Here is a 56771-nt window from a genome sequence, read left to right as displayed (position 1 = left end):
CGCGGGACGCATCCGGTTCATCGCCGCCGACCGGGCCGACACCACCGTCGAGGTCCTGCCCGCGGACGCCTCGAAGGGCCGCGACGTGCAGGCGGCGGAGGAGACCGAGGTCGCATACGGCGACGACGTCCTGCGGATCACCGCCCCCGCGGCGAAGAACCAGATCCTCGGCAACTCCGGATCCGTCGCGGTGACCGTCCACCTGCCCGCCGGATCCCGCATCGAGGCGAAGACCGCCGCCGCCGAGTTCCAGGGCGTCGGACGGCTCGGCGACGTTGCCGTCGAGGGCGCGCAGGGCACGGTCGAGCTCGCCGAGACCGCGGGCGCCCGCCTCGTGCTCCAGGCCGGCGACGTCTCGGTCGGCCGTCTGGGCGGCTCCGCCCACATCAGCACGCAGAAGGGCGACATCCGCGTCACCGAGGCGGTGACCGGCACCGTCAGCCTGAGCACCGAGCACGGCGAGATCTCGGTCGGCGCCGCCCGCGGGGTATCCGCCTCCCTGGACGCCGGCACCGGCCACGGCCGGATCCACGACTCGCTCGACAACACCGACGGTGCCGCCGCCGGCCTGAAGATCCACGCGACCACCTCCTACGGCGACATCACCGCCCGCAGCCTCTGACCCCGCCGTCCCCGGCACCGGAACCGACGAAGGAACGAGAACAATGAGCACCACGCAGGACTACCAGGCAGCGGAGCGGCTCCTCCGCCGGGTCGCCCGCCCCGGCGAGCTGGTCATCGGCGACAAGACCAGGCCGCAGTGGATCGACGGCGGGACCCGCTTCTGGTACGCGGTGAGCGACGGCGCCGGCAAGCGGTTCGTGCTGGTCGACCCGGCGGCGGGCACCCGCGAGCCGGCCTTCGACCACGCCCGGCTCGCCGCCGCCCTGGCCGCCGCCTCCGGGCAGCCGGTCGACCCCGAGTTCCTGCCGGTCACGGCGATAGAACCGGCCGGGAACAGCGTCGGGTTCGACGCCTTCGGCGAGTACTGGCGCTGCGGCCTGGACGACTACACCTGCGAACGGGCCGAGTTCACGCCGCCGGGCAATCCCCTCGAAGTGCCGTCACCCGACGGGAAGACCACGGTGTCCCGGCGGGGGCACGACCTGTGGGCGCGCTCGCTGTCCGACGGCCGCGAGTGGGCTCTGACCACGGACGGCGCGCCCGGCCACCAGTACGGCACCGGCCCGGACTGCACGGCGAACGGCACCCTGCTGCGCAAGATCGGCCTGCCGTACCTGCCGCCCGCGGTGGCCTGGTCGCCCGACTCGACGAAGGTGCTGGCGCACCGCACCGACGAGCGCGAGGTCCGGCAGACCCACCTGCTGGAGGCCCGGCCCGCCGACGGCGGGGCCCCGGTGCTGCACACCCAGCGGTTCGCCCACCCCGGGGACGAGCACGTCCCGCGGGCCGAACTGGTCGTACTGGACGTCGCCGCGGGCACGCTGGTCCGCGCGCAGGGCGAGCCGCTGCTCATGCCCGTGATGTCGCCGATCACGGCCAAGTGGGCGTGGTGGGCTCCGGACGGCTCGGCGGTGTACTACCTCGGCCGGCCCCGCGACCTGCGCACGCTCACCCTGTACCGGCTGGACCCGGCCACCGGCGAGGTCGCCGAGGTGCTCACCGAGACCGGGGCCACCCGGGTGGAGCCCAACCCGTGGGCGTACGAGCCGCCCCTCGTGCACGTGCTGGCCGACGAGGTGCTGTGGTATTCGCAGCGCGACGGCTGGGGCCACCTGTACCGGTACGACCTGCGCACCGGCGAGCTGCTCGGGCAGGTCACGTCCGGGCCGTGGGCGGTGCGCCAGATCCTGCGCGTCGACGAGGCCGAGCGGGTGGTGTACTTCACCGCCTCCGGCCTGGTCGACGAAGATCCGTACCGGCGTACGGTGTGCCGGGCCGGCCTGGACGGCTCCGGCTTCGCCAAGGTCACCGACGACGCCCTGGACCACGTCGTCACCCTGCCGGGCGGTCAGGAGTACTTCCTCGACTCCGCGTCCACCGTCGACACCCCGCCGGTGTCGACGGTCCGCGACTGGTCCGGGCGGATCCTGGCCGAGCTGGAGCGCGCCGACGTCAGCAGGCTCACCGCCACCGGCTGGACGCCGCCGGAGCGGTTCCGGGTCAAGGCGGCCGACGGGGTGACCGACCTCTACGGGGTGCTGTACCGCCCGCGGGGGTTCGACCCCGCCCGGCGCTACCCGGTGGTGGACAACGTCTACCCCGGCCCTCAGGTCACCCGGGTGACCCCGTCCTTCGACCCCGGCGGGATGGGCATCGACGCGGAACCCCTCGCGGCGCTGGGCTTCGTCGTGGTGGCCCTGGACGGGCGGGGCACCCCGGGACGGAGCAAGTCCTTCCACGACGCCTCCTACGGCCGCCTGGCCGACGCGGGCAGCCTGGCCGACCACGTCGCGGCGCTGCGGCAGCTGGCCGACGCCCGGCCGTGGATGGACCTGGACCGGGTGGGTGTGTTCGGCCACTCCGGAGGCGGTTTCGCCGCGGCCCGCGCGATGCTGGACTTCCCCGAGGTGTACAAGACCGGAGTCGCCCTCTCCGGCTCGCACGAAGCCCGCCACTTCAACGCCGGCTTCGTGGAGAGCTACGACGGCGCGGACAACCCCGAGGCCTGGGCCCGCACCTCCAACGTGGACCTCGCCGACCGCCTGGCGGGCAAGCTCCTGCTGATCCACGGCGAGATGGACGACCAGGTCCACCCGGACCAGACCCTCCGCCTGGCCGACCGGCTCATCGCCGCCGGCAAGGACTTCGAGCTGTTCATCGTGCCCGGCGCCGAGCACACGTTCATCGACCACCTGGCCTACGTCCGCACGCGCTGCTGGGACTTCCTGGTCCGCGAGCTGATGGGCGCGCAGCCCCCCGCCTACCGCCCCGCCCCCATCGGCATCGGTGCCGAGCTGCTCGCCGAGCTGTTCGCCTGAGCCCGACCGGCCCGCCGAGGCGTCGGTGCGTGCCCGTGGAAGGGCGCGCACCGACGCCGGGCCGGCCCGCGGAAACCGCTCAGCCGCCGTACGGGCGGGTGATGATCTCCATCGCGTGCCCGGCGGGGTCCATGAAGTACACCCCGCGGCCCCCGTCGTTGTGGTTGATCTCGCCCGGGTGCTTGCGGTGCGGGTCGGCGAAGTACTCGACCCCCGAGGCCCGGATCTTCTCGAAGGCGGAGTCGAACTCCTCCTCCGAGATCAGGAACGCGTAGTGCTGCGGCGTGATCGACTCGGCCGGGATGGTCGCGAAGTCCAGGGTCACGCCGTTGGCGGTGGACACCGGAATGAACGGACCCCATTCCGGGCCGACTTCGAGCCCGAGGACGTCCGCGAGGAAAGCGGCGGACGCCTTGTTGTCGAGGGAGTGGACGATCGTGTGGTTCAGCTGGACCGACATGTGTGAATGCCTCCGAAAGGCAGTCACGGCACCTCCATGCCTCACCCGGTCGGTGACCGACACGCGATGCCGTCGGGTTGATCCTAATCAGCCCGTCCCGGTGCGGTCCACCCCTTTCGCACCCGCGCGGGCGCCGCTCGGGCCCCGCCGCCGGCACACACTGTTCACGCCCCGCGGGCGGCGGGCCGGTGTGACAAACCAACCGGTATGCCTAGACTGCGACTTGGCCGACCACGCACCGGACGGACCCGGCCACGCGAGTACGGAGGAAGAACCCGCATGCGCTATCTCCCCCTGGGCACCTCAGGGCTGAAGGTCTCCGCCGTCGGCCTCGGCTGCAACAACTTCGGCGGCCGCCTCGACGCCCGGGCCACCCGCGCCGTCGTCGACGCCGCCCTCGAATCCGGGATCACCCTCCTCGACACCGCCGACATCTACGGCGGCCGGGGCGGCTCCGAGAGCCACCTCGGCCAGGCCCTCAAGGGCCGCCGCGACCAGGTGGTCCTCGCCACCAAGTTCGGCTACGACGGCGTCGACATGGGATACGGCCCCGCCGCCGGATCCCGCGGCGGCCGCGCCTACGTCCGGCGCGCCGTCGAAGAGTCCCTGCGCCGCCTGGACACCGACCACATCGACCTCTACCAGCTGCACAGCCCCGACCCCGCCACCCCCATCGCCGAAACCCTCGCAGCCCTCACCGAACTCGTCGCCGAGGGCAAGATCCGCTACATCGGGCACTCCAACCTCAGCGGCTGGCAGCTCGCCGAAGCCGCCCACGTGGCCCGCGAGACGGGTGCCGCGCCCTTCGTCTCCGCGCAGAACGAGTGGTCGCTGCTCCAGCGCTCCGCCGAGCGCGAACTGGTCCCCGCCGCCCGCCACTACGGCCTCGGCGTCCTCCCGTACTTCCCGCTGGCCAACGGCCTCCTCACCGGCAAGATCCGCCGGGGCGCCCCCGTCCCGGCCGGCTCCCGCCTCGAAGGCCGCGACACCTACCTCACCGAGGAGCGCCTCGACACCGTGGAGGCGCTGGCCGCGATCGCCGGCAAGCACGACCGCAGCGTCCTGGAGCTGGCCATCGGCTGGCTCTCCGCCCAGCCCGGCTGCTCCTCCGTCATCGCCGGCGCCACCTCGCCCGATCAGGTACGCGCCAACGCGGCCGTGGCCGGCCGCCCCCTGGAGGCGGAGCTGCTGGCCGAGATCGACGAGGTCGCGCGGGCCCACGCGTAGTCGCGCGGGCCCACGCGTAGTCGCGCGGGCCCACGCGTAGTCGCGCGGGCCCACCCGCAGCCGTACGGGCGCACGGCCGGACCCGGGGGTCCTCCCGTCAGGACGTGACGTCCTTGCGGGAGAACCCCCGGAACGCGAGCGCGAACAACACCACGGCGTACGACACCGACACCACCACGCCCTTGACCATCCCGCCCCACTCCAGCTGCGGCTGCAGGGCGTCCGCCCAGGCGAACTGCCAGTGGGCGGGCAGGAACTCGCGCCACGAGCCGAGGGCCGTCACCGCGTCGAGCACGTTCCCCACGATCGTGAGGCCCACCGCCCCGCCCACCGCGCCGAGCGGCGCGTCCGTCCGCGTCGACAGCCAGAACGCCAGCCCGGCCGTCACCAGCTGCGACACGAACACGAACGCCACGGCCAGCGCCAGCCGCGGCACGGAGTCCCCGGCGGGCAGCGCCCCGCCCGTCGGGAGCCGGAGCGGCCCCCAGCCGTACGCGGCCGTGCCCGCCGCCAGCGCCACCACCGGCAGCAGCACGATCGCCGCCAGACTGAACCCCAGCGCCACCACCAGCTTGCTCCACAGCAGCCGGGCCCTCGGCACCGGCGAGGCCAGCAGGTACCGCAGCGAGGACCAGCTCGCCTCCGAGGCCACCGTGTCCCCGCAGAACAGCGCCACCGGCACCACCAGCAGGAACCCGGCCGACACGAACAGGCAGGTCACGGCGAAGTTCGCGCCGGAGGCCGTCGCCGTGTCGATCAGGCTGACCCGGCCGTTGGCGCCGCCGCGCCCGTCGTCCGGGCCGCCGCCCACCGCGAACGCGATGATCATCACGAACGGCAGCGCGGCCAGCACCCCGCCCATCACCAGCGTCCGCCGCCTGCGCCACTGCCGCAGCGCCTCCACGCGCAGCGGCAGCGTCCGCCCCGCCCGGTAGCCGGGCGCGGTCTCACGTACCCGGGTCTCCTCCACGGCGCTCATGCCGTACCTCCGATCAGGGTGAGGAAGGCGTCCTCCAGCCGCCGGTGCGGCCCCACCGCCGCCACCGGCAGCTCCAGCCGTACGAGTTCGCCGATCAGTGCCGCGGGCGACGCGCCGTCGAGCCGGACGAGCAGCCCCTCGTCGCAGCGCACGGCGGAGGCCACCCCTTCCAGCGCGGCGACCTTCCCCACGGCGACCTCGTCCACCGGCTCCGCCAGCGTCACCAGCAGGGTGTCCCCGCCGCCGGTGATCTCGGCGACCTCGCCGGCCCGCACGAGCCGCCCGCGGTCCATGACCACCAGGTGCGTGCAGGACTGCTCCACCTCCGACAGCAGGTGGCTGGAGACGATGACGGTCCGCCCGCCGGCGGCGTAGCGGATCATCACGTCCCGCATCTCCCGGATCTGCGGCGGGTCCAGGCCGTTCGTCGGCTCGTCGAGGATCAGCAGGTCAGGCGTCCCCAGCATCGCCTGCGCGATCGCGAGCCGCTGGCGCATGCCCTGCGAGTACGTGCGCACCGCCCGGTCCAGGGCGTCGCCGAGCCCGGCGATCTCCAGGGCCTCCGCCATGTGCGCGTCCTCGGCGGGACGGCCCGTGGCCCGCCAGTACAGCTCCAGGTTGGTCCGGCCCGTCAGGTGCGGCAGGAACCCGGCCCCCTCCACGAACGCCCCGACCCTCGACAGCACCGGGGCGCCGGGCCGGATCGGGTGCCCGAACACCCGGATCTCCCCGGCGTCCGGCGCGATCAGGCCCATCAGCATCCGCAGGGTCGTGGTCTTCCCCGCGCCGTTGGGCCCGAGCAGGCCCAGCACCTGGCCCTTCTCCACCCGGAAGGACAGGTCCCGCACGGCGTAGCGGTCCTGGGCCTTCGCGTAGCGCTTCGTCAGCCCGGTGATGTCGAGTGGTACGTCGGCCAGTGCGGGTTCGGGCTGCGCTTCCCGCGCCCGCGTCCCCGCGCGGCCCCCGCCGGTCCGCCGGATCCCGAGGAGCCCCGCGGCCAGCGCCAGCGCGCCCAGCGGCAGCCCCCAGGTCCAGGCGGGCAGGCCGGCGGCGGCCGTCCGCACCCCGTCCGCGACGGGCACCCGCAGCGGGCCCTGTGCCGAGACGGTGTAGGCGGCCGGCGCGGCCGGGGAGGCGTAGCCGAGGTCGGTGGCGGCGACCACCAGCCGCAGCCGGTGCCCGGCCTGGACGGCGTGGTCGATCGCCGGGAGCCGCAGCTCCACGCTCCGGCCCTGCCCGGCGTCCTCCACCCGCACGGGCGCGACCAGCTGGGACGGCAGCACCTGCTGCCGCCCGTCCGGCCCCACGTCGTACACCTTGCCGAACAGCACGGCCGATCCGTCGGCAGCCGTCGACCTCACCCTCAGGGTGACGGTCGGCGCCCCGGTGACCCGTACCGCCTCGGTCAGCGGCTCCGACTCGAAGCGGGCGTTCTGCCCGGGGAAGTCCAGCGAGAGCCCGGTCCCGAGGGAGGCGAGCTGTCCGCCGACCCCGGGCAGCGCGGACAGCGCGGGCGGCGCCCCGCCCGCCGGGTTGGCGAAGGTCTGCTCCCGCCCCGAGAGGGCGAAGCCGCGCGGGGCGGAGGCCAGTCCGGGGTAGCGCTCCCCGCTCGCGCCGCGCAGGGTGAGCCGCCCGTCGGTGGAGTCGAACCCGCCGGAGCGCGACACCCGGAACGCCGGGCCGGTGTCCGCCGCCCCGTCGTCCTTCAGGTAGCGGTCGAACCAGGCCTCGACCCGGGCCTCGACCCGGGCAGCCTCGCGCATGCCGCCGTCGTGCCCGCCGGCCGCCCAGTCCACGGCGACCGGAGCCCCGTTCGCGGCGATGGCCTTCGCCATGGCGTCCGCCTGGTCCAGCGGGAAGAGGGAGTCCTCCTGCCCCTGCACGATCAGCGCCGGCACCCTGATCCGGTCGGCCACGGCCGAGGGGCTGCGCCGCTCCAGCAGCTCGCGCGCCTCGGCGTCGGGCTTCCCGGCCACCGCGACGCGCTCGTACATGGCGCACAGCTGCGGCTCGAACCGGCCGCAGCCGGGTGCGCCCGCCGGTCCCGGGGCACCGGCGCCGGCGGGAGGCTGCGCCTGCTGGAGGCCGCCCGCCGCGCCGGTCGTGAAGAAGATCCCGGCCCAGAGCTTCTTGAACACGCCCTGGGGGAAGAGGGAGTCGGCGAGGTTCCAGTAGGTGATCTGCGGGGCGATCGCGTCCACCCGCCGGTCGTACCCGGCGGCCAGCAGGGCCACGGCCCCGCCGTACGAGGCCCCGGCCACGCCCACGCGCGGATCGCCGTCCGCGTCGAGCCGCACCTCGGGCCGCCGGGCCAGCGCGTCGACGAGCGCGGAGACGTCCTTGACCTCGTGCTCGGGGTCGTTCAGCCCGATCTTCCCGCCGGAGCGGCCGAAGCCGCGCGCCGACCAGGTCATGACGGCGTAGCCGTCGCGGGCGAGGCCCTCGGCCTGGGCGCGGACGTCGTCCTTGCTCCCGCCGAAGCCGTGGCCGAGGAGCACGGCCGGACGCCTCACCGCGGGGTCCCCGGCCGTGAAGAAGGAGGTGTCGATCCCGGCACCGGGCGCGCCCGGACCCGGGGCGTCCAGCCCGGGCACCTGCACGAACCGGTCCTCGCGGCGCACGGCCGGCTCCTCCCCGGACGCGGCGGCCGTCCAGGAGCCGGCGCCCGCCAGGACCGTGAGGGCGGCGGCTCCGGCGAGCAGGCGGTCCCGGGGCCGTCGGGGCAGTCGTAGCTTCATACGGGCACCCTAAAGCCCGTGATCGCCTTCCCCGAGCTCCCTCAGGGGGAGCCCCGCCCCTTCTCCAGGAGTACCCGTGCGGACGGGCGTACCGCAGCCGCAGTAGACCGGGCCGACCCCGTGACTCCGGCGGTCCCGGCCTGCGCCGGTGCGCGGTCGGCGGGAGGATGGAGGGCATGCTGCTGGCCGAGGTCGCGCGAGTGTCCCGGGAGGTCGCCGGGACCTCCGCCCGGTCCCGGAAGACCGCCCTGCTGGCGGAGCTCTTCGCGGCCGCCCCCGCCGAGGAGGCCGGCCTGGTCATCGCCTACCTCTCCGGGCGGCTCCCGCAGGGCCGGCCCGGTATCGGCTGGCGCACCCTGGCCCAGGACACCGCCCCCGCGCCGCGGCCGACGCTGACCGTGACGGCCGTCGACGCCGCCGTGGGCGAGCTGGCCGCCGTGGCGGGGCCGGGGGCGCAGGCCGAGCGCCGCAGGATCGTCGCCGGCCTGCTCGGCGCCGCCACCGAGGACGAACAGCGCTTCCTGCGCAGCCTGCTGTCCGGGGAGGTGCGCCAGGGCGCGCTGGACGCCGTCGCCCTGGAGGGGGTGGCCAAGGCCGCCGGGGTGCCGGCCGCCGAGCTGCGCCGGGCCGTGATGCTGGACGGCTCGCTGCCCCGGACGGCGGCGGCCGTGCTGGCCGGGGGCGCCGCGGCGCTGCGCGGGGTGACCCTGCGCATCGGGCAGCCCGTACAGCCGATGCTGGCCGGGACCGCGCGGTCCCTGGCCGACGCCCTGGCAGCGCTCGCCCCCTGCGCGGTGGAGGAGAAGCTCGACGGGATCCGCGTGCAGGTCCACCGGGACGGGGACGAGGTACGGATCCACACCCGCTCCCTCGACGAGATCACCGGCCGGCTGCCGGAGGTGGCCGAACTGGCCCGGAGCCTGCCCGGCGAGCGGTTCGTCCTCGACGGGGAGGTCATCGGGCAGGGCCCCGACGGGCGCCCGGTGCCCTTCCAGGAGATCGCGGGCCGGGTCGGCTCCCGGGTCGACGTGGCGGCGGCGCGCGAGGCCCTCCCGGTGAGCGCGTACTTCTTCGACGTGCTGGCCCTCGGCGACGAGGTCCTGCTGGACCTGCCGGTCCGCGAGCGGTACGCGGCCCTGGCCGCCCTGGTCCCCGAATCCGCCCGGGTCCGGCGGCTGGTGGTGGAGGACGCCGGGGCGGGGGTGGCCGCGGCCGGGGAGTTCTGGGCGAAGACCCTGCGCCGGGGCCACGAGGGGGTCGTGGTCAAGGCGCTCGGCTCCCCGTACGCGGCGGGCCGGCGCGGCAAGCAGTGGCTCAAGGTGAAACCGGTCCACACCCTCGACCTGGTGGTGCTCGCCGCCGAATGGGGCCACGGCCGCCGCACCGGACTGCTGTCCAACCTGCACCTGGGCGCGCGGGCCGGGGACGGCGGCTACGCCATGCTCGGCAAGACCTTCAAAGGGCTGACGGACGAGATGCTGCGGTGGCAGACCGGGCGGCTGCGCGAGCTGGCGGTGGAGGACGACGGCTTCACCGTCCGGGTCAGGCCCGAACTGGTGGTGGAGATCGCCTACGACGGCCTCCAGCGCTCCCCGCGCTACCCGGCCGGGGTCGCCCTGCGGTTCGCCCGGGTCCTGCGGCACCGGCCGGACAAGGCGGCGGGGGAGGCCGACACGGTGGAGACCGTGCTGGAACAAGGCCGCCGGGACGGCTGAGGGAGGTCCCGGAGAGGGGCTTTTGCCTCAGAGGCAAGAGAGATTGCCAGGAAGGCAAGGCTCTGGCTCAATCGGGGTATGACGCCCCGTTCCGAGGAACCAGACGGCACCGGCAGCGCAGGCCCCGGGGAGGCCCTCGCCGACGAGCTGCCCGCCGTCGCCCCGCAGCTGCGCGAACTGCGCCGGCGCGCCGGGCTCACGCTGGAGGCCGCCGCCGCGCGGGCCAGGCTCTCGCCCGCGCACCTGTCCCGGCTGGAGACCGGCCGGCGCCAGCCCTCGCTGCCGCTGCTGCTCGGGCTCGCCCGCACCTACGGTACGACCGTCTCCGAGCTGCTCGGCGAGACCCCCGCCGTCGCCGATCCCATCGTACGGGCCGGGGGTCCCGGGGCCCGCGAGGCCGACGGGTGGACGTACTGGCAGGCCGGCGGCTCCGGGCGGGGGATGCAGGCGCTGCGCGTGCACGTCCCGCACGGGCGCAGCCAGGGGGAGCTGGTCCGCGTACACCCCGGGGAGGAGTGGCTGTACGTGCTCAGCGGGCGGCTGCGGCTGCACCTGGGGGAGGCCGGGCACCTGCTGGAGCCGGGGGACAGCGCGCACTTCGACTCGCTGACCCCGCACCGGATCGGCGCCGCCGGGCCGGGCGGGTGCGAGCTGCTGTTCGTCCACACCCTGCTGCAGAGCAGCCTCGCCGGGCTGTGCCTCGGCGCCACGACCACGCACCAGCACTAGGGGGAGCCGCCACCGTGCCCGAATCCGTGTCCAGGGCCGAATCCGTGCCCGAATCCGTGCCCGCATCCGTGTCCGTGTCCGAGTCCCGAGGAGACCAGATGTCCACCACCGCAGAGCAGACCGCTTCCGGGCAGGCCGCCGAGCCGCAGGCGGACGCATCGCTGACCATCCGCCAGCGGTTCGAGTCCAAGTTCCCGCGCGGTCTGATCATCAGGCTGATCGCGTACCTGTTCGTCGGCCACCTCTTCGCCTTCTTCGTCTACCTGCTCTTCGTCCTGGGCGGCCAGAACCAGTAGTCGCCGGGCGCGGCCCCGCCGCCGTCCGGGCGCCGCACCCAGCCCAGCACCAGCACCGAGGCCGCCGCCGCGAAGGCGCACCAGGTGGAGGCGAACTCCAGCCGCCACAGGGCCGCGCAGACCACCGCCCCGGCGGCAAGCACCGCCCCCAGCAGCCGCAGCGTCCGGTCCCCGGCGAGCAGCAGGGCGCCCACGGTGGCGTACAGGTAGCCCCCCAGGACCAGCGGGGCCCAGGGGACGTCGACCCCGTAGCCGATCACCCGGCCCCGGACCGCGGCGCTCACCGGCCGCGCGGCCAGGCAGTACGCGAGCACCGCGCCCGTGCCGAGTCCCGCGGCCGCCGGCCACCACAGCCGGCGCCGGGCCCCGGGCGCGGCGGCGAGCAGTACCCCGAGCGGCACCCACAGCGCCGGCCTGGGCAGTGCGATCACCGCCCAGGCCGTGGTGGCCGGGCCGCAGCCGCCGCCCGCGCGCCAGACGGCGGCCTCGACCAGCTGGTGCGCGCCGAGCAGCAGCGGGAGCGCGGCGACGGGCAGGTCGCGGGCCCGCCGGGCGCGGGCCAGGCACACCACCCCGACGGCGGCCACGGCCGTGCCCGCCGTCAGGTCCGCCGTCGCGCTCCAGCACACCCGGGTCCTCCCGTCGTCAGTGCGGGCCGCCCGGCGGATCCGGCGCCGGGGGGTGTTCCAGCGGCGGGGCGCCGATCGCGCAGTGCGTACGGCACTCCGGGTGGCAGACCCCGGGCGCGGGGGAGCGCACGGTCGCCCACGCCGTGGCGGCGCCCGCCACCAGGGCCCCCGCGCACCAGAGCACGGCCCGCCCGAAGGCCGAGTCGAAGGCCCCGGCCGACAGGTACGCGTCCGGGCCCATCCCGGCCAGCAGCGGCAGCGCGGCCACCGCGAGCAGCCCGGCGGCCCGCGCGGCGGCGTTGTTGATCCCGCTGGCCAGGCCCGCCCGGCCGGCCGGCACCGAGGCCAGGACGGTCGCGGTCAGCGGGGCCACCAGCACGGTCATGCCCGCGCCCATCACCACCATGGCCGGCAGCACGTCCCGTACGTACGAGGCGTCCGGGCCCACGCGCAGCATGAGCAGCGTCCCCGCCGCGCACAGCAGCGGCCCGACGGTGAGCGGGAGGCGGGGCCCGATCCGCTCCCCGAGCGCCCCCGCCCGCGCGGACAGCAGCAGCATCAGGACGGTGGTGGGCAGCAGTGCGGCCCCGGCGCCGAGGGCGGAGTACCCGGACACCACCTGGAGCTGGAGCACGACGAGGAAGAAGAAGCCGCCGAAGGCCGCGTAGACGAACAGGGTGACGAGGTTGACGGCGGTGAACTGCCGGGAGGCGAACATGTCCGGCGGCACCATCGGATCCGGCCGGTGCCGCTCGACGTACACGAACGAGGCCGCCAGGACCACCCCGCCCACGGCCGCGCCGATGACCGGCGCCGCCGCGGACCGGGCCTCGATCAGCGCGTACGTCAGCAGGCCCAGAGAGGCCGCGCCGAGCACCGCGCCGAGCACGTCGAACCGCCCGCTCGCGCGCGGGTCCCGTGATTCCGGTACGTGCTTCAGCGCCACCGGCACGCACAGCGCGGCCACCGGCACGTTCAGCAGGAACACCCACCGCCAGCCCGGCCCGTCCACCAGCCAGCCGCCGAGGAAGGGCCCCACGGCCGCGCCGACGCCGCCGAACCCCGACCACAGGCCCACCGCGCGGGCCCGGTCGCCCGCCCGGATCGAGCCCTGGATCAGCGCGAGCGAACCGGGTGTCAGCAGCGCGCCGCCGATGCCCTGGAGGGCGCGGGCGGCGATCAGGACCCCGGCGTTCGGCGCGAGCCCGCACAGCAGGGAGCCCACCGCGAACCACACCACGCCGAGTACGAAGATCCGGCGCCGGCCGAACCGGTCGCCGAGCGCCCCGCCCACCAGGATCAGCCCGGCCAGGGTCAGCAGGTACGCGTTCACCGTCCACTGGAGGACGGCCAGGTCCGCGCCGAGGTCCCGCCCGATGCGGGGCAGGGCCACGTTGACCACGGTCGAGTCCAGCAGGGCCATCGCCGACCCGAGCACGGTGGCGGCCACGATCCACCGCCCCCGCGCGGAGCCGAGCGCGACCGCCGGTTCCGGCGCGGGCGCGGGGCGGGGCCCGGACGCCGGTGAGAGGCCGGGCTCGGGCACTGGTTCGCCGGGCAGCGCGCTCATCCCCCCAGGCTGACGCGCCCGCGCCCGAAAGGCCACCGGGCGCGGCCCCCGGGCGCGCTGAGGCCCGTCCGGACCCGTCCGTTCCGTGGCTCACGAGGCCCTCTTGTAATGCACATGGCATCTCCCAGAACATGACCCGCGCACGTCACGCACGACCTTCCCGCACGATCCGCACGATCTGCACGCGCCGTACACGGCGCAAGAGGAGACGACACGTGCCACAACGCAACCGACGACGTTCCTTACGCGCGGCGCTCGCCGCTCTGAGCGCCGCCCTGCTCCTCCCGGTCGGCGCGGGCGTCGCCGCCGCCGCCCCCGAGCCCGGCCCCGCGCCCACCGCGGCCGAGCGCAAGCTCGAACCCGCCCTCCGCGCCCAGTTCGACGACTCCGGGAAGGCCGTCTTCTGGGTCTACCTCGACAGCGCCGCCGACCTGACCGCCGCGGGGAGGCAGCAGACCCGCGCCGCCAAGGCCGAAACGGTTCTGCGCACCAAGCGGGAGCACGCCGCGCGCACCCAGGCCGAGGTGCGCAAGGCCCTGGACGGAGCCGGGGCGGAGTACACCTCGTACTGGATCGTCAACGCCGTCCGCGTCGTCGGCAGCCGCAAACTCGCCGGGACCCTCGCCGAGCGCCCCGAGGTCGCCCGCATCGACGCCGACGACAAGGTCAGCCTCCCCAAGCCCGCCGGGGGCACCCGGGAGAAGAGCGCCGCCGACGCCGTCGAATGGAACATCGACCGGATCAACGCACCCCAGGTCTGGGACCGGCTCGGCGTACGCGGCGAGGGCATCGTCGTCGCCAACATCGACAGCGGCGTCGACTACACCCACCCCGCCGTCAACAACCAGTACCGAGGCAAGAACGCGGACGGCACCTACGACCACGACCACAACTGGTTCGACCCGGCGGGCGTCTGCGCCGGCGCCGCGCCCTGCGACAACAACGACCACGGCACCCACACCATGGGCACCATGGTCGGAGACGACGGCGGGGCCAACAAGATCGGCGTCGCCCCCGGCGCCAAGTGGATCGCCGCGAAGGGCTGCGAGTCCAACTCCTGCTCCGAGGCCTCCCTGCTCGCCTCCGGACAGTGGATCGTCGCCCCCACCGACCTGCACGGCCAGAACCCGCGCCCCGACCTCGCCCCGCACGTCGTCAACAACTCCTGGGGCAGCGCCGCGCACGACGACTGGTACCAGCAGGTCGTGGACACCTGGCGCGCCGCCGGCATCTTCCCCGCCTTCTCCAACGGGAACTCCGGCCCCGGCTGCGGCACCAGCGGCTCGCCCGGCGACTACGCGCGCTCCTACAGCTCCGGCGCCTTCGGCAGCGACGGCGCCATCGCCTCCTTCTCCTCGCGCGGCGCCGGCCCCGGCGGCATCGTCAAGCCGAACATCTCCGCCCCCGGAGTGAACGTCCGCTCCTCCGTCCCCGGCGGCGAGTACTCCTCCTTCTCCGGCACCTCCATGGCCTCACCGCACACCGCCGCCACCGTGGCCCTGCTGTGGTCGGCCGCGCCCTCCCTCGCCGGTGACGTGGCCCAGACGGAAGCCCTCCTGGACGGCACCGCCCAGGACACGGACAACGGCCAGTGCGGCGGCACCGCCGCCGACAACAACGTCTTCGGCGAGGGCCGGCTCGACGCCCTGGCCGCGGTGAACTCCGCCCCGCGCGGCGCGGTCGGCGCGCTCGCCGGCACCGTCCGCGACGACGCCGGCGCCCCCGTCGCGGGCGCCAAGGTCACCGCGCACGGCCCGATCGACCGGACCGCCACCACCGCCGCCGACGGCACCTACCGCTTCGGCGTCCTGTCCACCGGCGCGTACGAGCTCACCGCGTCGAAGTTCGGCTACGGACAGCGCGGCACGACGGCGACCGTCACCGAGCAGGCCACCGCCACCGCCGACCTCACCCTGACCCGGGCGGCCAGTGCCAGGCTCACCGGCACCGTCACCTCGCCCGCCGGGCCCGCCGCCGGAGCGGCGGTCACCGTCGCGGACACCCCCGTGACCGCCACCACCGACGCCCAGGGCCGCTTCGAGGTCACCCTGCCGCACGGCACGTACGACGTGAACGCCGCCCACCCCGCCCGCTGCCTCACCACCGGCACGGCCAAGGCCGCCGTCACGGGCGACACGACCGTCACCGTCGCCCTCCCCGAGCGCACCGACGGCTACGGCTACGCCTGCGCCGCCGGCGGCGGCCGCCCGTACTCCGCGGGCGACCGGCGGCTCGCCCTGACCGGCGACAACACCACCGAGCGCGTCGACCTGCCCTTCCCGCTGCCGCTGTACGGGAAGACGTACGCACAGGCCTGGATCGGCACCAACGGCACGGTCAGCCTCGGCGGCAACCACACCGGCGACGTCAACGGCGACATCCCGAGCGCCGCCACCCCCAACGCGGCCCTCTACCCGTTCTGGGACGACCTCGTCGTCGGCGCCGCCGACAGCGGATCGGGCGTCTTCACCGCCGTCACCGGCACCGCCCCGCACCGCAGTTACGTGATCGAGTGGCGCCAGGTCGCCCACTGGTCGGCGCGGGCCGACACCTTCTCCTTCTCGGCGGCCATCGGCGAGGACGGCAACATCACCTACTCCTACAAGGGAACGGGCGGCACCGGCCTCAAGGGCGGCTCCTCCGCCACCGTCGGCGTGGAGAACGCGGCGGGCACCGACGCCTTCAAGTACTCCTTCAACACCCCCGCCGTCACCGACGGCCTCTCCATCGGCTTCCGCACCACCCGCAGCGGTGTCGTCACCGGCCGGGTGCTCGACGCCAACGACGGCAACGGCGTGCCCGGTGCCACGGTGACCGTCGGCAGCGGCGACTCGTCGGTCTCCGCCACCACCGCCGCCGACGGCGGCTACGTGGTCCAGAGCCCCTCGGGCGCCCGCACGGTCACCCTGGCCGCGCCCTCCTACGAGACCGCCACCACCGACGCCGACGTCAAGCCGGCCGACGTCACCGCGGTCAGCCGGTCGCTGCGCACCGGCCGGGTCACCGCCGCCGCGCCGGCCGTGGAGCTGGTCCTGCCCGCCGACCAGCGCCGCACCCGCACCCTGGAGCTCACCAACCCCGGCCTCACCACCGCCTACACGGTCGCCGAGGACGCGCCCTGGCTGACGGTGACCCCGGCGGAGGGGAACCTCCCGACCGGCGGCAAGGCCCCGCTCGCCCTCGCGGTGGACACCGCCGGGCTGGCCCCGGGCGCGGTGCTGAGCACCGGGCTGCGGATCACCTCGGCCAGCGGCCGCGCACCCGTGCTCACCGTCCCCCTCAAGATCGTCGTACCGCGCTACCAGACCGCCGTGGACGCCGGCTCCGACCGCGCCGGCACGGACGCGGCGGGCGACTCCTGGTCCCCGGACCGCAAGTACACCACCGGCTCGTACGGCTACCAGGGCAACTCCTCCGTCCACTCCACCGGCCGCACCATCGCGGGCACCGATGAGCAGCGGCTCTTCCGCAACGCCCGCGAGGGCATGTACGAGTACCGCTTCGACAACGTCCCGAACGGCACCTACACCGTGGAGCTGGGCTTCGCCGAGCTCTCCGCCACCCGTCCCGACAAGCGCGTCTTCGACGTCCTCGCCGAAGGGGACCAGATCCTGCCCTCCCTGGACATCTCCCTGGAGGCGGGCACCTACACCGCCCTGACCAGGACCTACACGGTCAAGGTCACGGACGGGGTGCTCAACCTCCGCTTCGTCACGCACAACGGCTTCGGCAAGCCCCTGGTCAACACCCTCCGGGTGACCGACCGCCCCGACAAGTAGGGGGGCGCCCGTCCGCCGCCCGCCGCCCGGCATTCGGGTGGCGGGCGGCGGCTCCACCGGGACATCCCGGCCGGCGTGCCCGGCCCGTCCGGCGGGGCGACGTAGCGTGGCGGACCATGACGCCGCAGACCGAGGCACTCGTGCGCGCCGCCGGCCCCGCCGCGCTCTGGGCGGTGGGATCGGCGGACGCCGTCCACGCCGCACACCCCGGCACCCCCGACGACGACTGGGACGCCCCCCTCGACGCCGGGGCCCTGACCCCGCTGCTCGCGCTCTGGCCCGTCATCGGCGGCCTCGTCGCCCAGGGCGAGCTGACCCTGCACACCCCCCTCACCGCCTACGGGGCCACCGCCCCGGCGGGGCTGCCCGGCGGCACCACCGCCCACCACCTGCTCACCCGGGGCGACGGCCCGGCCCCCCTCGACGCCCTCACCCGCCTCGCCGAACACCTCGCCGGCACCCCGCTGGCCGACTGCGCCCGCACCCGTGTCTGGCAGCCCCTCGGCATGGCCCGCACCCGCTTCGCCGGCACCACCCTGCGCACCTGCCCGGCCGACCTCGCCCGGTTCCTGCGCCACCTGCTCTCCGCCTCCGACACCCCCGACCAGCCCATCACCCGCTCCTGGACCGCCGAGTCCCTGCGCATCCGCACCGGCGAACTCACCCCCTCGCGCGGCCTGCTCTGGCACCCCGCACCCGCCGGGGTGTGGACCCACCACCCCCCGTCCGGCTCCGGCCCGGCCGTGTGGATCTCCCCCCGCCAGAGCCGCTGGGCACTGCTCGTCCCCGGCCCCGCCGGCGGCGGCGCCGGCCCGCCGCGCGCGGCGTTCCGCGAGGCCGCGTTCGGGCCCGCTCCCGCGCGCGCCGCCCGCGGGGCGGACGTACGGTGATCCCGAAGTCACCGTACGCAGCCCCCGCGAGGAACCCATGCCCGACGCCGCGACCGCCCAGGCAACCGACCCGGACGCCGGCACGCTCGACGCCCTGTGCCGGGACCTGGCCGAGGCCGCCGACGCCGTGGGCGAGGCCGCACGGTACGCCTCCGGACTCGCACTCGGGCCCCGCCTGACGGCAGGGGCGCTCGTGGGGCGCGGCGGGAGCCGGCGCCGGGCCTGGCGGACGCTGCTGCGCACCCTCACCGACCCGGCCGGGCTCGGCTGGGCCCCGCGCGGACGGGGGCTGGCCCGGGCCGGCTGGCTCGCCGGGATCCTGGGCGGCCGCGAGAGCCTCGCCGTCAGCACCGCCGTCTGCGGGCTCAAGGGGCGGATCCGCGCCGCGGGCGTGGGCCGGCCCGACCTGCTGGCCGACCCGGACTGCGCCGCCGTGCTGCGGGCGGTCGCCGAGGACCGGCAGGCCGACGCGGCCCGCGCCTTCCGTACCCTGCTGCGCGAACGCGGCGCCGCACGGGCCTTCGCCCTGCTGGCCCCGGCGTTCGCGGACATCCTGGCCTGGCACGCCCTGACCGACGAGAACCCCTTCAACGACCACGCGGGCTGGCAGGTGGCCACCGGCCGGGCAGTCACCGCCGAACCCCTGCTGGGCCTCGGCGCCGCCCTGCGGGCCTTCTGCGCCCGGAGCCCCGGCCCGTCGGCGCCCGCGGCCGCGAACCCCTGGAGGAGCCCGTGAGCGACTGCCCCCTGCCGAGCCGCGCCGCCCCGGCGGACGGCCTGCGCACCCACTCCGCCGCCCTGCGCTCCCACGCCCGTCGGCTGCGGGCGGGGGCGGCCGCCCTGGAGTGGCGCGGCCAGGAGGCCGACGCGTACCGCGCCGAGGTCGCCGCCCTCGCCGACCGCTGCGCCCGCGCCGCCGCCGGTCTCGCCCTCGCGGCGGCGCAGCTGGAGGGCCCGTACCCGCGGCGCCGGTGAACCCCGCGGCGACGGCCGGCCGCGGGTCACAGAACGAGCGACAGCAGCAGGACGAAGCCCAGCCCCGTGACCGAGATGACGGTCTCCATCACCGACCAGGTCTTGAGGGTCTGTCCGACGCTCATCCCGAAGTACTCCTTGACCAGCCAGAATCCGGCGTCGTTGACATGGCTGAAGAAGAGCGAGCCCGCCCCGATCGCCAGGACCAGCAGCGCTGTCCCAGTGGTGGACATGCCGGCCGCCAGCGGTGCCACCAGGCCGGCCGCCGAGATGGTGGCGACCGTCGCCGAGCCCGTCGCCAGCCGGATGGCGACCGCGATCAGCCAGGCCAGCAGCAGGGCCGGAACGGCCCAGTCCTTGGAGACGTCCAGGATCATCCGGCCCACCCCCGCGTCGATCAGCGTCTGCTTGAAGCCGCCGCCCGCGCCCACGATCAGCAGGATCCCGGCGATCGGTGCGAGGGACTTCTCCACCGTGGACGACAGGCGCGCCCGGGTGAACCCGGCGGCCCGGCCGAGGGTGAACATCCCGGTCAGGACGGCGGCGAGGAGGGCGATCAGCGGGGAGCCGACGACGTCCGCGACCTTCTGCACGGTGGCGGCCGGATCGTCGACAACGATGTCGACCAGCGCCTTGACCAGCATCAGCGCCACCGGCAGCAGCACCGTGAAGACCGTCGCCCCGAACCGGGGGCGGTGTGCGGGATCCGCCTGCGGGCGCTCGGGCACCATGTGCTCCGGCGCGGGGATGTCCACCCAGCGCGCCGCGTACCGGGAGAACAGCGGGCCGGCGATGACCACCGTCGGGATCGCGACGAGCACCCCGAGGGCGAGGGTGACGCCCAGGTTCGCGTGCAGCGCGTCGATGGCGACCAGCGGGCCGGGGTGCGGCGGGACCAGCCCGTGCATCACCGACAGGCCGGCCAGCGCGGGCACGCCGATCCGCATCAGGGAGTAGCCGCCGCGCCGGGCGACCAGCAGCACCACCGGGATCAGCAGCACGATGCCGACCTCGAAGAAGAGCGGCAGCCCGATCACCGAGGCGATCAGCACCATCGCCCACGGCATCGCCCGGCCCCGCGCGCGGGCCAGGATCGTGTCCACGATCTCGTCCGCCCCGCCCGAGTCCGCCAGGAGCCTGCCGAGGACCGCGCCGAGCGCGATGAGCACGCCCACCCCCGCGACCGTGGCGCCGAGGCCCGCGGTGAAGCTGGCGACCGTCTTGTTCAGCGGGGCGCCCGCGAAGGATCCGAGGGCGAGCGAACCGACCGTTAGGGCCAGGAAGGCGTGCATCTTGAGGCGGGTGATGAGCAGGACGATGACGGCGATGCCCGCGAGGACGGCGACACCCAGCTGGGCGTCGCCGGCCGAGGTGATGGGGCCGGGTGCGGCCGCCGCCAGAGTCTCGACGCTGAGACCGGTCACGGTGGGTTCCTTAACTGTCGAACGTTCGGAGGGCGGCCAGCGCCCGTGCGGTGATCTCCTCGGGCGTGCCCGCGACATCGACGGCGATCCCGCGTTCGTCCGCCCCGAGCGGTTCGAGCACGGCGAACTGGGAGTCCAGCAGGGAGGTGGGCATGAAGTGCCCCTTGCGGGCCGTCATGCGCCGCTCGATGAGCGGCCGGTCCCCGGTGAGGTGGACGAACACGGCGTCCGGAGCGGCCGCGCGCAGCCGGTCGCGGTAGGAGCGCTTGAGGCAGGAGGCGGCCACCACGCCGCCGCGCGGCCGGGCCCGGTTGCGGATCCACTCGCCGATGGCGTCCAGCCAGGGCAGGCGGTCGGCGTCGTCCAGCGGGGTGCCGGCCGACATCTTGGCCACGTTGGCCGCCGGATGGAAGGCGTCGCCCTCCGCGTACGGGAGGCCGAGCGCCTCCGCGAGCAGCCGGCCCACGGTCGTCTTGCCGGTGCCGGCGACGCCCATCACCACAATGACGCGCTGGGAGCTCACGTCGTACCTCGCTGTCCTCGTTGCTGGGAGCACCACTGAAGCCTATTAAGTAGTACTTATTCAAGGGTCGACCGGGAAACCGTCATATCTTTTGCCGCTCCGGGCGTCACCGTACGCTTACGCCATGACCACCGAAGGCAGTCCGGGCCAAGGACTCCACTCCCAGGTGCTGGACACCCTCGGCCTCGCGATCACGGCGGGGGAGTACCCGCCCGGCAGCGTCCTGCGCACGGACGGGATCGCCGGGCGCTTCGACGCCTCCCGCACCGTCGTCCGGGAGGTGGTCCGGGTCCTGGAGTCGATGCAGCTCGTCGAGTCCCGCCGCCGGGTCGGGGTCACCGTCCGCCCCGCCGAGGAGTGGAACGTCTACGACCCGCGCGTCATCCGCTGGCGCCTCGCCGGCACCGACCGCCCCCGCCAGCTGCGCTCCCTGACCGTGCTGCGCTCGGCCGTCGAACCCGTCGCCGCCGGACTCGCGGCCTCCCGCGCCACCCCCGAGCAGTGCGCGCGGCTCACCGAGGCGGCCCTCGGCATGGTCCGCACCTCCCGCGGCCACCAGTTGGAGGGCTACCTCCACCACGACGTCGCCTTCCACCGGACCGTCCTCGACGCCTCCGGCAACGAGATGTTCGCCCGGCTCGGCGACGTCGTCGCCGAGGTCCTCACCGGCCGCACCCAGCACGCCGTGATGTTCCACGACCCCGACCCGGCCGCCGTCACCCTGCACGTACGGGTCGCCGAAGCGGTACGCGAGGGCGACGCGGCCGCCGCCGAGGCCCTGACCCGGCAGATCGCCCTCGGCGCCCTGGAGGAACTCGACGTGCTCGCCCCCTGAAGCGGGGCCCGCCCCGGATCCGCCCCGGATCCGACCCGCCGCGCCCCGCGGACGCCCCGGCCGCGACCGGCCCGCTCCCGCACCATGGAGAAGAGGGCCGGTTCCGGCTTGTCCGTGGCGCGCGGGCGGTGCGATCCTTCCGCCATGTCGCCCACACAACTGCCGGACTACGGGGAGGTCCTCGCGGAGGTGAGGGAAGTGCGGCGGGCCGGGATCGTCCGACTGCGTGAGCTCAGGCTCCCGTTGCTCACCGGCATGTCGGCCGGTCCGGGGGCGGGGGGCCCCGGAGAGCCGCACTTCCCCGCCGTCGAGCGGCTGTTGCGCAGCGCCGTCGCCGCCATGGGCGGGGGCACCCTCCAGGAGGCCGCCGAGTACAGCCTCGGCCTCGCGCGCGGCACCCGGGACTGGCCCCCCGCCGACCGCCGCAGACGCGCCGCCCAGGTGTACGGGGTCAGCGTGGAGCGCTTCCGCAAGCACCAGGAGCTGATGGTGCTCGGACAGGTGGCCGAGCAGCTCGTCCGCCGCGCCGCCGCCGGCCCCTTACCCCCGGACGGCGCCGCCGACCCGCCGCCGCCCCCGAACCCGGCCCGCCGACTGGCCCCCAGCCACCGCCGGATCACCGTCCGGGCCGGCGGCCGCGAGCACGCGCTGACCCTGCACGTGCACCCCGTCGACCTGCTGCGCGACATCGACGCGGTGGTCTCCCCGTCGAACACCCACTTCGCCCTCCCCGAGCCGTACAAGTCCTCCGTCGCGGCCTCCCTGCGCCGCGCGGGCGCCGTACGGGACCCGGCCGGCCACGTCGTCGAGGACCGGATCCGGGACGAACTGCGCGCCTGGACCGACCGGTACGCCCCGTACGGCCTCCCGGTGGCACCCGGTACGGTCGCCGTCACCGGCGCCGGAGCCCTCGAAGCGCAGGGCATCCGCCACATCCACCACGCGGCGGTGGCCGTACCCCGGCCCGGCACCAACGACTACGACGTCCTGCCGGCCGACGTCACCCGTGCCGTCACCCGCGTCTTCGCCCTGCTGGCCGTCGGCCCCGCCCGGACCTCCGTCTGCCTGCCCCTGCTGGGCGCCGGCCGCGGCGGGCTGTCCCCCGCGGACAGCCTCGCCGCCGTCTGGGCCGCCGTCGAGGCCGAACTCGCCCGGGGCGGCGACCGGGACGTCCACCTCCTGGTACGCCGCCCCGAACGCGCCGACCTGATCGAGGAGTTGCTCACCCAACCGGACGGGCACCCCTCATGACCGACCCCTACGCCCGGCTGGCCGCCGCGGCCGCCGACTGGGACGAACTGCGCTCCCGCCTGGACCCCGCCTCCCTGCGGCGACTCGCGCTCCTGCTCACCGCGTTGCGCACGGCGCCCGGCGAAGGCGCCCGGCGCGCCGCGCTGCTCGCCGCCCGGCTGCTGGGGGAGCGGCTGCCCGACCGGTTCCCCGGCGAGAGCCGGCTCACCGCCGCCCCCGAGGCGCCCGCCGCCGGCCACCTCGGCTACACCGCCGACGACCTGGCCGTCCTCGTGCTCGACGGGCACCGCATGGTCGGACCGGTCCTCGGCGAGGTCCGCGACCGCCTCCTCGCCGCCCCCGCCCTCGGCGACGCCGAAGTCCTGGAACGCGGCCCCGACCCCTACGCCCCGGCCCTGATCCGGCTGCGCGCGCCCGGCGGCCTGATCCGGCTGCCCGCCTTCCAGTTCACCCCCGACGGCCGCGTCCGCCAGACCGTCGCCGAGGTCAACCCGCTGCTGGGCGCGGACGACGACCCCTGGGCCGCCGCCGACTGGTGGCTCTCCCCGAACGCCTGGCTCGGCCCGGCACCCGTCACCCTGCTCGACACCCCCGACGAGCGACGGCTCGTCGCCGCCGCCGCGTTCCTCGCCGAAGGGGAGTAGCCCGTGCCCAACTACCGGCCGCCCGCCGAGCCGGCCGGCACCCCCGCCAAGGTGACCCTCGCCGCCGGCACCCCGCTCTACCGGGTGCACTCGGCCCGCCGCCCCGGCGACGCCTTCAACCCCGTCCCCGCCCACTGCCTCTACGGGGGCGGCCGGTTCGACTCCACCTCCTGCGACCGGTACGGCTACCTGTACGCCGGACTCACCCCGCAGGCCGCCGTCAGCGAGAGCGTCCTGCACTCGCTGCCCTTCGACCCCTCGGGTGCGGCCCGGCTGGTACCCCGGGTGGCCGTCACCGGCCGCCGGCTGTCGGCGCTGCGCCTGACGGAGTCCCTCGACGTGGTCGCGCTGGTCACCGGGCAGGACCTGGCCGCCGTCCACCAGGACGGCTGGCTGGTCCAGGCCGAGGCCCGCGACTACCCGTACACCCGCGACTGGGCGCACTGGATACGCCGCCACACCGGCCCGTGGGCGCGGGGGTTCCTGTGGTCCTCCAAACGGGAGCCGGGCGAGCGGGCCCTCGTCCTGTTCGCCGACCGCTGCCCGCCCGGCGTGCTCGCCCCCACCGGCGAGGACCCCGTGGACTTCGCCACCGAGCCGGGCCGCCGCTGGCTCGACCAGGTCCTGCTGCCCTATCACGCCCGCCTCGCGCCCTGAGCCCCCGGAGGCCCCCGTGCACACCGCCGAGCTGAGAACCGCCCGCGACGAGGCCATGGCAGCACTCACCACCGTCCCGGCGGGCAGCGCCGAGGCCCGCGAACTGTGCGGGCGGGCCGGCGAGCTGAGCTACCGGCTGTACGAGGAGCAGGCCGACCCCGAGGACCTCGACCTCGCCGCCGAGGCCTTCGCCCACGCCTTCCGCTCCCCGGCCGAAGGCCCCTCCTGGCCGGTGCGGCGGATCATGTACGGGCACCTCCTCGCCCTGCGGTACGACGAGCGGCCCGGCCCCGAACCGGCGGCCGAGATCCGCGCCCTGCTGACGCGGGGCCTGGCCGAACTCCCCGACGCGGAGCAGGCGTCACCGCGAGCCGTGCACGCCCGGTGGCTCCTCGCCTACATCACCAAGCGCCTGATCACGGACGGCGCCGACGACCCCGGCCTCCTCGAAGAGGCCCTGCGCCTGGGCCGGGAAGCCCTCGACGACACCGACGGGGACGACGCCGACCTCCTGGAGGCCCTCGGCTACCTCTGGCAGCACCACGGCCTGCGCACCGGCGACACCGCCTCCTACACCCGCTCCGCCGAGTACTACGGCCAGGCACTGGCAGTCGGCGGCCCGGACCGCGACCTGCCCCTGGTACGCCAGTCGCGTGGTCTGTCGCTCATCCTCCGGGGCTACAACGCCACCGACCGGGCCGCCCTCGAAGAGGGCCGGGACGAAACCCTGCGCGCCCTGGCCGACGCGGGGGAACGCCCCGACTGGGAGCCGCCCGCCCGGCTGCGGCTCGCCTTCGCCCGCGCGGTCATCGGCGGCATGTGGTCCGAGGAGGGGGAGACCGACAGGGCCGAGCAGGAACTGGCCGGGCTGCTCGTCACCGGCGCCGACATGGACGAGCTCCCCTGGTTCTATCTCGACTTCCTCGGCCGCTTCCTGTTCTCCCGGGCCCAGCCGCGCCTCGACGCACCGGCGATCGACCGGGCCGTCGGCCTGCTCACCCGGGCCGTGGACCGGTGGCGGCCGACCGACGGGGACCTCGCAAAAGCCGCGCTGGCCCTCGTGTACGCCCAGCAGCTGCGTTACGAGATGGACCAGGACCCGGAGCGGCTGAGGGTCATCGAGCGGGTCGGCCGCATGGCACTGAAGGGGGACGGCCCGGCCGCCGACGTACGCGACGTGCTCCTCATGCTGGTTTCCGAGGCACAGCACCTGCTCGGGGCCGACCATCCGCAGACCGTTCCGATCGACGAGGTCGTGCGCGTGTACGAGACGTTCCGGGAACGCATGGGCAACGGCGACCTGTCCCCGGACTTCAGCTTCGACACGGTCTTCAACGCAGAGGACTCGCCGACCCGGGCCGCCTGGGAACGCCGGACGGCCCAGCTGTTCGACAGCTGGCGGTCGGCGGAGCCGGGCCTCGGCCGCGCCGAGCGGGCCGCCCACTTCCTGGCGTCACTGCCCCTGATGGACCCGGACGGCGACCGGCTGGGCCCCGAGCGCGAGGCGGAACTGACCGGAGCCGTCCTCGCGCACGCCGACGAGGACCCCGAGTGGCGCGGTCACGGCCTGGCGGTCCTCGGCAACTTCCGCCTTGCCCAGGGCGTGGCGGGGATGGACGCGGACCGGCTCGCCGAGGCGGTGGAGCACTTCGCGGGTGCCGTCGCGGCCGGCAACGACAGCCCTTGGGTGGCCTACGGCTCCACCATCGCCTCGGGGATGATCGCGCAGCTGCGCGGGGTCACCAGGGGCTCCGCGGTCGAAGGGGCCGACTGGGAGCGGATGTGCCGCGCTCTCGGAGCGTCCCCGAAGCTGGACCTGGTGCTGCGCGTCCAGCAGGCGGTGCCCCGGGCGCTGCTCGCCGTCAAGCGGGGCGACCTGCCCGAAGCCGACCGCCAAGTGGCCGAGGCCGCCCGCGCCCTGGCGGAGTGGGACCTCGCGGACCCCTCCTGGATCGAGGGCTTCGGCCTGCTGGAATCGGCCCGGATGGCACGGGAGAACCTCGCCGGACGCCTCGGAGCGCCCCCGACTCCACCGCCCGCGGCACGGCCCACCGTCCGGGAACTGCGCCGCCGGGCGGCCCGGCTGCCCCGCCTGCACCGCGCCAACGTGATCGGCAGCATCGCCCTCGCATGGAGGGCCGACGCCCTGCGCGCGTACGACCTGCCCCGCCTCCGGGAGACCCTCGCCCTGAGCGAGGAGGCGATGGGCCTCGCCGAGCCGGGCGGGGAGACCTGGATCCGCCTCACCTCGGACGTCGGTGCCCTGTACTGCACCCTGGTGATGGCGGACGAGGACCCGCGCTCCCCGCAGCGCGCCCGGGACCTGGAGCGGGCCATCGCCCTCCTCGAAGGTGCCGTGGACGCCATGGGCGGACCCGAGCACCGGCTGTGGGCGCTCACCGCCAACCCCCTCGGCCGCGCCTACCGCGTCCGCGGCAGCATCGCCCGCCGCGACCGCGAGCGCGGGCGCCGCCTGGGCCTGGAGGCCCTGCGCGGTTTCGCGTGCTCCGCGCTGTTCCAGTCCGGCACCCAGGACGCCGCCGAGGCCGCCCGGCTGTCCACCGGCCTCTCCGAGGAGGTCCTCGGCTGGTGCGTCGCCGACCGGGCCCCGCAGGACGCCCTCCAGGCCCTGGACGCCTGCCGCGGACTGGTCCTGCACGCCGCCACCACCAGCCGCTCCGTCCCCGAACTGCTCACCGCCGCCGGGCAGCACGCCCTCGCCGCCGAGTGGCGCGCCGCCGGCGCCGCGGACGACCCCGACGCCGCGCCCGGCGACCTGCGCCGCCGGGTGGTGCTCGCCCTCACCGAAGCCCGCGTCCGCCTCCTCGACCCGCCCACCCCCGAGGAGATCGGTGCGGCCCTGCGGACCCAGAACAAGGACGCCCTCGTCTACCTGGTGGCCGCCACCGCCGACTGCCCCGGCACCGCCGTCGTCGTCACCAGCCGCGGGGACGTCCACGAGGTGCCGCTGCCCGGCCTGCGGGCGGACGCCGGCCCCCTGCGCGAGTACACCCCCGGCCGGGGCACGGCGCTCCGGGACATCGAACCCGTCCCCGGTCACCACCCCGCCCGCCCCGCCCCGGCCCCGCCGCTGCGCGAGCGGCTGGACCGGCTGTGCTCCTGGGCCTGGCGGGCCGCGCTGCGGCCGCTGCTGGGCATGTTCGACGTCCCCGACCGGCCGGGCCGGGTGCCCCGGCTGGTCCTCGTACCGATGGGCGCCCTCGGCCTCGTCCCCTGGCACGCTGCGTTCGCCGACGGGAGCACGGGCCGCCGGTACGCCCTCCAGACCGCGGAGATCTCCTACGCGGCGTCCGCGCGCCTGCTCTGCGAGGTCGCGGCCCGCCCGGCGCTCCCGCACACCGGCACCGCGCTGGTCGTCGGCGACCCCACCGGCGACCTGCCGTACGCGGGGGAGGAGGCCGACGCCGTCCGGCGCGCCTTCTACCCCGACGGCGACCGCCTGGGCCTGCGCTCCGGCGACGGAACGCCCGAGGAGGTCGCCCGCTGGCTGCGCGAACGCGCCGACGGCGGCGCCGTCCTGCACCTCGCCTGCCACGGCACGGTCGAGGAGAACGGGCCCCGCAGCTCCTACCTCGCCCTCAAGGGCGGCGTCCTCACCGCCGAGGAGCTGGCCGGCGCCGCCCACGGACCGCTCGGGCTCGTCGTGCTCGCCGCCTGCCGCAGCCAGGTCTCCGGACGCGGCCTCAACGAGGCCTACAGCCTGTCCTCCGCCTTCCTCGTGGCCGGCAGCCGCTCGGTCATCGGCTCGCTGTGGCCGGTCCCGGACGACGCGACCTCCGTGCTGATGTTCCTGACCCACCACTACCTGCGCCGCGAACAGGAGCCGCCCGCCCGGGCGCTGCGCCGGGCCCAGCTGTGGATGCTGGACCCGGACCGGGCCGTCCCCGACGGGCTGCCGCCCGCGCTCGCCGCCCGATTGCCGCACCTCGACCCGGACGACCTCACCGCCTGGGCCGGCTTCACCCACCTCGGGCAGTGAAGGACCGCTACGGCACCACCGTGCGCAGGGCGAGGGTGCTCGCCGCCCACCGGCCGGGCCCGTAGGGGTCCGCGGGCAGCAGGTCCCGGTCCCCCGGGGGGAGCCCCAGCCGCAGCAGCCCGTCGGCCGGTGCCCGCCGGGCCGTGCCGGCGCGTACGGCGTCCGGCTCCCAGCGGCTCAGGTGGAACGGCACCGTGTTCAGCTCCCCCTCGGCCACCACCAGCGTCAGCCAGTCCCGTACGGAGGCGCCCGGGCGCACCGGCCGGGAGGCGGGCAGCACCAGCCGCAGCGGCTGCCCGTCGAGGGCGTGGCCGGTCATGCCGGGGCCGATGAACTCCCCCGGGAACAGGGAGGTGTCCGCGCCGAAGCGGTCGTCCAGGCTGACCAGCACGCACCACAGGGGCCGGGGGCCGGTGTTGCGCAGCCGCACGGTGACCCGCGGCTCGCGGGTGCCGTCGTACGCGAGGACGACCTCCCCGTTGCCGTCGGGCCGCAGGGGCTCGCCGCCGTCGGCCACCCAGGGCAGCACCTCCACCTTGACGTGCCCGCTCAGCGGGGACAGCCCCGAGCCGAGGTCGCGGATCCGGTGCCAGTGCACCAGCCGGGTCAGGCAGTCCCCGAGCCGCGCCGCGTCCGCGTCCGTGGCCAGCGGCAGCGGCGGAACGTACGGGGACCCGTCGCGGCGCAGCACCCGTGCCCGCGCCCCGCGGACCTCCACCCGCAGCAGCAGCCCGGCCGAGGCCTCCTCCGCCGAACCGGCCGCCACCTCGCGCAGCAGCGGGGAGGCGGGCAGCGCGATCCCCGCCCCGTCGAGGACCACCGCCGCCGGGGGCAGGGCCAGCGCCGACAGGGACACCGCGTGCACCGACCCCGGCTCCGGCGTCCAGCCGTCGGGAACGACCAGGGTCCGGTCCGCCCGGACCGCCGCGGCCCGTACGAGACCGCCGCCCGCCGTCGTGAACTCCGTACCGGCCCCGCCGGTCAGGCCGTGCACCCGCCCGCAGTCGACCTCCCAGCCCTCCGGGCCCTCCCGCAGCAGGTACGGGCTCGGACCTCGGCGCGGCGGGTCCGCGGCGAGCCCCCGGTACTCACCGCCCAGCAGCGGCCGGTCCGCGGGCCCGCCCGGCTCGGCCGGGAACAGCACCGGCTGCTGCCCGGCCACCAGCCGCCGGACCGTCGCCTCCGCCTCCGCGAGCAGCTCCCGGACGGTGGCTCCCGGCGCGGCCCGCAGCGCGCGGGTCAGGGCATACGAGAACACGCCCTGGACGACCGGCCCGTCGGGGCCCTCCACGGGCCGCTCGAACGCGGGCTGGCCGCTCCGGCTCGCCGCCAGCAGCACGTGGCCCACCTGCCGGCCCGGCCCGGTCACGTCCCGCGCGCCGACGGACGGCGACGGCCGCCACGACGGCAGCGGCGGCAGCATCCGCGAGGCCCATCCCTCTCGGCTGGCCCCGCCCGAGAAGCAGCAGTCCAGCACCGCCACCACCCGGGCCCCGCCCGCCGCCGCCCCGTCCAGCAGTACGCCCAGCCGCTTGTCCGGCAGCGGCTCGTCCGCGCAGACCAGCGCCTGGCACCAGCCGGTCGGCTCGATCAGCAGCTCGTCCGGGGTGAGCGCCGGGTACTGCATACCGTGCCCCGAGAACCACAGCAGGGCGGTGTCACCGGGACCGGCCTGCCCGAGGTGGCCGAGGATCCCCTCCTCCAGGGCGGCGGCCGTGGCCGCGCCGTCCGTGAGCACGCGGGCGCGGACCCGGCCCGGGGCGGCCGCCTCCAGCGCGGCGCGGGCCGCGGCCACGTCGTTCAGACACCCGCGCAGACCGGCGCGCATCCCGGTGCGGTACTCGTTGATGCCCACGAGCAGGGCGTACACCGTCTCCATGGCCCCAGTGTGGTCCGCCGCGCCGGGCGGCCACTGGCCGGAATCCGGTCGCATCGGGGGCGGTTCCGGGTCTGCTATGGCTCAAATCCCTTTTGAGGTCGCACGATTGACGGAACGTCACTAATCTGCGTGCTCCACTCATGAAATCGGGGGAGGCCATGGGGTACATCGAGCGTCCGCGCAGGATCGTCGGACCCGCCCAGGACCCGCGCGCGACGGGCACGGGCAGGGTCACGGGCACGGGCCTGGGCCCCGAACCGGCGGCCGCCGGAGCCGGCCGCCCGGCGGGCCCGGTCGCCGACCGGCTGAAGGACCGTTCGCGGGAACTGCTCGAAGCCGTCTCCGGCTTCGACGCCGGCCTCGACGACGCGGCGAGGCGGCGGCTCGCCGACTGGATCCGCGAACACTACGAGAGCGAACACCCGGGCGCGCCCGTCGGCTTCCTCGCCCGCTGCCACCTCGGCCCGCCCTACGTGGACCACGTCCTCGACCTCTTCGGCTCCATCGTCACGCACTACACGCCCCGCGACACCCTCCCCGACCCCTACGGCGGCGCCCGGATGCTGGTGCGCAACCCCGGCTACGCGTACGTGGAGGTGTACTCCGACGGGCTGCTGCTGCCCGTCCTGGCCGGCGGATCCGTCGTCAGACCCACGGGCACGCACCCGGGAGGCGGAGCATGAGCGCCGTCGACGCGGGCCTGTACGTCAAGCTCGCCGCGCTCGACAGGCTCGTCCACGGGGTCTCCGAACAGGTCGTCCAGGTCGGCGCCCAGGTCAAGTACGTCGAAGCGCAGCAGAACCAGGCCCGCGGCGAACTCCAGCAGCTGCGCCAGGAGTTCCTCGCCTTCGCCGCCCAGGCCCGGCTCGTCGCCGCCCTCCAGCGCGCCGAGACCCGCGTCGGCGTCCTCCAGGACCAGCTCGACCACGACTTCGGCCACCACAAGGTGGTCCGGCGCACCGCCGTCGGCATGCTCCAGGCCTTCGACCTCGGCCTCGTCTCCGAGGACGTCGTCCGCACCGTCGGCGACGAACTGATGCTCCAGACCCCCCGCTACTGGCTCGCGCCCGCGCTGGTCGCGCTCACCGCCTGGTCCAGCGACGACCCGGCCCTGTGCGAACGGGCCGTGCAGGAGGCCTTCCGCCGCTCCCCGGACCGCACCTCGCTGTTCTTCGCGCTCGTCCTGCGACGCCAGGCCCGGCCCGCCGAATCCGCCCGCTGGCTGCGCCACTACCTGCTCGCCCAGGACCCGCGCGCCCTCGGCCGCGAGTTCGCCGTCATCCTTGAGTCCGTGGCCCAGGGCGCCTTCGGCCCGGTCGGCCGCGCCATGCTGCGCGACGCCCTCGACGACTGGCAGGACCTGCTCGGCGCCGACACCGCCGCCCAGGACGTCCAGATCGAGCGCTGGGGAGCCGAACTGCGCAGCCTGTGCCCGCCCGTGCCCGGCACCGAGTTCCCCTTCCTGCACACGCTGTCCCCGCAGTGGCCGCAGCTGGGCGGAGTGCTCTCCGCAGCCCGGGGCCAGCAGGCGGTCCTCGACAAGTACACGGCGGTCATGAACACCGAACCCGCCCCCTCGGGGCGCCTGGAGGACGCCGTCGACGACATCCTCGACCGGCTCGTCTCCGAGTACGACAACGAGGAGCTGCCGCTGCGCCGCGACCTCGCCTACCAGGAGGCGGTGATCGCCCACGACGGGGACACCGTCCGCGCCCGGACGGCCACCGACGCCGACTCCTCCTCGTACGACGAAGCCCTCGACTACCTCACGGTCCAGAGCTCCGCCGCACTCAACCCGGCCGCCATCGGCACCTCCCAGGCCACCCGGCGGCTCGCCGTCGCCGCCTGCCGGGACTGGTTCCACCACGCCCACCAGGGCTTCTCCCGGGACTACCGGGCCGGCGTACCGCAGGACGTCCAGGTCCGCTTCGGGGCCGCCTACCCGCTGGCGGGCGGCCGGCAGTTCCACCTGCCGCCCTGGCAGGGCTCCTTCCTCAGCCCGTTGCCGGAGCTCCAGCAGGACCTCGGCGGCCACTGGGACCGGCACACCGCCCCCTTCGTCGCCGGCCTCGGGTACAAGTACGCCCAGCCGGTGGCTCTGGCGGTCATCGCGGTCCTGGTCGCCGTGCTCATCGGCAGCGCGGGCGGTCCGGCCGGGTCCCTCATGGCCGCGCTGCTCGTGGGCGGCGTCGCCTGGCTGGTCATCCACAACCTGGCCGGCCAGTGCCGCCGGGTCCAGGAGGCCGCGCAGCGGTACCTCGCCGACGCCAAGGGCGAAAGCCTGCGCCAACTGGTCGCCACCCGCGCCGAACTGTCGGCGTGGAACCAGGCGTACCTGGACGCCGACGCCGTCGAAGAACGGGTGCGGGAGCTGATCGACTCCCTGGCCACCGCCACCGAGGGCAACTCCCCCTTCACCGGTCGCACCGTCACCCCGGGAGGCGACCCCGCATGAGCACCCCCGACCCCGGAACCCGGGAGAGCCCCGACCCGCAGCCCGAGCCCGAGGCCCCCGGAGCCGCGGGACCCGCCGCCGGCGGGCGCCGCCGGCTGTGGGCGGCCGGCACCGAACCCGTCGAGGAGCGCACCACCGCCCGGCTGCGCCGGATCGTCCGGGGACTGCCCGACTGGTCCCCGCTCCCGCCCGGCGAACAGCTCGTCCGCCGCCCGGGCAGCCGGCGGGAGCAGCCCTGACCATGGACGGAATGTGGGGCCACGGCGGCGACTACCAGACCTGGACGCGGTTCCTGCGCGACTGGGGCGCGCACGGCGGCGCCGCCACCGCCGAGGCCGCCGCCCGGCTGCCCGTACTGCGCCCGGCGGACTTCCACGCCGAGACCTGGGCCCGTTTCTCCGGGCAGCTCACCGACGCCCTGGACCGGCGCCTGCGCGCCTGGTCGGCCGCCCTGACCGCCGCCCTGGACGCCGCCGGCGACGAGTTCGACGCCGGCCGCGCCCTGGCGCAGGCCCGCACCGGCCTGGACGCCGTCCGCGCCCTCGCCGCGCACCCCGCCCTGCCGCCGGACCTGCGCGAGCGGCTCGGGACGCTCGTGGAGGGCAACGTCGCCGGATTCCAGCGGCAGCTGGAGGCCGCCCTGGACGGAGCCCTGCGGGCCGGCGCCGACCCGCGCCTGATCGAGGCCCGCCGCCGCACCCTGCGCGAGAACCCGCTGACCACCCCCGGCCCCGGGGGCGCCGCCGCCCCCGACCGGGCCCCGGGCGACGGCTGGTCGTACGACCCGGCGGCGCCCGCCCGCCGCCGCATCATCACCGACTGACCGGAGACCGCCACCCATGCCCACCTACGCCGAATGCCAGCGCGACCTCGACAGCTACATCTCCGCCCGGGTACCGGTCATCTGCCTGCGCACCATCGAGCAGCAGCGCGCGCTGCGCCTCGTGCGCACCGCCGCCACCCACGCCCGGCGCGGCAACATGCCCTTCTGGATCTACACCCGGGCCACCGGACTGCGGGACCTGCGCACCAACACGGCCGTGATGGACGACCGCTCCCTCACCGGAGCCATGGAGTACGCGGCCTCCCAGTTCACCTCCCGGCCCAACGCCACCCTGGTCCTCGTCGAACCCGACGGCCTGGACGCGGACACCTCGCTGGCCCGGCACGTCGCCGAACTGGCCCGGCTCGCCGACACCAACATGGGCAGCGTCATCCTGATCACCGACAGCCCGGTGTGGAGCGGCCTCCAGCGGCTCGGGATGAGCCTCCAGCTCGACCTGCCCGACGCCGACGAGATGTACGCGACGCTGTCCGCCTTCCTGGACGACCACCGGGGCCACATCCCCATCGCCTGGGAGGAACAGGACGTCCGGCGCGCCGCCGGGTTCCTCGTCGGGGTCACCGAGGGGGAGGCCGTCAACCTGATGGCGACCGTCGCCGCCAAGGGTTCGGTGGAGGCAGGTGACGTGGTGCTCCTGGCCCAGTCCAAGGACCGCATCTTCAACGACCTGACCGGGCTGCAGAAGGTGCCCCTGAACGCCTCCGACTACGCGGTCGGCGGCCTGAGCAACCTCCGCGACTGGCTGCGCCGGCGCGGCCGCCTCCTCCAGGCCGACCTGCGCGCCACCGACCTGCGGCCCCCGCGCGGGGTGCTGCTGGTGGGCGTACCGGGCTGCGGCAAGTCGCTGTCCGCGAAGGCGATCGCCGCCCAGTGGCAGCTCCCGCTGTACCGGCTGGACATGGGCTCCATCCACGGCAAGTACCTCGGCGAGTCCGAGGGCCGCTTCCGGGAGGCGCTGGAGACCGCCGACCGGGTCGCGCCCTGCGTGCTGTGGATCGACGAGATCGAGAAGGGGCTGGCCGGAGTGAACGACGGCACCGGGGTGCCGCAGCGCATCATCGGCCAGTTCCTCTTCTGGCTCCAGGAGTCCCGGTCCCGCGCCTTCGTGGTGGCCACCGCCAACGACGTCCGCAGCCTGCCGCCGGAGCTGCTGCGCAAGGGCCGGTTCGACGAGCTGTTCTTCGTGGACCTGCCCGACGCCCGGGACCGGGAGGAGATCATCGGGATCTACTACCGCCGCTACCTGAGGGCCGAGCCCGGCCGCGAGATGCTCGCCCGGCTCGTGGACCTCTCCGACGGCTTCGCCGGCTCGGACATCGAGGCCGCCCTGCACGACGTCGGTGCCGAGGCCTACCTGGGCGGCGGCACCGAGCTCATGCGGCCCGACTTCGTGGAGGACACCTTCTCCAACACGGTCCCGCTCAGCCGCAACAACCCGGAGCAGATCGAGGAGATCCGGGCCTGGGGGCGCGAACGCGCCGTACCCGCCGGGCGCTTCGCGGCCACCACCGCCCAGGGCTCCTCCGGGCAGGGCCGCCGGATCGTGTTCCTGGACGACTGACCCCGGGCCGGGTCTACCCGGCGGCGGGCGCGCCGCGCGTGGCGAACTGGGTCCGGTACAGCTCGGCGTACCGGCCGTCCGCCGCCAGCAGGGCGGAGTGCGTGCCGCGTTCGACGATCCGGCCGTCCTCCACCACGAGGATCAGATCGGCGGCCTGGACCGTGGACAGCCGGTGCGCGATCACCACGGCCGTGCGGCCGGCCAGGGCCTCGGCCAGCGCCTCCTGCACGGCCGCCTCCGAGGTGGAGTCCAGGTGGGCGGTGGCCTCGTCGAGGATCACCACCCGCTGCCGGGCCAGCAGCAGCCGGGCGATGGTCAGCCGCTGCCGCTCCCCGCCCGACAGCCGGTAGCCGCGCTCGCCGACGACGGTGTCCAGGCCGTCGGGGAGGGAGGCGACCAGGGTGTCCAGGCGGGAGCGGCGCAGGGCCTCCCAGAGCTCGTCCTCGCCCGCCCCCGGGCGGGCCAGCAGCAGGTTGGACCGTACCGACTCGTGGAAGAGGTGGCCGTCCTGGGTGACCATGCCGAGGGTGTCGCGGATGGAGTCGGCGGTGAGGTCCCGTACGTCGACGCCGCCCAGGCGGACCGCGCCCGCGTCGGCGTCGTACAGCCGCGGCAGCAGCTGGGCGATGGTCGACTTGCCGGCGCCCGAGGAGCCGACGAGGGCGATCATCTGGCCGGGCTCCGCGCGGAAGGACACCTCGTGGAGCACCCGGGTGCCGCCCCGGGCGTCGAGCACGGCCACCTCCTCCAGGGAGGCGAGGGAGACCTTGTCGGGGGACGGGTAGCCGAAGGAGACCCGGTCGAACTCCACCGACACCGGGCCGTCGGGCACCTCCACGGCGTCCGGCTTCTGGGCGATCAGCGGCTTCAGGTCGAGGATCTCGAAGACCCGCTCGAAGCTGACCATGGCGCTCATCACCTCGACCCGGGCGCCGGCGAGGGCGGTCAGCGGGGCGTACAGCCGGGTCAGGAGAAGGGCGAGGGCGACCACGGAGCCGGCCTCCAGGGTGCCGCGCAGGGCGAAGTACCCGCCCAGCCCGTACACCAGGGCGAGGGCCAGCGCGGAGACCAGGGTCAGGGCGGTGATGAAGGCCGACTGGGCCATCGCCGTACGGATCCCGATGTCCCGGACCCGGGCCGCGCGGGCCGCGAACTCGGCGGACTCGTCCGACGGCCGTCCGAACAGCTTCACCAGGGTCGCGCCGGGCGCGGAGAACCGTTCCGTCATCTGCGTGCCCATCGCCGCGTTCAGCGCCGACGCCTCCCGCTGCATCCCCGCCATCCGGGCGCCCATCCGGCGGGCGGGCAGTACGAACACCGGCAGCAGCGCCAGCGCCAGCAGGGTGATCTGCCAGGAGATGGTGAGCATCACGCCCAGTGTCAGCAGCAGGGTCACGATGTTGGAGACCACCCCGGAGAGGGTGTTGCTGAAGGCCCGCTGGGCGCCGATCACGTCGTTGTTGAGCCGGCTGACCAGCGCGCCCGTCCGGGTCCGGGTGAAGAAGGCGACCGGCATCCGCTGCACGTGGTCGAAGACGGCCCGGCGCAGGTCGAGGATCAGCCCCTCGCCGAGGGTGGCGGACAGCTTGCGCGTCAGCAGGCCCAGCGCCGCCTCGGCCACCGCGATCACCGCGATCAGCAGCGCCGGCCGGACCACCTCGCCCTCGTCCCCGTGCCCGACGATGGTGTCCACGATCCGGCTGGCCAGCAGGGGAGTGGCCACCGCCAGCAGCGCGCCGACCACGCTCAGCAGCAGGAAGAGGGTCAGCCCGCGCCGGTGCGGGCGGGCGAAAGCGGCGATCCGGCGCAGGCTCGCCCGGGAGAGCGGGCGGCGGTCCTGCTGGGCGTTGATCGCACTGTGCAGCGAATGCCAGGCGGTGACTTCCATGTCCATGCCCCCACGCTAGAACCTCAACCAAACTTCAGGTCAACGAATCCGCGCGGACTCACTCCCAGGTGTGGCCAACTCACGTTTTGCCGACGGAACTTCGCCGCTCCCGGGTGCTGTCGGTGCCCGGTGGCATCATCGGGGGAATGACGCAGCCACCGCAGTCATCACAGCCGGACCGCCCGGCCCGCCAGGGCGCCGACACCGTAGTGCACCGCTTCGGCGAGTGGGCCCGCCGGACCCCGCGGGCCCCCGCGCTCGTCACCGGGGACGAGACCGTCCCGTACGCCGTACTCGACGCGGAGTCCGACCGGCTGGCGCGGCACCTGACCGACGGGGGCCTGCCCGCGAACGGCCTCGTCGCCCTCGCCCTGCCCCGGCAGCGCGAGCTCGTCACGGCCCTGCTCGCCGTGCTCAAGGCCGGCGGGGTCTACGCGGTCCTCGACGCCGCCGACCCGCGAGGCGGGAGGCGGCAGCTCGCCGCCCTCGCCCCGGACCTGCTGATCGCCCACCCCGCCGACGAGGCCCGCCTCGACGCGGGCGGGGGGCTGCGGGTCCTGCACCCCGGCGACGGGACCGACAGCACCGCCCGGCCGGCCGGGCGCACCCCCGGGTACGGAGGCGCGGCCGTACTGTTCACCGGCGCCGCCACCCCGCGTCCCGTCCCCGTCGGCCACGCGCTGCTGCTCGCCGCGTACGAAGGATGGGCCGAGGCGGCCCGGCTGACCCCCGGGGACCGGCACCTGTTCACCGGCGGGCCGGACACCACGCCCTTCGCCGCCGGCTGGACCCGGGCCCTGTGCTCCGGCGGCGCCCTCGTGCTGCCCGAGGGTGCCGCGTGGCGGCCCGGGGAGGCGCGCCGCGCCGTCCGGGACGCGGAGGCCGGCGTGCTCCACACCGACCCGGCCGGCGCCGTGGAGCTGCTGCTCGCGCAGGAGCCCCCGTCCCCCGGCACCGTCCTGTACCGCCGCGAACCGGACGACGAGCTCCGGTCGCTGAGGCTGCTCGCCGTCAGCGGGGACCGCCTCTACCTCGACGAACAGATCGCCCTCCAGGACCGGCTGCGCCCCGGCGCCCGCGTGCTCAACGTCTACGCCCTCACCGAGGCCGCGGGCACCGGCGCCTGGTTCGAACTGCCGCAGCTGCCCCGCCCGCTGGACGGGCCCGAGCGGATCTCCCTGCTCGGCACGGCCTTCCCCGGCTGCCGGGTCCGGGTGCGCGACGGGGAGCTCGTCGTGGACCCGCCCGGCGGCGGCGACACGATACCCACGGGGGACCTCGGGGTGCTGCGCCCGGACGGGCTCCTGGAGTTCGGCGGCAGGACCGGCGACCGGATCGAGACGGAGGACGGCGGCAGGATCGACCCGTACCCCCTGGAGTCCGCGATCCGCACGCACGCCGGAGTGGGCAGCGCCCTGGTCGCCCGCGTCCCCGTGGCGGGGGGCGGCCGCCGGCTCGTCGCGTACGTCGCCCCGCCGCCCGGCGTCCCGGCCGACGGGCTGCCGGACGCCGCCCGGCTGCGGGAGCACCTGAAGGGAGCGGCACCCGCCGGCGAGGCCCCCCGCGCGGTGATCCGGATGCGCGCCCTGCCCCGCACCCGTGCCGGCCGCGAGGACCGGACGCAGGTGCCGCAGCCGCCGCTGCTGCTCGCCCCCGTGGCCGGGGGCCGGGGCGGCGGCAAGTACGGGGGAGTCCGCAGGGCGGGCGCGGCCGGGGACGAGCAGATCGTGCCGCTCTCCTTCGCCCTGGGCTGCGGGGCGCCGCTCCTGGCCCTCATCAGCCGGTTCTTCACGGGCGTCATCTGGCCCGGGTCCACAGACCTCACCGGCGTCCCGAACCCGTGGGCCCTCCTCTTCTGGATCCTCTACCTGTGCGAGTGCCTCGCCTTCGGGGCCGGGGTGATGTTCCTGTTCACCGGACGCCGGCCGATGCTGGCCCAGGGGCGCGGGCGCGGCATCACCGCGGCAGCCCACCTGGCGATCGCGTACCTGCTGATCGCCTGGTGGCCGCAGGACAACTTCTACCGCCTGGCGGCCAAACAGGACTGGCCGCGCCAGGCCGCCCTCGTCTACGCCTTCAACGTCCCGCTCATGATCGCGGCCCTCGTCGTGGCCGTCTACGCCACCCGGAAGCCGGTCAGCCCCTTCGACTTCGACGACTGACCGCCGACGGCCGCGGCCCCGGGACGGGGGCCGGGGCCGAAGTCCGCCCCGAAGCCCGCACCGGCCGCGAGGGCCCGCTCCCGCACCAGTGCCTCGGCCGCGTCCAGCGCCTCCGCGCCGCGCGCGGCCACCAGCACGCCCAGCCACGGCACCGGGTCGAACGCCCCCGTCGGGATCGCCGGGACGAACACGGCCCCGAGCCCCGCACAGCCCCGCACCAGGTCGGCGCAGAGCTCCTCCAGCTGCGCGTCGGGCAGCCGTGCGCCCAGCTCCACCCGGTCCGCGATCCGTACGAGGTGCCCCGCGCCCCGCAGCTCGTCCAGCCGGGCCGCCACCATGAAGGCCGCCGACGGGCCGGTCAGCCGCAGGTTGGCCTCGGTCGGCGCGAGCCGTCCCGCCGCGTCGGTGACGAAGTCCACGTCGAACCAGCCCCGGTAGCCGGACGCCGCCAGCTCCCGGCCCACCGCCGCCCCGAACGCCAGCAGCGGCCCCGCCAGGCGGTCGGGAACCACCCCGGGCCCGACCGTCGCGCCGCGGTAGCCGCCGCCGGCCACGTCCATCACCGCCGCGCCGACCTCGTGCGGCCGGCCCGAGCCGTCCACGAACCCGTCGTAGGTCAGGTCCCGCGGCACGCGCGCGGCCGCCGGGCCGTGCACGTACTCCTCCAGCAGCAGCGGCCCGCGCGGAAGCCGCCGCAGCACGGCCCGGGCCCCGCCGCCCGCCCGCACCTCCCCGGGGGTGAGCACCGTCGTGCCCGAACCGCCCACACCGTGCTCCGATTTGAGAACGGTGCTCTCGCCCGCCCGGGACCGCGCCGCCAGCAGCCGGACGGCCGCCCGCCGACCGGCGGCCCGCCACTGCGCGGGGAGCGTGATCCCCGGATGCCCCCCGCCCGCCAGGATCCGCCCGAACAGGGCGTGTGCGGCCGACTTCGACTCGTACCGCAGCCCGTCCGGCCGCCACGGCAGGCCCGCCAGCCGGGCGTACGGCCCGGTCAGCCCCCACGGCACGAGGGGCAGCCCGCCCTCCCTCACCCGCCGGGCCAGCGCCGGCCGGGCCGATACGGCGTCCGACAGCCCGCCACCCCGCTCCGCGAGCCCGTCGTACACCTCCACGGCCGGGTCCCAGCCCAGCTGCCGCCCGACCAGGGCGACCCAGCCCGGGGACACCGCCCGGGGCAGCACCAGGGCCGCCGGGCGGGGGCTGTAGAAGGCGGCCAGGCAGGCGTAGTCGTGCGCGGCGCGCTGCCCGCGGCCGAGGGAGGCGTCGGCGAACTGCGCGTTGAACTCGGCGACGTTGCCCACGTGCACCGCCGGGACCCCGCCCGTCCAGGCCCGCGCCCAGTCAGCGAGCGGAGCCGGTGCGGCCTCGAACCGTACGAGCCCCTCCGCGGCCGCGCCGGGCCGCTCCACGGCGCCCATCGCACGGTAGAAGCCGGCCGCGTGCGGATCGGCGTCGATCAGCAGCCGGCGCAGGCCCAGGGCGGCGGCCCGGCGCAGCGCGTCCCGGTACAGCAGCCGCCCGGTGCCCAGCCCGATGGCGGAGGGCTCCACGAAGAGCAGCCCGAGCCGGGCCGCCGGCCCGTCCCCCGGCCCGCCCCCCGGGGCGTCCGCGTCCTCCGCGTCCTCGGCGTCGTCCAGGGAGGCCAGGCCCAGAAGCTCCCCGCGGGCGTTTTCGGCCACCGCGATCCTCCGGGCGGTCAGCTCCGCCTCCCGTACGCGCAGCTGCGGCGCGCACGCCGCGAGGAAGGCGGCGTCGTACCCCCAGTACGCCTTCGACCGCATCACCAGCGCCGAAAGCGCTCCCGCCTCCCCGGCCCGCGCGGCCCTGACCTTTGCCATTTCCTGACCTCCCCATGGTCCGGGGCGGGGCCGTGCGATAGATTCGGCCTCCCCACGGCACCGTCCTGGCCCGTCCTGGGCCATCCTTTCCCACCCACGCGGAGACAGGCTTCTCAATGAGCGACATCGTCAACGGACTTGGCCGTACCAGCGCCTACGGCGCCCTCGGTCTGGTGCTGCTGATCCTCGGCATCGTCCTCGTGGACGTGCTGACGCCCGGGAAGCTCCCGAAGCAGATCTGGGAGGAGCGCAACCGCAACGCGGCCCTCCTGCTCAGCTCGGCGCTCCTCGGCATCGGCGGCATCGTCTTCACCTCGATCTGGACGACCTACGAGGACTTCGGCAAGGGCCTGCTGTCCACCGCCGCCTTCGGCGTGCTCGGCCTGGTCCTGATGGCCGTGGCCTTCCTGGTGCTGGACCTGGTCACCCCGGGCAAGCTCGGGGCCATCGTCGTCGACCCCGAGCCGCACCCGGCCGTGTGGGTCACCGCCTCGTGCAACCTGGCGGTGGCCGCCATCGTGGCCGCCTCCATCGCCTGACCGGCGCCCGGACCGCACGACGAGAGCGCCGCTCCCCACCGGGAGCGGCGCTCTCGTCGTTCCGGCGGGCCGCGCCTACTGCCGGTACCCGCTCAGGAAGCGGCCGATCCGGCTGATCGCCGCGTCCAGGTCGTCGGCGTACGGCAGGGTCAGGATCCGGAAGTGGTCGGGGCGGGGCCAGTTGAAGCCCGTGCCCTGGACGACCTGGATCTTCTCCCGCAGCAGCAGGTCGAGCACGAACCGCTCGTCGTCGTGGATCGGGTGCACCTTGGGGTCGATGCGCGGGAACGCGTACAGCGCGCCCTTCGGCTTCACGCAGGACACACCGGGGATCTCGTTCAGCTTCTCCCAGGCGCGGTCGCGCTGTTCGAGGAGGCGGCCGCCCGGGCCGGTCAGCTCCTTGATGGACTGGCGCCCGCCGAGCGCGGCCTGGATGGCGTACTGGGCCGGGGCGTTGGCGCACAGCCGCATGGAGGCGAGCATGGTCAGCCCCTCCAGGTAGCTGCGCGCGTGCTGCCGGGGGCCGCTCACCACCAGCCAGCCTGACCGGAACCCCGCCACCCGGTACGTCTTCGACAGCCCGCAGAAGGTGAGGACGACCAGGTCGGGGGCGAGGACGGCGGCGCTGTGGTGGACCTCGTCGTCGTAGAGGATCTGGTCGTAGATCTCGTCGGCGAAGACCATCAGCCCGTGGCGGCGGGCGAGTTCGAGGATGCCCTCCAGGACCTCCCTGGGGTAGACGGCGCCCGTGGGGTTGTTCGGGTTGATGATGACCACGGCCTTGGTGCGGTCCGTGATCTTGGACGCCATGTCGTCGAGGTCCGGGTACCAGTCGGCGGACTCGTCGCAGACGTAGTGCACGGCCTTGCCGCCCGCGAGGGTGGTCACGGCGGTCCAGAGCGGGAAGTCGGGGGCGGGGATGAGGATCTCGTCCCCGTCCTCCAGCAGTGCCTGGACGGCCATGGAGACCAGCTCGGAGACGCCGTTGCCGAGGAAGACGTCGTCCACCGTCACATCGGTCAGGCCGATGGCCTGGTAGCGCTGGACGACGGCCCGGCGGGCGGAGAGCACCCCGCGCGCGTCGGTGTACCCGTGGGCCTTGGGGAGCATCCGGATCATGTCCTGGACGATCTCCTCCGGCGCCTCGAAGCCGAAGGCGGCCGGGTTGCCGGTGTTGAGGCGCAGCACGCTGTGGCCCGCCTCCTCCAGCGCGTTGGCGTGCTCGATCACCGGGCCCCGGATCTCGTAGCAGACCTCGCTGAGCTTGCTCGACTGCCGGAACTCCATGCCGTGCCCTCCCTGTTCCCGCTGTTCCCGTACTCCGGACTTCCTGCTTGGTTTTACCAAGTGGAAGCTTGGAAAGTCCAACATGTTGTCTAGACTGCGCTGCATGTCACCTCGTCAGCCACGCCGTCGAAGCTACGACCAGTACTGCGCCTCGGCCCGCGCCCTGGACGCGGTAGGGGACCGCTGGACCCTGCTGATCGTCCGGGAGCTGCTGGCCGGCCCCCGCCGGTACACCGACCTCCACGCCGACCTGCCCGGCGTCTCCACGGACGTACTGGCCGGCCGGCTCAAGGACATGGAGGCGCAGGGCCTGGCGACCCGCCGCAAGCTGCCGCCGCCGGCGGCCGCGACCGTGTACGAGCTGACCGCGCGCGGCGCCGGGCTCCTGCCCGTGCTCACCGCGCTTGCCGAATGGGGCGCCCCGGACCTCGCCGAACGCCGCCCCACCGACGCGCTGCGCGCGCACTGGTACGCCCTCCCCCTGCTGCGCCGCCTCCCGGCGACCGGGGGCCCGGCCGTGGTCGACGTGGTCCTCGACGAGGGCGTGTTCCACGTCCGCCTCGGCGGCGACGGCCCGGCCCAGGGGGACGGGCCCGTCTACGGGGACGGGCCCGCCGATGCGGCGGACGCCCGCCTCGTCCTCGACGCCGACACCTGCCGGGAGCTCGGCGAGGGCGCGCTCGGCGTGGCACAGGCCGTCAGGGCGGGCCGCCTGGAGGTGCACGGGCAGGGCCCGGTGGCCGCCGCGCTGCGCGGGGACTGACCCTACGCCAGGCCCAGCGCGAACACCGCGAAGCCCGCCGCCAGCAGCCCCGCCACGGTTCGGCGTACCGCCGGGGCCCGGCGGCCGCGGGCCGGGGCGGCCTCGAACCGGCGGGCGTACCGGGCGATGGCGGCCAGCAGCACCGCGAACACCGGCATCCACGCGGCCCGCGCCGCGATCCAGCCGAGGGTGTCGGGTGCCGTCGTCAGCCCGGACACCCCGCCCGCGAGCGCACCGGGGACGGCCGCCGCCAGCATCGCGGTCTGGTGCCAGCACAGGATGGTCATCGCGGACAGGTTGACCACCACCACCGGCGCCCACAGCGCCGGCCGGGCCAGCAGCCCCGCCAGCCGGTCCCGGAGCAGGATCGCCGCCCCCGACTGCGCCGAGGCCAGCGCCAGCACCAGCAGTGACGGCGGATGCGAGTTGGTCCGCGCCTCGCCGGGCACCCCGACCATCGACACCGGGTAGTGGAAGACGAGCAGCAGCACCGCGAACAGCGCCGCCCCGCCCGCCAGCAGCAGCCACGCCCCGCGCCGCCCGATCCGCCGCCCGCCCCACGCCACGCCCAGCTGGTACGCGAACAGCCAGCCCGGCAGCACGTTCAGCACGGACAGCCAGGACGGCACCGAGCCGGAGAGCGGCCCGTACCTCAGGAAGTCCACCACCGCGACCGACCCGAGCAGCGGAGCCGCCGCCCACCCGCCGAGCCGGTCCGCCGCCCGCACGCAGTACGGGGTCAGGGCCGTCACCACCGCGTACACCCCGACGAACCACAGGGGTTGGACCACCAGCGTGGCCCCCGTCCGCAAGGTGGCCTCCGGCACGCCCGCCGCGTACAGCGCGGGCGCGGCCAGCGCCCACACCGCCGTCACCCCGAGCACCGGCCGCCCCAGCCGGACCATCCGCCCCTTCAGCCACGTCCGGGCCGAACCGGTGCGGCGGCGGAAGGAGAGCGCCGAGGCGTAGCCGCCGACCAGGAAGAAGATGCCGAGCATCTGGAGCACCCAGCTCGCCGGGGCGAGGGCGCCGAAGGCCGACAGCGGGCTCGCGTTGTGCAGGCCGCCCTCCGCGTCGAGGGTGAAACCGCCGAGCAGCCAGTGCCCCGTGGGCACCGCCAGCAGGGCCAGCGCCCGCAGGCCGTCCACGGCCCGGTCCCGGTGGGCGGGGGTCTGCCGGTCGATCCGGTCCGCCGCACCCCGCAGCAGCGTCAGCGCGCTCATCGGAGCTCCCCGTTCGCGATCGCGGCGAAGGCCGCCAGGGAGCGGGTGCCGGGCACGAAGTAGCCGGTGTGGCCCCGGACGTCGCCGGCCGGCACCCGGCGCGCGCCGAAGGCGGGGGAGACCGGGTCCGCGCCGTGGCCGAGGCCCGCGAACTCGACGCTCGGCACGTCCGCGATCCAGTCGGAGGGCCCGCGGGCCGCCCACACGCGGGCCCGGGTGCCCAGACCGGCGGCGGTGTCCGCGCGCATGCCGGGGGAGCCGAGGGCCACGACGTCGGCGGCGTCCGTGTGACGGGCCGCCAGCCCGCAGGCCACCGAGCCGTAGCTGTGGCAGAACAGCACCGGGTCGGGCGCCCCGACCGCGTCCAGCCCGGCGGTGAACCGGGCCAGCCGGACCGCCCCCGCCCCGGCCAGCCGCCCGGTCGCCGCGTCCAGCCCCACCCCCACCGGGGTGGTGTAGCCCGTCCACGCGATGACGGCGGTCCCGTCGCCGGCGGCCGCCCGCAGCGAGCGGGCCATCCCGGCCGGCCCGGTGTGCGGGGCCCGTACGGCGTCGTGCGTGGAGGCGTCGTTGTCCGACCCCGGTACGACCACCGAGACGTGCGCCGCGCGCTCCAGGTCCCCGAACACCTCGGCGACCTGCCCCCGCCCGCGCGGGTCGAAGGCCAGGATCTGCCGGCCGGGTCCGGCGAGGGAGGCGTAGCGGGCCTCACCCGTGGCGAGGACGGCCATCCGGTTGGCCTCGTACCGCAGGGTGAGCGGCGCTCCGTCCAGATTGCCGACCACCAGCGGGTGGGCCCGCACCAGCTCCCGGCGCGCGTCCGGGTCCAGAGCGGCGAAGAACCCGGCCACCTCGTGCGGGGAGGCCCCCTCCGGGTCGGGCAGCGCCCGCCCGCCCACCGAGCCGGCCCGCCAGGCGGCGCTCCCGGGCGGCGGCCCGGTGACGGCCGGCCGGCTGTCACCGGCCGCCCATCCGGCGGTTCCCCCGATGACGGCCACCGCCAGCGCTGCCGTGACGACCGTCCTGCCGAAGCGGCGCATGCCCCTTCCCCTCTCCTCGTGACCCGTTCCGTGACGAGGGGGAAGGTAGGAAGGAGGTGCCCGGCCGCACGTCGGACCGGGGAGCCAAGCCGGATGTCATACCCGGGTAGGGGGTGGAGGAGACGGGGGCGGGCGAGTACGCGGCCCGGACGCGCGGAGGGGGCACCCGCGACCGCATCCGGTCCACCGTCGTGGCGGATGCGCTACGTGTGCCCCCGGGACGGTCAGCGGCCGGCCGCCTCCAGCAGGACGTCCACCAGGCGCTCCGCGGCGTCCGGTCGGCCGTACGCGCGGGCGCGGTCGGCCATGTAGGCCCGGCGGCCGGGGTCGGTGAGGAGCGGGCCGATCGCGTCGGCGAGGCTCTGGCCGGTGACCTCGCCGAGCAGGGCGACGGCGGCGCCCGCGTCGGCCAGGTGCTGGGCGTTGTGCGCCTGCTCGTTGCCGGCCGAGGTCGCCAGCGGTACGAACACCGCCGGCTTGCCCAGCGCGGTGAGCTCGGCCAGCGTGCCCGCCCCGGACCGGGACAGCACCACGTCGGCGAGCGCCAGCACGTCCGGCAGCTCCGGGCCGACGAAGCCCGTCACGTGGTAGCGGCCCGCGAGGACCGGGTCCAGGCCGGCGGCCGCGAAGCGCAGCTCGTCGACGTTGGCCGGGCCGCACTGGTGGATCACGTTCGCGTGGCTCAGCAGCCACGGGAGCACCTCGCGCACCACGCCGTTGATCTGCTGGGCGCCCTGCGCGCCGCCGGTGACGTAGACGGTCGGCAGCCGGCGGTCGAAGCCGGTGAGGTTCAGCGCGTGCACGGCCTTGTCGGGGTGCCCGGACAGCACCTCCGGGCGGACCGGGTTGCCGGTGACGACGGCGCGCCCGCGGACGTCCTCCGGCAGCAGCGGCAGCGAGGATTCCGAGGACACCGCGATACGGGTGGCCGACCCGGCCAGCTTCCGGTTGGCCAGGCCGAGCCGCACGGTCTGCTCGTGCAGCACCAGCGGGCGCTTGCACATCCGCGCCGCCAGTCCGGCCGGCACCGCGACGTACCCGCCGGTGGCGAGCACCACGTCCGGGGCGAACTCGGACACGATCGTGCGGGCCTGGGCCACACCGAGCGGCACCTTCGCCATGTCCTTCATGTTCGCCGCGGACAGCATCTTCAGCGGGTTCGCCGAACGGCGGATCTTCCCGGTGGCGACGGTCTTGAACGCGATCCCCTCGGCGGGGGCGACCCGGGCCTCCAGGCCGTCGGCGGTTCCGATCCACAGCACGTCGAGGGTGCTGCCGGCGGCCGCGAGACGGCCCTGCAGGGTGCGGATCGCGGTCAGGGCGGGGTAGGTATGCCCACCGGTCCCCCCGCCAGTGACGAGCAGCCGGAAGGAACGGGGAAGCGCGGAAGAAAGGTTCACCCGGCCACCCTAACCGCCCTGCCGGGGCAGGCCGCGGCGCCGGGTGGCCCGACGCGGGCCGCACTGCCGGACGGGGGCGCCGCCGACGGCCGCGAACGCCGACAATCCGCCCGAATCGGCCGCGCGGAGCGGGCGACCGCTACTTCTCGGCGTGCTGGCCCAGGTAGAAGAGCAGCATGATGAACCCGGCGAACAGGTGCGTGCCCGCGATGTAGAAGAAGGCGCGCAGGGCCACGCCCTTCGCCTTCCACTTCTCCTGCGCGGCGGCCGCGGCCCGCTCGTCCTGGGTGGCGTCCGTCATGGCGGTGGGGCTCCTCCGGTGGATCGCGTGGTTCCGGCAGTCTAAGGGCTCAGCGGGTGGCCCCGGCGGATCAGGCCGAGTCTCCCGGGCGGACCAGGCCCGCCTCGTACGCGAAGATCACCGCCTGCGCCCGGTCGCGGAGGTCCAGCTTCCCCAGCACCCGGCCGATGTGCGTCTTCACCGTCTGCTCCGCCAGGACCAGGTGAGCGGCGATCTCCTGGTTCGACAGCCCCCGCGCGATCAGCTCCAGCACCTCCGTCTCCCGCGGGGTCAGGCCGTTCAGCCGCAGGGCCGGATCCTTGCGCGGTGCCGGCCGCTGCCGTACGAAGTCCGCGATCAGCCGGCGCGTCACCGACGGTGCCAGCAGCGCCTCGCCCGAGGCGACCACCCGGACCGCCGCGATCAGGTCCGCCGGCGGGGCGTCCTTCAGCAGGAACCCGGACGCGCCCGCGCGCAGCGCCTCGTACACGTAGTCGTCGATGTCGAAGGTGGTCAGCATCAGCACCTTCGGCCGGTGCGTCACCCCCGGCGGCGGGTCCAGCAGCTCGCGGGCCGCGGACAGCCCGTCCAGCTCCGGCATCCGTACGTCCATCAGCACCACGTCGGGGTGCACCGTGCGCGAGACCTGGATCCCCTGGCGGCCGTCGGGGGCCTCGCCCACCACGTCGATGTCGGCCTGCGCCGACAGCAGCGCGGCGAACCCCGCCCGGACCATGGCCTGGTCGTCGACGATGATCACGCGGATGGTCAACTGGGCTCCTCGGTACGGGAGTCGTGCGGGTCGTGCGGGTCGAGGGGGAGCCGGGCGGCCACCCGGAAACCGCCCTCGGGCAGCGGTCCCGCGTCCAGGGTCCCGCCGGTCAACCGTACGCGCTCGCGCATCCCCACCAGGCCGTGCCCCGTCCCGGAACCCTCCAGCTCCACCACCGCGTCCCGGGCCGGGCCGTTGACGACCAGCACCAGCAAGTCGCCGTCCTCGGCGGAGCGCGTCACCGAGACGCGGGCCGACGCGCCCGGGGCGTGCCGCACCACGTTGGCGAGGGCCTCCTGCACGATGCGGTACACCGACAGGTCCACGGCCGGCGGCACCGGCGCCTCCGCCAGCTCCGCGGCCAGGGAGCACTCCACCGGCTGCCCCGCCCGTACGGTCGCCTCCACCAGCTGCTGGATCCGCGCGATGCCCGGCTGCGGTGCCCGCTCCCCGTCCGCACCGCCGGAACCCGAGTCGCCCCGCAGCACCGTCAGCAGCCGCCGCATCTCGCCCAGCGACTCGCGTGCACTGGCGGCGATCGCCGCGAACTCCTCCCGTACCGGCTCCTCCATGCCGGGCAGCCGGTACGGCGCGGAGTCCGCCTGCACGGTGATCACCGACATGTGGTGGGCCACCACGTCGTGCAACTCCCTCGCGATCCGGGCGCGTTCCTCCAGCAGCGTGCGCCGGGCCCGCTCCGCTTCGCTGATGCTCTCCTGCTCGGCGATGCGCTGCCGCGCGTCACCCAGCCCGCGCAGCGCGCCCGTCACGGCCAGCACGCAGCCGCTGAGTACGAACAGCAGGGCCACGGTGTTCGTCACCCCGGCCGGCGGGAAGAAGCCGAGCACCACCCCGGCCGCACCCGTCGCCAGCCCCACCTGCACCAGCGTCCGCACCGGCTCGCGCAGCCCCAGGCACACCATCAGCACCAGGTACCCGACCACCACCATCGGCGTCCACGGCCAGGAGTGCCCGGCCACCCGGTCCGCCCCGGTCAGCAGCACCGCCCCCAGGACGTCCGCGAGCAGCACGACGCCCCAGGCCGCCAGCGGACGCGACACCGCCAGCAGCAGCGGCACCGTCTGTGCCACGCCCAGGGCCCCGGCCCAGCCGCCGCCCATCCCGTAGTCGTTGGTCAGCACCGCGATCGTCACCGGCAGCAGCGACACCACGAAGACGCCCGTCACGGCGAAGGGCATCATCCGCTGCCACGCCCTGGGCGCCCGCGCCAGCAACGGCTCGCCCGCCCGCGCGGGCGTCCGCAGCGCCACGGCGAACTGCGCGAACGCACCGGGCGCACGCGGCTCGCGGGTCCTTCCGGCCGGCCGGTCCCCGGCGCCCGTCTCTCCCGTACCGGCCGGCTTGCGCACTCTCAGGCTCATGATCCCGCCAGCCTATGCGCACGCGCCGCCGCCCGGGATCCGCAGCCGTCTCGTTCCCCCGGCGCATCCCGCTCGTTGAGCGGGCATGGAGCTGCTGCCGACCATCGCGGGGCCGGGCGTCGGTGAACGGGCCGACGCCGCGGCCGATGCCGCCTGCCACCTCTACGACGCCGTCGCGCCCTGGAGCGGCGGGGGGCCCGGAGGGTGGAGCCGGACCGCCGCCGAGGACGCCGCCGAGACCATCGAGACCACCGCGCACGCCCTCGCGTACATCCACCCGCGCGCCGAGGTGATCCTCGCGCCGGTGCACGCGGCCCTGGCGGACCTGCGCCGCCAGCTCGCGCTCGCCCCGGCCGACCCGCTGACCGCCGAGGGCGTCCCGGTGGCCCCCCGCACGGTCGGCAACCCGCGCCGCACCCGCTGGGTGCGGGTGCTCACTGCGCCAGCGCCCCGGCAACCGCCGTCTGGTACAGCTTCCTGATCTCCGCGCCGAAGTAGGAGCTGTACGAGGTGTCCGCGGTCGGCCCGCCCGTCTTCCAGCCGCCGATCACCCCGACGACGTCCCCGGTCATCGTCTGCGCGTCGTAGCGGGCGAGGAAGGGGCCACCGCTGGTCCCGCCCGGATAGCCGGTGCAGTCGATCTTCAGGAAGGATCCGGGGCTCTTCGGGTCGCCGCTGGTGAACTTGGTCGTCCTGTTCACGCACACGCGCGGGCGGGCGGCCGCCGCCGGATGGCCGATCAGGGTGACCTTGGGGTGGTTGAAGGCGGCCCCGGTCACGAGCCGGTTCCCGCCGACGACGTCCTCCACCGGGAGGCCGTCCGCGCCCGGCCCGACCTGGGCGAAGGCCACGTCGAGGGTGGCCGCCCGGTCGGGCCCGTCGGTGCGGTACCGGGGGGCGATCCACACCTTCGAGCGGCCCGCGGCGTCGCGCAGCACCGGGAAGAGCCCGTACGGGCGCGGCTTCGCGCGCGTGTACTGCGGCACGAAGGCCACCTGGCGGGTGTCCGTGCCGAGCAGGCAGTGGGCCGCGCTGAGCACCATGTCGCGGCCGGGGGAGGAGACGACGCTGGCGGTGCAGAAGTAGGCGCCGCTGCCCTGCATGACGAACATCCGGCCGACGACCGGGACCCCGTTGAAGTCCTGTCCGACGCCGTTCGTGGCCGGCACCGCCGCCTTGGCGGGCCGGCTCGGCACGGGCACGGGCGAGGGTACGACGGGTACGGCGGGCTCGGTCGGCGGCGCGGGTGCCGGTACGGGAGGCGCGGGCGTGTCCGCCGCCGGGCCGGGGACCGCGGCGTCGGGCGCTTCGGGGACGGGCACGGGGACGGGGACGGCGGCGTCGGGGGCGGCCGGCACGTCCGGCGCGTCCGGTGGGGCCGGGTCGGCCGGCGCGTCCGGTGGGGCCGGGTCGGCCGGCGCGTCCGGTGGGGCCGGTTCGGCCGGTTGGGCCGGGTCGGCCGCCGGGGACGGGGCCCGGGACGGGTCCGGGGTCGCCGGAGCGGCCGCCGCCGGGGCGGGGTCGGCGGGCGGGACGGGTACCGCGGCCGGTGCCGGGTCGGGTACGGGCAGGGCGGAGGCCATCCGGTCCTCCGTCCAGAACGCCGTGGCCTCCCGCGCGGACCAGTGCTCGGAGGCCGCCTCGGCCCGCTCCGTCCTCGCGACGGGCAGCGCCCCGCCCGGCAGCATCAGGGCGGCGGCCGCCGCGGCCGCCGCCGTCGCCACCGTCAACAAACGTCGCATGTCTCGCTCGCTCCTGTCGTGACCGTCCTAGACGGCCTGGGGGAAACGGAACAGCCTGCCCGGATCGTGGGCCCGCCTGATCCCCTCCAGGCGGGGGAGGTTGGACCCGTAGTAGGCCTCGCGCCAGCCGGCGAGTTTCGGATCGGCGTAGTTCTGGTAGGCGCGGCCGCCCGCCCACGGGCGCAGGTCCCGCCACAGCCCGTCGAGCCAGCCCTGGTGCCGGGAGACCTCGGCGGCCGTCGCCGACTCCGGCCAGTACGCGAGGTACTGGGCCAGGAAGGCGCTGTCCCGGTGCACGAACGCGGTGGCCGCAGCGGGCACCCGGTTCACGGCCCCGCCGCACACCCCGTCGAACTGGACCACCCCGAACCCGCCGCCCGGCACCTCGCGCCCGTAGCGCCGGACCGCGGCCAGCACCGCCTCCACCGCGCCCTCCGGCAGCCCTTCACCGCCCTCACCGCCCCAGAAGTCGGAGCGTGCCGCGTACGAGGCCCGGCCCAGACGCCCCCGCGGGTCCCGGCCGGGCAGCCGCCCCGGCAGCCTGCACTGCTCGGGACCGCGGTCCCCGCAGCCGGCCATGGCCCGCACGGTGTCCCCGTAGCCCCGTACGGCGAACCAGCTGTCCCGCGCCTCCCGGCCCACCAGGCCGGCCAGCCGGGTCAGCTCCCGCTCCAGCTCCGCCCGCCCGTCCAGGCACACCGCCCTGAAGGAGGGCGCGGCGTCCCGCCCGGCCTCCACGGTGAACTCCAGCTGGCTCCAGAACGGGTCCGGCAGCCCGACCAGCCAGCGCTGCCAGCCCCGTACCACCGCCGCGGAGTCCCCGGCGGGCCAGTGCAGTTCGGCGTACGCGGCGTCGCCGACCGGATGGGTGCGCAGCCGGAACTCGGTGACCACGCCGAAGTTGCCGCCCCCGCCGCCGCGCAGCGCCCAGTACAGGTCGGGGTCCCGGTCGGCGCCGGCATCGCGGACCACCCCGTCCGGGGTGACCACGCGGGCGCCGGAGAGCCGGTCGGAGGTGGTCCCGTAGGCCCGTGAGCCCAGGCCCAGCCCGCCGCCGAGGGCGAGCCCGGCGATACCGACGGAGGGGCACAGCCCGGCGGGGACGCCCAGGCCGCGCGCGGCGAGGGCCGCGTGCACATCGGCGAGCCGGGCCCCGGCGCCGACCCGCACCTCCTCGCCCAGGACCGCCACCGAGGCCATCGCCCCGGTGTCCACCACCAGCGCGCCGGCGGCCGTCGACCACCCGGCGTAGCTGTGGCCGCCGCCGCGCGGCACCACCGCGGCGGCGGAGCGGCGGGCGAAGTCGACGCAGACGGCCACGTCCCCGGCGTGCGCGGGGTAGGCCACGGCCCCGGGAGCGACGGTGTCGTAGCGGGGCTGGAAGAGCTGCCGGGCCTCGGCGTAGTCCGCGTCCCCCGGCAGGACCAGCCGGCCGTCCATCGCGCGGCCGAGCGCTCCGAAGTCGGGCCCCGCCCCCGCCGTCGTACGCGCACCCCGCCGCGTACCGCCGCCCCGTGGGCCGTCCGCCCGCGCGCTCGCCCCGGTGGCGGCGACGACGGCGGCTGCCGTACTCGCGAGGACCCGGCGGCGTGGAAGGCTCATCCCTCCTTCCTGCCACCGCCGGGCCCGATCGCCGCGCAGGCGGGCCCGCCGGGCGCCGCTTCCCGCCCGAACGGACCACGGCCGCGCCGCCGCCGCGCGGGCGGACGGCTCCCGCACCGGCTTTAACGTTCCGTCAACTCCGCCAGCGCCGCGCGGGCCGCGCTCTCGCCCTCCTCGTACGCGTGGGCCCGCGCCTCCCGGACGGCGTCGTCGAGCTGGCGCACCGCTTCGCCCCTGCGGCCCGTCGCGGCCAGCGCCTCGCCGTACAGGGTGCGCAGCACCACCCGCCGGGGCGCCGCCGCCGGCGGGGCGGCGAGGGCCAGGCCGCGGAACGCGTGGTCGGCGGCCGCCTCGGGCGCGCCCACGGTCAGCAGGTGCTCCGTGAGGTGCTGGTGGGCCAGGGCGGCCGTGTCCGTGCGGCCCGCCCGCTCGGCCAGCGTGAGCGCCGCGGCCAGCAGCTCCGCGGGCCGGGCGCGTTCGCCCGCCCGTACGAGGGCGACGGCGAGGTTGATCCGGGCGATGGCCTCCGCGTTGGCGTCCCCCGCCCGGGCCGCGAGGCCCGGTGCCCGCTCCAGCTGCGCGAGGGCCTCCCCGGGGCGGCCCTCCTCGGACAGCACCCAGCCCAGCAGCGCCCGGGTGCGCGACTGGGCGCCGGGGTCGCCGTCGGCTTCGGCACAGGCCAGCGCCCGTTCGAGCAGCGGCACCCAGCCGTCGCGGACCTGCCACACGATCAGCGGCCACTGGAGCAGCACCAGCCGCCAGGCGCGGTCGTGCAGCCCGGCGGCGACGGCCGACTCGACCGCGCCGCGCAGCGCGTCCCGTTCGGCGGAGAACCACGCCAGGGCGTCCGCGCGGTCGGCGAACGGCCGCACCGGGGCGGCCCGCCGGGCCCCCGCGGGCAGCGCGCAGCAGGGCTCGCTGCCCGGCTCGGCGGCGGCACAGGCCGCGAGGAGCGTGCGCAGCCAGTGGTCGAGCAGCCGCAGCAGCCCCTCCGGGTCGTGACCCGGCGACAGGCTGCGCGCGTAGAGCCGTACCAGGTCGTGCACCGCGTAGGACTGCGGGCCCGCCTCCACCACCAGCTGGGCGGCGGCCAGCTGGTCCAGGGCGGAGGCGGCCTGGCTGGGCAGGCAGCCGCCGAGCGCGGCGGCGGTGCGGATGTCGAGGGCGGCCCCGGTGTGCGGTCCGAGGTGGTGGAACATCCGCCGGGCCGGTTCCGGCAGGTGCTGCACCGTGAGGCGGAGCGCGGCGGCGACACCGGTGTTCCCCACGTTCAGCAGGTCCAGCCGGGTGTGCTCGTCGGCGAGTTCGCCGGCGAAGGCGGCGAGCCCCTGGTGCGGGCGGGTGGCGAGCCGGGCGGCCGCCACGCGCAGGGCCAGCGGCAGTCCGTCGCACAGCCCGGCGAGGCGCGCCGCGGCCTCCGGCTCGGCCGCGATCAGGTCCGCGCCCAGGACGGCGGCGAGCAGCTCGGTGGACTGCGCTGCGGGCAGCTCGCGCACCGGTACGGGGCGGGCGGCGTCGGAGACCACGAGCTCGCCGAGCCGGCTGCGGCTGGTGACGAGGGTGACGCAGCCGTCGCCGGGCAGCAGCGGCCGCACCTGTTCGGAGTCACGGGCGTTGTCGAGCACGACCAGCATCCGGCGCCCGGAGGTCAGCTCCCGGTAGCGGGCGCCGAGGGCCTGCGGGGAGTCGGGCATCCGCTCGGCCGGCAGGCCGAGCGCGAGCAGGAACTCGCGCAGCACGGAGGTGGTGTCCCGGGCCGGGATGGGGCTGTAGCCGTGGAGGTCGGCGAAGAGCCGGCCGTCGGGGAAGTCCGCGCGGTGCAGGTGCGCCCAGTGCAGGGCCAGCGCGGTCTTCCCGACGCCGGCGCTGCCGGTGAGCATGACGACGGGGCCGGGGTCCGCGGCCGCGGCGCGGTCGAGCGCCGCCAGTTCGCCGGTGCGGCCCGTGAAGCCGCCGGGGCGGCGAGGCAGCAGCTGGGGCCCCGTCACCGCGCGGGCGCCCGGGGACGCTTCCCCGTGCCCGGCGCCGGCCGCCCCGGCCGCTTCCTCGGCCGCCGCGCCTCCGGTTCCCTCTCCGCTCCGCCCGGGGTCCCCGCCTGGCTCGCCGGACACCCTGGCGACCGTGTCGGCCGCCCCGGCCGCCACCGTCACGGGCGCCGTCGCGGCCCGCGCGGGTTCGCCGGCCCGCAGCAGAGCGGTGTACGCGTCCGAGAGCACCGCTCCGGGATCGACGCCCAGCTGCTCGGCGAGCAGTTCCCGCGTGCGGTGGTACCAGTCCAGGGCGTCCGACTGCCGGCCAGACCGGCCCAGCGCCAGCATCAGCGCGGCGACCAGCGGCTCCCGCAACGGGTGCAGCACGGCCTCCGCCCGCAGCAGGGCCGCCGCGGCGGCGTGCTCGCCGAGCATCGAGTGCGCCCCGGCCAGGTCCTCCACGGCCGCCAGCCGCAGCTCGTCCAGCCCGTGCGCGGCGGCCTCCAGCAGGGGCCCGCCCACGGTCCCGCCCAGCGCGGGCCCCTCCCACAGCGCGAGAGCCTCCAGCAGCAGCCGTGCCGCCCGTGCCGGTTCGTGCTGTTCCCTGGCGAGCCGGTGCAGCCGCTCGAAGCGGTGGGCGTCCACCAGGGATTCGGGCAGGCGCAGCGCGTACGCCGGTCCCTGGGTGAGGAGTTCGACCCCGTGGGCGGCCGCGCCGTGCTCGGCGAGCAGGGCCCGCAGCCTCGAGACGTGGCCCTGCAGTACCGTTCGGGAGTGCCGTGGCGGGTCCTCGTCCCACAGCGCCCGGGTCAGCCGGTCCACGCCGACGGCCGCGTTGGGCCGCAGCAGGAGCATCGCCAGCAGACTGCGCCGCTTGGCGGGGCCCAGCTGCACGGGCCTTCCGCACTCCGACACCAAGGAGACCGTCCCCAGCACGCGGAACTCCATGCATGCCCCTTCCATTCGCTTTCCCCCCGCCCGAGCATATGTCTGCGTATTTCGGCGCATGAGGGGGATCCCGGCCAATCGCCACCGGCCCGTTCGCCGCCCCGCACCGCCCGCACCTGCGGGAACGCGCGGGCGGGCACCGGAACGACCGCATGGCGCAAGTATCGGTGACGCTTCCTTAGCCGGGCGTTAGGGCCGCGTTTGCGGGCGCTGGAAGGCTGCTCCACGTCGGCCGGTCCGCACCACGGCACCCGTCCTCCCAGCCCCGTGGGGGCGGGGGCCGGTGCGGACCGGCCGGCATCCTCCGAAGACGAGTGGGAAACGGGGAGTCACCTTCATGGCTTTGTCCATCGTCCGTGCCCCGGCCCTCGCGGCCTCCACCCTCGCCCTGGCGGGCGTCGCGCTGACCGGCGTGGCCTCGGCCGCCCCGGCGCCGGGCCAGCCCCCGGTGGCGGCCGCCGGCTACTGCCACGTGTCCGGACTCGGCGGCGACTGCATCTGCGAGTACGGGGAGGCCTGGCAGACCTTCCCGAACGGGCAGCGGCAGGTCTTCATCGTCGGCACCGACTTCGCGGTGCGGACCCGGTACAGCCACGCGAGCGGCGGCTGGTCCGGCTGGGAGCCGATGGGCGGCGAGGTCCGCAGCGGCGTCCGGACCGAGGGCAACAACACCTGGAACCCGACGATCTCCGTCGTGGGCATGGACGGCGACCGCTGGTCCCGCCACCGTCTGAACAGCGGCAGCTGGACCGCCTGGCAGAGCTGACCGCTCTCCCCGAAGGCCCCGGGCGGGGGTAGCGGTGCTGCACCTCCGCGACGCCCGCCCGGCCCCCCACCGCGGGGGGGGGGGGGGGGGGGGGGGGGGGGGGGGGGGGGGGGGGGGGGGGGGGGGGGGGGGGGGGGGGGGGGGGGGGGGGGGGGGGGGGGGGT

General features: G+C 75.9%; 45 protein-coding genes (1 of these 45 only partly in view). 25 read left to right on the top strand and 20 right to left on the bottom strand.

Annotation, left to right across the window (positions count from 1 at the left end):
• A protein-coding gene (locus ACZ7IF_RS01450) for a DUF4097 family beta strand repeat-containing protein (RefSeq protein WP_470961235.1) crosses the window boundary here: on the top strand, positions 1-622 show its 3' portion. It extends 50 nt beyond the left edge of the window; the window shows 622 of its 672 coding nt (coding positions 51-672); its start codon lies off the left edge, out of view; the stop codon is at positions 620-622.
• 43 nt (positions 623-665) lie between these two features.
• Complete coding sequence (locus tag ACZ7IF_RS01445; protein ID WP_470961233.1) at positions 666-2942, top strand: S9 family peptidase; 2277 nt, start codon at positions 666-668, stop codon at positions 2940-2942.
• A gap of 79 nt (positions 2943-3021) precedes the next feature.
• Here ACZ7IF_RS01445 and ACZ7IF_RS01440 read toward each other — a convergent pair whose 3' ends face one another.
• On the bottom strand, positions 3022-3402 hold the full coding sequence (locus tag ACZ7IF_RS01440; RefSeq protein WP_470961231.1) for a VOC family protein: 381 nt from the start codon (positions 3400-3402) through the stop codon (positions 3022-3024).
• Between the two features lie 279 nt (positions 3403-3681).
• On the opposite strand from ACZ7IF_RS01440, the gene ACZ7IF_RS01435 reads away from it, so the two are divergent.
• Positions 3682-4629, top strand: coding sequence for an aldo/keto reductase (locus ACZ7IF_RS01435; RefSeq protein WP_470961229.1), 948 nt, complete (start codon positions 3682-3684; stop codon positions 4627-4629).
• Positions 4630-4726: 97 nt separating this feature from the next.
• On the opposite strand, the gene ACZ7IF_RS01430 is transcribed toward ACZ7IF_RS01435, so the two are convergent.
• Complete coding sequence (locus ACZ7IF_RS01430) at positions 4727-5608, bottom strand: ABC transporter permease (RefSeq protein WP_470961227.1); 882 nt, start codon at positions 5606-5608, stop codon at positions 4727-4729.
• Entirely contained in the window at positions 5605-8346 is a 2742-nt protein-coding gene (locus ACZ7IF_RS01425; protein ID WP_470961225.1) for an alpha/beta fold hydrolase, read from the bottom strand. The genes ACZ7IF_RS01430 and ACZ7IF_RS01425 overlap by 4 nt, the downstream gene beginning before the upstream one ends.
• 176 nt (positions 8347-8522) lie before the next feature.
• Between ACZ7IF_RS01425 and ACZ7IF_RS01420 the strand changes: the two genes are divergently transcribed.
• The 3 genes from ACZ7IF_RS01420 (at position 8523) to ACZ7IF_RS01410 (ending at position 11086) form a co-directional block, all read left to right on the top strand.
• Entirely contained in the window at positions 8523-10061 is a 1539-nt protein-coding gene (locus ACZ7IF_RS01420; protein ID WP_470961223.1) for an ATP-dependent DNA ligase, read from the top strand.
• Positions 10062-10139: 78 nt separating this feature from the next.
• Positions 10140-10790, top strand: coding sequence for a helix-turn-helix domain-containing protein (locus ACZ7IF_RS01415; RefSeq protein WP_470961221.1), 651 nt, complete (start codon positions 10140-10142; stop codon positions 10788-10790).
• 98 nt (positions 10791-10888) lie between these two features.
• Positions 10889-11086: a DUF6126 family protein gene (locus ACZ7IF_RS01410; protein WP_470961219.1), complete on the top strand. Its 198-nt coding sequence runs from the start codon at positions 10889-10891 to the stop codon at positions 11084-11086.
• Here the strand turns inward: ACZ7IF_RS01410 and ACZ7IF_RS01405 are convergent.
• Positions 11050-11715 (bottom strand): DUF6629 family protein, encoded by a 666-nt coding sequence (locus ACZ7IF_RS01405; RefSeq protein WP_470961217.1) that lies wholly within the window; start codon positions 11713-11715, stop codon positions 11050-11052. The genes ACZ7IF_RS01410 and ACZ7IF_RS01405 overlap by 37 nt on opposite strands.
• A gap of 16 nt (positions 11716-11731) precedes the next feature.
• A complete protein-coding gene (locus tag ACZ7IF_RS01400) occupies positions 11732-13285 on the bottom strand; it encodes a DHA2 family efflux MFS transporter permease subunit (RefSeq protein ID WP_470961215.1) in 1554 nt (517 codons plus the stop codon).
• A 215-nt stretch (positions 13286-13500) separates the two neighbouring features.
• Here ACZ7IF_RS01400 and ACZ7IF_RS01395 point away from each other — a divergent pair, with 215 nt between their 5' ends.
• From ACZ7IF_RS01395 to ACZ7IF_RS01380, 4 genes are all read left to right on the top strand, one after another.
• Positions 13501-17064 carry a S8 family serine peptidase gene (locus tag ACZ7IF_RS01395; protein WP_470961213.1) on the top strand — a complete coding sequence of 1188 codons (3564 nt, stop codon included), beginning with the start codon at positions 13501-13503 and terminating at the stop codon, positions 17062-17064.
• 116 nt (positions 17065-17180) lie between these two features.
• Positions 17181-17954 (top strand): serine hydrolase domain-containing protein, encoded by a 774-nt coding sequence (locus ACZ7IF_RS01390; protein WP_470961211.1) that lies wholly within the window; start codon positions 17181-17183, stop codon positions 17952-17954.
• A gap of 37 nt (positions 17955-17991) precedes the next feature.
• Positions 17992-18690 carry a hypothetical protein gene (locus ACZ7IF_RS01385; protein WP_470961209.1) on the top strand — a complete coding sequence of 233 codons (699 nt, stop codon included), beginning with the start codon at positions 17992-17994 and terminating at the stop codon, positions 18688-18690.
• On the top strand, positions 18687-18929 hold the full coding sequence (locus ACZ7IF_RS01380) for a hypothetical protein (RefSeq protein WP_470961207.1): 243 nt from the start codon (positions 18687-18689) through the stop codon (positions 18927-18929). The genes ACZ7IF_RS01385 and ACZ7IF_RS01380 overlap by 4 nt, the downstream gene beginning before the upstream one ends.
• A 26-nt stretch (positions 18930-18955) precedes the next feature.
• Here ACZ7IF_RS01380 and ACZ7IF_RS01375 read toward each other — a convergent pair whose 3' ends face one another.
• Together ACZ7IF_RS01375 and ACZ7IF_RS01370 are read right to left on the bottom strand one after the other, a co-directional pair.
• Entirely contained in the window at positions 18956-20353 is a 1398-nt protein-coding gene (locus ACZ7IF_RS01375; RefSeq protein ID WP_470961205.1) for a GntT/GntP/DsdX family permease, read from the bottom strand.
• A gap of 10 nt (positions 20354-20363) precedes the next feature.
• On the bottom strand, positions 20364-20849 hold the full coding sequence (locus ACZ7IF_RS01370; protein ID WP_470962283.1) for a gluconokinase: 486 nt from the start codon (positions 20847-20849) through the stop codon (positions 20364-20366).
• Positions 20850-21000: 151 nt separating this feature from the next.
• Between ACZ7IF_RS01370 and ACZ7IF_RS01365 the strand changes: the two genes are divergently transcribed.
• The 5 genes from ACZ7IF_RS01365 to ACZ7IF_RS01345 all read left to right on the top strand — a co-directional run bounded on the left by ACZ7IF_RS01365 (position 21001) and on the right by ACZ7IF_RS01345 (position 28263).
• Positions 21001-21711 carry a FadR/GntR family transcriptional regulator gene (locus tag ACZ7IF_RS01365; RefSeq protein ID WP_470961203.1) on the top strand — a complete coding sequence of 237 codons (711 nt, stop codon included), beginning with the start codon at positions 21001-21003 and terminating at the stop codon, positions 21709-21711.
• Positions 21712-21855: 144 nt separating this feature from the next.
• Positions 21856-22962 carry a macro domain-containing protein gene (locus ACZ7IF_RS01360; protein ID WP_470961201.1) on the top strand — a complete coding sequence of 369 codons (1107 nt, stop codon included), beginning with the start codon at positions 21856-21858 and terminating at the stop codon, positions 22960-22962.
• Positions 22959-23606 (top strand): hypothetical protein, encoded by a 648-nt coding sequence (locus ACZ7IF_RS01355; protein ID WP_470961199.1) that lies wholly within the window; start codon positions 22959-22961, stop codon positions 23604-23606. Before ACZ7IF_RS01360 ends, ACZ7IF_RS01355 begins: the two co-directional genes overlap by 4 nt.
• A gap of 3 nt (positions 23607-23609) precedes the next feature.
• Entirely contained in the window at positions 23610-24263 is a 654-nt protein-coding gene (locus tag ACZ7IF_RS01350) for an RES family NAD+ phosphorylase (RefSeq protein WP_470961197.1), read from the top strand.
• 16 nt (positions 24264-24279) lie between these two features.
• Entirely contained in the window at positions 24280-28263 is a 3984-nt protein-coding gene (locus ACZ7IF_RS01345; RefSeq protein WP_470961195.1) for a CHAT domain-containing protein, read from the top strand.
• Between the two features lie 7 nt (positions 28264-28270).
• Here the strand turns inward: ACZ7IF_RS01345 and ACZ7IF_RS01340 are convergent, their stop codons facing one another.
• Positions 28271-30142 carry a caspase family protein gene (locus ACZ7IF_RS01340; protein ID WP_470961193.1) on the bottom strand — a complete coding sequence of 624 codons (1872 nt, stop codon included), beginning with the start codon at positions 30140-30142 and terminating at the stop codon, positions 28271-28273.
• A 140-nt stretch (positions 30143-30282) separates the two neighbouring features.
• Between ACZ7IF_RS01340 and ACZ7IF_RS01335 the strand changes: the two genes are divergently transcribed.
• From ACZ7IF_RS01335 to ACZ7IF_RS01315, 5 genes are read left to right on the top strand one after another with little or no spacing between them, the layout of a single operon-like run.
• Positions 30283-30825 carry a hypothetical protein gene (locus ACZ7IF_RS01335; protein WP_470961191.1) on the top strand — a complete coding sequence of 181 codons (543 nt, stop codon included), beginning with the start codon at positions 30283-30285 and terminating at the stop codon, positions 30823-30825.
• On the top strand, positions 30822-32597 hold the full coding sequence (locus tag ACZ7IF_RS01330) for a hypothetical protein (protein WP_470961189.1): 1776 nt from the start codon (positions 30822-30824) through the stop codon (positions 32595-32597). The genes ACZ7IF_RS01335 and ACZ7IF_RS01330 overlap by 4 nt, the downstream gene beginning before the upstream one ends.
• Positions 32594-32836 carry a hypothetical protein gene (locus tag ACZ7IF_RS01325; RefSeq protein WP_470961187.1) on the top strand — a complete coding sequence of 81 codons (243 nt, stop codon included), beginning with the start codon at positions 32594-32596 and terminating at the stop codon, positions 32834-32836. Before ACZ7IF_RS01330 ends, ACZ7IF_RS01325 begins: the two co-directional genes overlap by 4 nt.
• 2 nt (positions 32837-32838) lie before the next feature.
• Entirely contained in the window at positions 32839-33420 is a 582-nt protein-coding gene (locus ACZ7IF_RS01320; RefSeq protein ID WP_470961186.1) for a hypothetical protein, read from the top strand.
• A 16-nt stretch (positions 33421-33436) separates the two neighbouring features.
• On the top strand, positions 33437-35002 hold the full coding sequence (locus ACZ7IF_RS01315) for an AAA family ATPase (protein ID WP_470961184.1): 1566 nt from the start codon (positions 33437-33439) through the stop codon (positions 35000-35002).
• 13 nt (positions 35003-35015) lie between these two features.
• Here the strand turns inward: ACZ7IF_RS01315 and ACZ7IF_RS01310 are convergent, their stop codons facing one another.
• Positions 35016-36896 (bottom strand): ABC transporter ATP-binding protein, encoded by a 1881-nt coding sequence (locus ACZ7IF_RS01310; RefSeq protein WP_470961182.1) that lies wholly within the window; start codon positions 36894-36896, stop codon positions 35016-35018.
• A 140-nt stretch (positions 36897-37036) separates the two neighbouring features.
• On the opposite strand from ACZ7IF_RS01310, the gene ACZ7IF_RS01305 reads away from it, so the two are divergent.
• Positions 37037-39052: an AMP-binding protein gene (locus tag ACZ7IF_RS01305; RefSeq protein ID WP_470961180.1), complete on the top strand. Its 2016-nt coding sequence runs from the start codon at positions 37037-37039 to the stop codon at positions 39050-39052.
• On the opposite strand, the gene ACZ7IF_RS01300 is transcribed toward ACZ7IF_RS01305, so the two are convergent.
• A complete protein-coding gene (locus tag ACZ7IF_RS01300) occupies positions 39007-40893 on the bottom strand; it encodes a GNAT family N-acetyltransferase (protein WP_470961178.1) in 1887 nt (628 codons plus the stop codon). The two genes, ACZ7IF_RS01305 and ACZ7IF_RS01300, sit on opposite strands and share 46 nt — an antisense overlap.
• Positions 40894-41009: 116 nt before the next feature.
• On the opposite strand from ACZ7IF_RS01300, the gene ACZ7IF_RS01295 reads away from it, so the two are divergent.
• Positions 41010-41432 (top strand): DUF350 domain-containing protein, encoded by a 423-nt coding sequence (locus tag ACZ7IF_RS01295; protein ID WP_125819052.1) that lies wholly within the window; start codon positions 41010-41012, stop codon positions 41430-41432.
• Positions 41433-41507: 75 nt separating this feature from the next.
• Here ACZ7IF_RS01295 and ACZ7IF_RS01290 read toward each other — a convergent pair whose 3' ends face one another.
• A complete protein-coding gene (locus ACZ7IF_RS01290) occupies positions 41508-42719 on the bottom strand; it encodes a pyridoxal phosphate-dependent aminotransferase (protein WP_470961176.1) in 1212 nt (403 codons plus the stop codon).
• 103 nt (positions 42720-42822) lie between these two features.
• Between ACZ7IF_RS01290 and ACZ7IF_RS01285 the strand changes: the two genes are divergently transcribed.
• Entirely contained in the window at positions 42823-43482 is a 660-nt protein-coding gene (locus ACZ7IF_RS01285; protein ID WP_470961174.1) for a winged helix-turn-helix transcriptional regulator, read from the top strand.
• Between the two features lie 2 nt (positions 43483-43484).
• On the opposite strand, the gene ACZ7IF_RS01280 is transcribed toward ACZ7IF_RS01285, so the two are convergent.
• From ACZ7IF_RS01280 to ACZ7IF_RS01255, 6 genes are all read right to left on the bottom strand, one after another.
• Complete coding sequence (locus ACZ7IF_RS01280; RefSeq protein WP_470961172.1) at positions 43485-44705, bottom strand: acyltransferase family protein; 1221 nt, start codon at positions 44703-44705, stop codon at positions 43485-43487.
• On the bottom strand, positions 44702-45745 hold the full coding sequence (locus ACZ7IF_RS01275; RefSeq protein WP_470961170.1) for an alpha/beta hydrolase: 1044 nt from the start codon (positions 45743-45745) through the stop codon (positions 44702-44704). The genes ACZ7IF_RS01280 and ACZ7IF_RS01275 overlap by 4 nt, the downstream gene beginning before the upstream one ends.
• A gap of 224 nt (positions 45746-45969) precedes the next feature.
• The gene (locus tag ACZ7IF_RS01270; protein WP_470961168.1) at positions 45970-47145 is read right to left on the bottom strand and encodes a UDP-N-acetylglucosamine--N-acetylmuramyl-(pentapeptide) pyrophosphoryl-undecaprenol N-acetylglucosamine transferase; all 1176 of its coding nucleotides are present in this window, start codon (positions 47143-47145) and stop codon (positions 45970-45972) included.
• 139 nt (positions 47146-47284) lie between these two features.
• On the bottom strand, positions 47285-47446 hold the full coding sequence (locus ACZ7IF_RS01265) for a DUF6126 family protein (protein ID WP_470961165.1): 162 nt from the start codon (positions 47444-47446) through the stop codon (positions 47285-47287).
• A gap of 70 nt (positions 47447-47516) precedes the next feature.
• Positions 47517-48197 carry a response regulator gene (locus ACZ7IF_RS01260; RefSeq protein WP_470961163.1) on the bottom strand — a complete coding sequence of 227 codons (681 nt, stop codon included), beginning with the start codon at positions 48195-48197 and terminating at the stop codon, positions 47517-47519.
• Entirely contained in the window at positions 48194-49579 is a 1386-nt protein-coding gene (locus tag ACZ7IF_RS01255; RefSeq protein ID WP_470961161.1) for a sensor histidine kinase, read from the bottom strand. Before ACZ7IF_RS01255 ends, ACZ7IF_RS01260 begins: the two co-directional genes overlap by 4 nt.
• Positions 49580-49664: 85 nt before the next feature.
• On the opposite strand from ACZ7IF_RS01255, the gene ACZ7IF_RS01250 reads away from it, so the two are divergent.
• Positions 49665-50060 carry a hypothetical protein gene (locus tag ACZ7IF_RS01250; protein ID WP_470961159.1) on the top strand — a complete coding sequence of 132 codons (396 nt, stop codon included), beginning with the start codon at positions 49665-49667 and terminating at the stop codon, positions 50058-50060.
• On the opposite strand, the gene ACZ7IF_RS01245 is transcribed toward ACZ7IF_RS01250, so the two are convergent.
• The 3 genes from ACZ7IF_RS01245 to ACZ7IF_RS01235 all read right to left on the bottom strand — a co-directional run bounded on the left by ACZ7IF_RS01245 (position 50014) and on the right by ACZ7IF_RS01235 (position 55841).
• The gene (locus tag ACZ7IF_RS01245; protein WP_470961157.1) at positions 50014-51321 is read right to left on the bottom strand and encodes a hypothetical protein; all 1308 of its coding nucleotides are present in this window, start codon (positions 51319-51321) and stop codon (positions 50014-50016) included. The genes ACZ7IF_RS01250 and ACZ7IF_RS01245 overlap by 47 nt on opposite strands.
• Positions 51322-51348: 27 nt before the next feature.
• Positions 51349-52923: an FAD-binding oxidoreductase gene (locus tag ACZ7IF_RS01240; protein WP_470961155.1), complete on the bottom strand. Its 1575-nt coding sequence runs from the start codon at positions 52921-52923 to the stop codon at positions 51349-51351.
• A gap of 122 nt (positions 52924-53045) precedes the next feature.
• Positions 53046-55841 carry an AfsR/SARP family transcriptional regulator gene (locus ACZ7IF_RS01235; RefSeq protein ID WP_470961153.1) on the bottom strand — a complete coding sequence of 932 codons (2796 nt, stop codon included), beginning with the start codon at positions 55839-55841 and terminating at the stop codon, positions 53046-53048.
• A gap of 337 nt (positions 55842-56178) precedes the next feature.
• On the opposite strand from ACZ7IF_RS01235, the gene ACZ7IF_RS01230 reads away from it, so the two are divergent.
• Positions 56179-56607 (top strand): hypothetical protein, encoded by a 429-nt coding sequence (locus ACZ7IF_RS01230; RefSeq protein ID WP_470961151.1) that lies wholly within the window; start codon positions 56179-56181, stop codon positions 56605-56607.
• Positions 56608-56771: the final 164 nt, after the last annotated feature.

It is taken from the genome of Streptomyces sp. NPDC037421, from assembly GCF_055602105.1.
Note: the sequence above shows the minus strand (reverse complement) of the source record. Positions and strands in the feature narration are given on the sequence as shown.

What these genes read in the sequence shown, in the direction of transcription:
- ACZ7IF_RS01445 (WP_470961233.1), top strand. Translation starts at nt 666, where the DNA reads ATGAGCACCACGCAGGACTACCAGGCAGCGGAGCGGCTCCTCCGCCGG.
- ACZ7IF_RS01440 (WP_470961231.1), bottom strand. Translation starts at nt 3,402, where the DNA reads ATGTCGGTCCAGCTGAACCACACGATCGTCCACTCCCTCGACAACAAG.
- ACZ7IF_RS01435 (WP_470961229.1), top strand. Translation starts at nt 3,682, where the DNA reads ATGCGCTATCTCCCCCTGGGCACCTCAGGGCTGAAGGTCTCCGCCGTC.
- ACZ7IF_RS01430 (WP_470961227.1), bottom strand. Translation starts at nt 5,608, where the DNA reads ATGAGCGCCGTGGAGGAGACCCGGGTACGTGAGACCGCGCCCGGCTAC.
- ACZ7IF_RS01425 (WP_470961225.1), bottom strand. Translation starts at nt 8,346, where the DNA reads ATGAAGCTACGACTGCCCCGACGGCCCCGGGACCGCCTGCTCGCCGGA.
- ACZ7IF_RS01420 (WP_470961223.1), top strand. Translation starts at nt 8,523, where the DNA reads ATGCTGCTGGCCGAGGTCGCGCGAGTGTCCCGGGAGGTCGCCGGGACC.
- ACZ7IF_RS01415 (WP_470961221.1), top strand. Translation starts at nt 10,140, where the DNA reads ATGACGCCCCGTTCCGAGGAACCAGACGGCACCGGCAGCGCAGGCCCC.
- ACZ7IF_RS01410 (WP_470961219.1), top strand. Translation starts at nt 10,889, where the DNA reads ATGTCCACCACCGCAGAGCAGACCGCTTCCGGGCAGGCCGCCGAGCCG.
- ACZ7IF_RS01400 (WP_470961215.1), bottom strand. Translation starts at nt 13,285, where the DNA reads ATGAGCGCGCTGCCCGGCGAACCAGTGCCCGAGCCCGGCCTCTCACCG.
- ACZ7IF_RS01390 (WP_470961211.1), top strand. Translation starts at nt 17,181, where the DNA reads ATGACGCCGCAGACCGAGGCACTCGTGCGCGCCGCCGGCCCCGCCGCG.
- ACZ7IF_RS01385 (WP_470961209.1), top strand. Translation starts at nt 17,992, where the DNA reads ATGCCCGACGCCGCGACCGCCCAGGCAACCGACCCGGACGCCGGCACG.
- ACZ7IF_RS01370 (WP_470962283.1), bottom strand. Translation starts at nt 20,849, where the DNA reads ATGGGCGTCGCCGGCACCGGCAAGACGACCGTGGGCCGGCTGCTCGCG.
- ACZ7IF_RS01365 (WP_470961203.1), top strand. Translation starts at nt 21,001, where the DNA reads ATGACCACCGAAGGCAGTCCGGGCCAAGGACTCCACTCCCAGGTGCTG.
- ACZ7IF_RS01360 (WP_470961201.1), top strand. Translation starts at nt 21,856, where the DNA reads ATGTCGCCCACACAACTGCCGGACTACGGGGAGGTCCTCGCGGAGGTG.
- ACZ7IF_RS01355 (WP_470961199.1), top strand. Translation starts at nt 22,959, where the DNA reads ATGACCGACCCCTACGCCCGGCTGGCCGCCGCGGCCGCCGACTGGGAC.
- ACZ7IF_RS01340 (WP_470961193.1), bottom strand. Translation starts at nt 30,142, where the DNA reads ATGGAGACGGTGTACGCCCTGCTCGTGGGCATCAACGAGTACCGCACC.
- ACZ7IF_RS01335 (WP_470961191.1), top strand. Translation starts at nt 30,283, where the DNA reads ATGAAATCGGGGGAGGCCATGGGGTACATCGAGCGTCCGCGCAGGATC.
- ACZ7IF_RS01330 (WP_470961189.1), top strand. Translation starts at nt 30,822, where the DNA reads ATGAGCGCCGTCGACGCGGGCCTGTACGTCAAGCTCGCCGCGCTCGAC.
- ACZ7IF_RS01325 (WP_470961187.1), top strand. Translation starts at nt 32,594, where the DNA reads ATGAGCACCCCCGACCCCGGAACCCGGGAGAGCCCCGACCCGCAGCCC.
- ACZ7IF_RS01320 (WP_470961186.1), top strand. Translation starts at nt 32,839, where the DNA reads ATGGACGGAATGTGGGGCCACGGCGGCGACTACCAGACCTGGACGCGG.
- ACZ7IF_RS01315 (WP_470961184.1), top strand. Translation starts at nt 33,437, where the DNA reads ATGCCCACCTACGCCGAATGCCAGCGCGACCTCGACAGCTACATCTCC.
- ACZ7IF_RS01310 (WP_470961182.1), bottom strand. Translation starts at nt 36,896, where the DNA reads ATGGACATGGAAGTCACCGCCTGGCATTCGCTGCACAGTGCGATCAAC.
- ACZ7IF_RS01305 (WP_470961180.1), top strand. Translation starts at nt 37,037, where the DNA reads ATGACGCAGCCACCGCAGTCATCACAGCCGGACCGCCCGGCCCGCCAG.
- ACZ7IF_RS01300 (WP_470961178.1), bottom strand. Translation starts at nt 40,893, where the DNA reads ATGGCAAAGGTCAGGGCCGCGCGGGCCGGGGAGGCGGGAGCGCTTTCG.
- ACZ7IF_RS01295 (WP_125819052.1), top strand. Translation starts at nt 41,010, where the DNA reads ATGAGCGACATCGTCAACGGACTTGGCCGTACCAGCGCCTACGGCGCC.
- ACZ7IF_RS01290 (WP_470961176.1), bottom strand. Translation starts at nt 42,719, where the DNA reads ATGGAGTTCCGGCAGTCGAGCAAGCTCAGCGAGGTCTGCTACGAGATC.
- ACZ7IF_RS01285 (WP_470961174.1), top strand. Translation starts at nt 42,823, where the DNA reads ATGTCACCTCGTCAGCCACGCCGTCGAAGCTACGACCAGTACTGCGCC.
- ACZ7IF_RS01280 (WP_470961172.1), bottom strand. Translation starts at nt 44,705, where the DNA reads ATGAGCGCGCTGACGCTGCTGCGGGGTGCGGCGGACCGGATCGACCGG.
- ACZ7IF_RS01275 (WP_470961170.1), bottom strand. Translation starts at nt 45,745, where the DNA reads ATGCGCCGCTTCGGCAGGACGGTCGTCACGGCAGCGCTGGCGGTGGCC.
- ACZ7IF_RS01265 (WP_470961165.1), bottom strand. Translation starts at nt 47,446, where the DNA reads ATGACGGACGCCACCCAGGACGAGCGGGCCGCGGCCGCCGCGCAGGAG.
- ACZ7IF_RS01255 (WP_470961161.1), bottom strand. Translation starts at nt 49,579, where the DNA reads ATGAGCCTGAGAGTGCGCAAGCCGGCCGGTACGGGAGAGACGGGCGCC.
- ACZ7IF_RS01250 (WP_470961159.1), top strand. Translation starts at nt 49,665, where the DNA reads ATGGAGCTGCTGCCGACCATCGCGGGGCCGGGCGTCGGTGAACGGGCC.
- ACZ7IF_RS01245 (WP_470961157.1), bottom strand. Translation starts at nt 51,321, where the DNA reads ATGCGACGTTTGTTGACGGTGGCGACGGCGGCGGCCGCGGCGGCCGCC.
- ACZ7IF_RS01240 (WP_470961155.1), bottom strand. Translation starts at nt 52,923, where the DNA reads ATGAGCCTTCCACGCCGCCGGGTCCTCGCGAGTACGGCAGCCGCCGTC.
- ACZ7IF_RS01235 (WP_470961153.1), bottom strand. Translation starts at nt 55,841, where the DNA reads ATGGAGTTCCGCGTGCTGGGGACGGTCTCCTTGGTGTCGGAGTGCGGA.
- ACZ7IF_RS01230 (WP_470961151.1), top strand. Translation starts at nt 56,179, where the DNA reads ATGGCTTTGTCCATCGTCCGTGCCCCGGCCCTCGCGGCCTCCACCCTC.